Origin of the sequence: Nocardia sp. NPDC057440 (assembly GCF_042802915.1) — a bacterium.
In the GTDB taxonomy this organism is placed as follows: Bacteria; Actinomycetota; Actinomycetes; order Mycobacteriales; family Mycobacteriaceae; genus Nocardia.
This window is the reverse complement of sequence record NZ_JBHVDF010000015.1, coordinates 1-57,671: the sequence shown is the minus strand read 5'-3', so window position 1 is coordinate 57,671 and position 57,671 is coordinate 1. Positions and strand designations below refer to the sequence as shown.

51 protein-coding genes (1 of these 51 running past the window's edge) are annotated in these 57,671 nt (G+C 67.1%); 18 read left to right on the top strand and 33 right to left on the bottom strand.

From position 1 onward, the window contains the following. Positions 1-497 carry the 5' portion of a response regulator gene (locus ACFU4Z_RS27285; protein ID WP_379068026.1) on the bottom strand. It extends 172 nt beyond the left edge of the window, so 497 of the gene's 669 nt are visible here — the first part of the coding sequence; the start codon lies at positions 495-497; its stop codon lies beyond the left edge, outside the window. Between the two features lie 270 nt (positions 498-767). Beyond that, the gene (locus ACFU4Z_RS27280) at positions 768-1,931 is read right to left on the bottom strand and encodes a sensor histidine kinase (RefSeq protein WP_379068023.1); all 1,164 of its coding nucleotides are present in this window, start codon (positions 1,929-1,931) and stop codon (positions 768-770) included. 254 nt (positions 1,932-2,185) lie between these two features. Between ACFU4Z_RS27280 and ACFU4Z_RS27275 the strand changes: the two genes are divergently transcribed. After that, the gene (locus ACFU4Z_RS27275) at positions 2,186-3,154 is read left to right on the top strand and encodes an SDR family NAD(P)-dependent oxidoreductase (RefSeq protein WP_379068020.1); all 969 of its coding nucleotides are present in this window, start codon (positions 2,186-2,188) and stop codon (positions 3,152-3,154) included. 74 nt (positions 3,155-3,228) lie between these two features. Here ACFU4Z_RS27275 and ACFU4Z_RS27270 read toward each other — a convergent pair whose 3' ends face one another. After that, positions 3,229-4,464, bottom strand: a complete 1,236-nt coding sequence (locus ACFU4Z_RS27270) for a cytochrome P450 (RefSeq protein WP_379068017.1) — start codon at positions 4,462-4,464, stop codon at positions 3,229-3,231. A gap of 233 nt (positions 4,465-4,697) precedes the next feature. Here ACFU4Z_RS27270 and ACFU4Z_RS27265 point away from each other — a divergent pair, with 233 nt between their 5' ends. Then, the gene (locus ACFU4Z_RS27265) at positions 4,698-5,324 is read left to right on the top strand and encodes a TetR/AcrR family transcriptional regulator (RefSeq protein WP_379068014.1); all 627 of its coding nucleotides are present in this window, start codon (positions 4,698-4,700) and stop codon (positions 5,322-5,324) included. 346 nt (positions 5,325-5,670) lie between these two features. On the opposite strand, the gene ACFU4Z_RS27260 is transcribed toward ACFU4Z_RS27265, so the two are convergent. From ACFU4Z_RS27260 to ACFU4Z_RS27220, 9 genes are all read right to left on the bottom strand, one after another. After that, on the bottom strand, positions 5,671-6,552 hold the full coding sequence (locus ACFU4Z_RS27260; protein WP_379068011.1) for an aminoglycoside phosphotransferase family protein: 882 nt from the start codon (positions 6,550-6,552) through the stop codon (positions 5,671-5,673). Positions 6,553-6,574: 22 nt separating this feature from the next. Continuing rightward, the gene (locus tag ACFU4Z_RS27255) at positions 6,575-7,306 is read right to left on the bottom strand and encodes a hypothetical protein (RefSeq protein WP_379068009.1); all 732 of its coding nucleotides are present in this window, start codon (positions 7,304-7,306) and stop codon (positions 6,575-6,577) included. A gap of 145 nt (positions 7,307-7,451) precedes the next feature. Next, positions 7,452-7,583 carry a hypothetical protein gene (locus ACFU4Z_RS27250; RefSeq protein ID WP_379068006.1) on the bottom strand — a complete coding sequence of 44 codons (132 nt, stop codon included), beginning with the start codon at positions 7,581-7,583 and terminating at the stop codon, positions 7,452-7,454. An 8-nt stretch (positions 7,584-7,591) separates the two neighbouring features. Further along, positions 7,592-7,732, bottom strand: coding sequence for a hypothetical protein (locus ACFU4Z_RS27245; RefSeq protein WP_379068003.1), 141 nt, complete (start codon positions 7,730-7,732; stop codon positions 7,592-7,594). 209 nt (positions 7,733-7,941) lie between these two features. Continuing rightward, positions 7,942-9,033, bottom strand: a complete 1,092-nt coding sequence (locus tag ACFU4Z_RS27240) for a calcium:proton antiporter (RefSeq protein WP_379068000.1) — start codon at positions 9,031-9,033, stop codon at positions 7,942-7,944. Positions 9,034-9,186: 153 nt separating this feature from the next. Next, entirely contained in the window at positions 9,187-10,314 is a 1,128-nt protein-coding gene (locus tag ACFU4Z_RS27235) for a hypothetical protein (protein ID WP_379067996.1), read from the bottom strand. A 24-nt stretch (positions 10,315-10,338) separates the two neighbouring features. Then, positions 10,339-10,815, bottom strand: a complete 477-nt coding sequence (locus ACFU4Z_RS27230) for a hypothetical protein (protein ID WP_379067993.1) — start codon at positions 10,813-10,815, stop codon at positions 10,339-10,341. Positions 10,816-10,844: 29 nt separating this feature from the next. After that, on the bottom strand, positions 10,845-11,036 hold the full coding sequence (locus tag ACFU4Z_RS27225) for a hypothetical protein (protein ID WP_379067990.1): 192 nt from the start codon (positions 11,034-11,036) through the stop codon (positions 10,845-10,847). Further along, on the bottom strand, positions 11,033-11,350 hold the full coding sequence (locus ACFU4Z_RS27220; RefSeq protein ID WP_379067988.1) for a hypothetical protein: 318 nt from the start codon (positions 11,348-11,350) through the stop codon (positions 11,033-11,035). Before ACFU4Z_RS27220 ends, ACFU4Z_RS27225 begins: the two co-directional genes overlap by 4 nt. Positions 11,351-12,641: 1,291 nt before the next feature. Here ACFU4Z_RS27220 and ACFU4Z_RS27215 point away from each other — a divergent pair. Both ACFU4Z_RS27215 and ACFU4Z_RS27210 read left to right on the top strand, forming a co-directional pair. Continuing rightward, positions 12,642-13,574, top strand: a complete 933-nt coding sequence (locus ACFU4Z_RS27215; protein WP_379067985.1) for a helix-turn-helix domain-containing protein — start codon at positions 12,642-12,644, stop codon at positions 13,572-13,574. Continuing rightward, positions 13,571-13,777, top strand: coding sequence for a DUF397 domain-containing protein (locus tag ACFU4Z_RS27210; protein ID WP_379067982.1), 207 nt, complete (start codon positions 13,571-13,573; stop codon positions 13,775-13,777). The genes ACFU4Z_RS27215 and ACFU4Z_RS27210 overlap by 4 nt, the downstream gene beginning before the upstream one ends. Positions 13,778-13,988: 211 nt before the next feature. Here the strand turns inward: ACFU4Z_RS27210 and ACFU4Z_RS27205 are convergent, their stop codons facing one another. Next, the gene (locus ACFU4Z_RS27205; protein ID WP_379067979.1) at positions 13,989-14,384 is read right to left on the bottom strand and encodes a nitroreductase/quinone reductase family protein; all 396 of its coding nucleotides are present in this window, start codon (positions 14,382-14,384) and stop codon (positions 13,989-13,991) included. A 79-nt stretch (positions 14,385-14,463) separates the two neighbouring features. Next, a complete protein-coding gene (locus ACFU4Z_RS27200) occupies positions 14,464-15,267 on the bottom strand; it encodes a transglutaminase family protein (protein ID WP_379067976.1) in 804 nt (267 codons plus the stop codon). 126 nt (positions 15,268-15,393) lie between these two features. Between ACFU4Z_RS27200 and ACFU4Z_RS27195 the strand changes: the two genes are divergently transcribed. Then, the gene (locus ACFU4Z_RS27195; RefSeq protein ID WP_379067974.1) at positions 15,394-16,053 is read left to right on the top strand and encodes a phosphate uptake regulator PhoU; all 660 of its coding nucleotides are present in this window, start codon (positions 15,394-15,396) and stop codon (positions 16,051-16,053) included. 69 nt (positions 16,054-16,122) lie between these two features. On the opposite strand, the gene ACFU4Z_RS27190 is transcribed toward ACFU4Z_RS27195, so the two are convergent. Next, entirely contained in the window at positions 16,123-17,031 is a 909-nt protein-coding gene (locus ACFU4Z_RS27190; protein ID WP_379067971.1) for a LysR family transcriptional regulator, read from the bottom strand. Positions 17,032-17,228: 197 nt separating this feature from the next. Here ACFU4Z_RS27190 and ACFU4Z_RS27185 point away from each other — a divergent pair, with 197 nt between their 5' ends. Then, entirely contained in the window at positions 17,229-17,780 is a 552-nt protein-coding gene (locus ACFU4Z_RS27185; RefSeq protein WP_379067969.1) for a hypothetical protein, read from the top strand. Between the two features lie 254 nt (positions 17,781-18,034). After that, entirely contained in the window at positions 18,035-19,276 is a 1,242-nt protein-coding gene (locus ACFU4Z_RS27180; protein ID WP_379067966.1) for a TDT family transporter, read from the top strand. Between the two features lie 172 nt (positions 19,277-19,448). On the opposite strand, the gene ACFU4Z_RS27175 is transcribed toward ACFU4Z_RS27180, so the two are convergent. Next, positions 19,449-20,330, bottom strand: coding sequence for an RNA polymerase sigma factor (locus ACFU4Z_RS27175; RefSeq protein WP_379067963.1), 882 nt, complete (start codon positions 20,328-20,330; stop codon positions 19,449-19,451). A 201-nt stretch (positions 20,331-20,531) separates the two neighbouring features. Further along, positions 20,532-21,404, bottom strand: coding sequence for a haloalkane dehalogenase (locus ACFU4Z_RS27170; protein WP_379067960.1), 873 nt, complete (start codon positions 21,402-21,404; stop codon positions 20,532-20,534). A gap of 708 nt (positions 21,405-22,112) precedes the next feature. Between ACFU4Z_RS27170 and ACFU4Z_RS27165 the strand changes: the two genes are divergently transcribed. Further along, on the top strand, positions 22,113-22,892 hold the full coding sequence (locus tag ACFU4Z_RS27165; RefSeq protein ID WP_379067957.1) for an HNH endonuclease family protein: 780 nt from the start codon (positions 22,113-22,115) through the stop codon (positions 22,890-22,892). 35 nt (positions 22,893-22,927) lie between these two features. Next, a complete protein-coding gene (locus ACFU4Z_RS27160; protein ID WP_379067954.1) occupies positions 22,928-23,395 on the top strand; it encodes a hypothetical protein in 468 nt (155 codons plus the stop codon). A 106-nt stretch (positions 23,396-23,501) separates the two neighbouring features. Here ACFU4Z_RS27160 and ACFU4Z_RS27155 read toward each other — a convergent pair whose 3' ends face one another. Both ACFU4Z_RS27155 and ACFU4Z_RS27150 read right to left on the bottom strand, forming a co-directional pair. Beyond that, complete coding sequence (locus ACFU4Z_RS27155; RefSeq protein ID WP_379067951.1) at positions 23,502-24,521, bottom strand: NAD(P)-dependent alcohol dehydrogenase; 1,020 nt, start codon at positions 24,519-24,521, stop codon at positions 23,502-23,504. Between the two features lie 56 nt (positions 24,522-24,577). Next, on the bottom strand, positions 24,578-25,021 hold the full coding sequence (locus ACFU4Z_RS27150; protein WP_379067948.1) for a hypothetical protein: 444 nt from the start codon (positions 25,019-25,021) through the stop codon (positions 24,578-24,580). A gap of 132 nt (positions 25,022-25,153) precedes the next feature. On the opposite strand from ACFU4Z_RS27150, the gene ACFU4Z_RS27145 reads away from it, so the two are divergent. Then, entirely contained in the window at positions 25,154-25,963 is an 810-nt protein-coding gene (locus tag ACFU4Z_RS27145) for a helix-turn-helix domain-containing protein (RefSeq protein WP_379067945.1), read from the top strand. A gap of 209 nt (positions 25,964-26,172) precedes the next feature. On the opposite strand, the gene ACFU4Z_RS27140 is transcribed toward ACFU4Z_RS27145, so the two are convergent. The 6 genes from ACFU4Z_RS27140 to ACFU4Z_RS27115 all read right to left on the bottom strand — a co-directional run bounded on the left by ACFU4Z_RS27140 (position 26,173) and on the right by ACFU4Z_RS27115 (position 32,913). Then, the gene (locus tag ACFU4Z_RS27140) at positions 26,173-27,096 is read right to left on the bottom strand and encodes a LysR family transcriptional regulator (RefSeq protein ID WP_379067942.1); all 924 of its coding nucleotides are present in this window, start codon (positions 27,094-27,096) and stop codon (positions 26,173-26,175) included. Positions 27,097-27,188: 92 nt separating this feature from the next. After that, positions 27,189-28,391 carry an FAD-dependent oxidoreductase gene (locus ACFU4Z_RS27135; protein WP_379067939.1) on the bottom strand — a complete coding sequence of 401 codons (1,203 nt, stop codon included), beginning with the start codon at positions 28,389-28,391 and terminating at the stop codon, positions 27,189-27,191. A 214-nt stretch (positions 28,392-28,605) separates the two neighbouring features. Continuing rightward, positions 28,606-29,253 carry a PadR family transcriptional regulator gene (locus ACFU4Z_RS27130; protein ID WP_379067936.1) on the bottom strand — a complete coding sequence of 216 codons (648 nt, stop codon included), beginning with the start codon at positions 29,251-29,253 and terminating at the stop codon, positions 28,606-28,608. A 60-nt stretch (positions 29,254-29,313) separates the two neighbouring features. Then, positions 29,314-31,350: a DHA2 family efflux MFS transporter permease subunit gene (locus ACFU4Z_RS27125; RefSeq protein ID WP_379067934.1), complete on the bottom strand. Its 2,037-nt coding sequence runs from the start codon at positions 31,348-31,350 to the stop codon at positions 29,314-29,316. Between the two features lie 79 nt (positions 31,351-31,429). After that, positions 31,430-32,110 carry an alpha/beta fold hydrolase gene (locus tag ACFU4Z_RS27120; RefSeq protein WP_379067932.1) on the bottom strand — a complete coding sequence of 227 codons (681 nt, stop codon included), beginning with the start codon at positions 32,108-32,110 and terminating at the stop codon, positions 31,430-31,432. 116 nt (positions 32,111-32,226) lie between these two features. Continuing rightward, positions 32,227-32,913 (bottom strand): TetR/AcrR family transcriptional regulator, encoded by a 687-nt coding sequence (locus ACFU4Z_RS27115; protein ID WP_379067929.1) that lies wholly within the window; start codon positions 32,911-32,913, stop codon positions 32,227-32,229. Positions 32,914-33,021: 108 nt separating this feature from the next. Between ACFU4Z_RS27115 and ACFU4Z_RS27110 the strand changes: the two genes are divergently transcribed. Together ACFU4Z_RS27110 and ACFU4Z_RS27105 are read left to right on the top strand one after the other, a co-directional pair. After that, positions 33,022-33,336: a hypothetical protein gene (locus ACFU4Z_RS27110; protein ID WP_379067927.1), complete on the top strand. Its 315-nt coding sequence runs from the start codon at positions 33,022-33,024 to the stop codon at positions 33,334-33,336. 101 nt (positions 33,337-33,437) lie between these two features. Then, positions 33,438-34,406: a sigma-70 family RNA polymerase sigma factor gene (locus ACFU4Z_RS27105; RefSeq protein ID WP_379067924.1), complete on the top strand. Its 969-nt coding sequence runs from the start codon at positions 33,438-33,440 to the stop codon at positions 34,404-34,406. Between the two features lie 19 nt (positions 34,407-34,425). Here the strand turns inward: ACFU4Z_RS27105 and ACFU4Z_RS27100 are convergent, their stop codons facing one another. Beyond that, positions 34,426-35,058 carry a TetR/AcrR family transcriptional regulator gene (locus ACFU4Z_RS27100; RefSeq protein WP_379067922.1) on the bottom strand — a complete coding sequence of 211 codons (633 nt, stop codon included), beginning with the start codon at positions 35,056-35,058 and terminating at the stop codon, positions 34,426-34,428. A 196-nt stretch (positions 35,059-35,254) separates the two neighbouring features. Between ACFU4Z_RS27100 and ACFU4Z_RS27095 the strand changes: the two genes are divergently transcribed. From ACFU4Z_RS27095 to ACFU4Z_RS27080, 4 genes are all read left to right on the top strand, one after another. After that, a complete protein-coding gene (locus ACFU4Z_RS27095; protein WP_379067919.1) occupies positions 35,255-36,634 on the top strand; it encodes a lipase family protein in 1,380 nt (459 codons plus the stop codon). Positions 36,635-36,755: 121 nt separating this feature from the next. After that, positions 36,756-37,631 (top strand): oxidoreductase, encoded by an 876-nt coding sequence (locus ACFU4Z_RS27090; RefSeq protein WP_379067916.1) that lies wholly within the window; start codon positions 36,756-36,758, stop codon positions 37,629-37,631. 99 nt (positions 37,632-37,730) lie between these two features. Then, positions 37,731-37,925: a ribbon-helix-helix protein, CopG family gene (locus tag ACFU4Z_RS27085; RefSeq protein WP_379067913.1), complete on the top strand. Its 195-nt coding sequence runs from the start codon at positions 37,731-37,733 to the stop codon at positions 37,923-37,925. Continuing rightward, positions 37,922-38,290, top strand: coding sequence for a type II toxin-antitoxin system death-on-curing family toxin (locus ACFU4Z_RS27080; protein ID WP_379067910.1), 369 nt, complete (start codon positions 37,922-37,924; stop codon positions 38,288-38,290). Before ACFU4Z_RS27085 ends, ACFU4Z_RS27080 begins: the two co-directional genes overlap by 4 nt. A gap of 315 nt (positions 38,291-38,605) precedes the next feature. On the opposite strand, the gene ACFU4Z_RS27075 is transcribed toward ACFU4Z_RS27080, so the two are convergent. The 5 genes from ACFU4Z_RS27075 to ACFU4Z_RS27055 all read right to left on the bottom strand — a co-directional run bounded on the left by ACFU4Z_RS27075 (position 38,606) and on the right by ACFU4Z_RS27055 (position 55,125). Further along, complete coding sequence (locus ACFU4Z_RS27075) at positions 38,606-39,415, bottom strand: ABC transporter permease (protein ID WP_379067907.1); 810 nt, start codon at positions 39,413-39,415, stop codon at positions 38,606-38,608. Then, complete coding sequence (locus tag ACFU4Z_RS27070; RefSeq protein WP_379067904.1) at positions 39,415-40,233, bottom strand: ABC transporter permease; 819 nt, start codon at positions 40,231-40,233, stop codon at positions 39,415-39,417. Before ACFU4Z_RS27070 ends, ACFU4Z_RS27075 begins: the two co-directional genes overlap by 1 nt. After that, positions 40,230-41,204, bottom strand: a complete 975-nt coding sequence (locus ACFU4Z_RS27065) for an ATP-binding cassette domain-containing protein (RefSeq protein ID WP_379067902.1) — start codon at positions 41,202-41,204, stop codon at positions 40,230-40,232. The genes ACFU4Z_RS27070 and ACFU4Z_RS27065 overlap by 4 nt, the downstream gene beginning before the upstream one ends. Further along, positions 41,201-54,394 carry an amino acid adenylation domain-containing protein gene (locus ACFU4Z_RS27060; protein ID WP_379067899.1) on the bottom strand — a complete coding sequence of 4,398 codons (13,194 nt, stop codon included), beginning with the start codon at positions 54,392-54,394 and terminating at the stop codon, positions 41,201-41,203. The genes ACFU4Z_RS27065 and ACFU4Z_RS27060 overlap by 4 nt, the downstream gene beginning before the upstream one ends. Before the next feature lie 266 nt (positions 54,395-54,660). Continuing rightward, entirely contained in the window at positions 54,661-55,125 is a 465-nt protein-coding gene (locus ACFU4Z_RS27055; protein WP_379067897.1) for an AMP-binding protein, read from the bottom strand. 198 nt (positions 55,126-55,323) lie between these two features. On the opposite strand from ACFU4Z_RS27055, the gene ACFU4Z_RS27050 reads away from it, so the two are divergent. Together ACFU4Z_RS27050 and ACFU4Z_RS27045 are read left to right on the top strand one after the other, a co-directional pair. Then, positions 55,324-55,782, top strand: coding sequence for a transcriptional regulator (locus tag ACFU4Z_RS27050; protein ID WP_379067894.1), 459 nt, complete (start codon positions 55,324-55,326; stop codon positions 55,780-55,782). Then, the gene (locus tag ACFU4Z_RS27045) at positions 55,779-56,162 is read left to right on the top strand and encodes a DUF3817 domain-containing protein (protein ID WP_379067891.1); all 384 of its coding nucleotides are present in this window, start codon (positions 55,779-55,781) and stop codon (positions 56,160-56,162) included. Before ACFU4Z_RS27050 ends, ACFU4Z_RS27045 begins: the two co-directional genes overlap by 4 nt. A 12-nt stretch (positions 56,163-56,174) precedes the next feature. Here the strand turns inward: ACFU4Z_RS27045 and rdgB are convergent, their stop codons facing one another. Together rdgB and rph are read right to left on the bottom strand one after the other, a co-directional pair. Next, complete coding sequence (rdgB, locus tag ACFU4Z_RS27040; protein WP_379067888.1) at positions 56,175-56,783, bottom strand: RdgB/HAM1 family non-canonical purine NTP pyrophosphatase; 609 nt, start codon at positions 56,781-56,783, stop codon at positions 56,175-56,177. After that, complete coding sequence (gene rph / locus ACFU4Z_RS27035) at positions 56,783-57,553, bottom strand: ribonuclease PH (RefSeq protein ID WP_379067885.1); 771 nt, start codon at positions 57,551-57,553, stop codon at positions 56,783-56,785. The genes rdgB and rph overlap by 1 nt, the downstream gene beginning before the upstream one ends. Positions 57,554-57,671 lie beyond the last annotated feature (118 nt).

Genomic DNA, 57,671 nt, shown 5'->3' with positions numbered 1-57,671 from the left:
ACCTCGGCCTCGCGTGGTGTGAGCCCCTGGGGCGCGGTGGAATTCGCCAGGTTCTCCACACCCGTCGCCGCACGTGCCGCCACTGCCGAGCCGACCAACCTTTGCAATATGGCTTGGGTGAAGGGAGATTCGCCGACGGCGGCGCGATGGATGCCGTCGAGCAGGTCGGTCGGAGACGCATCCTTGACGAGGAATCCGCAGGCACCCGCCGCAAGCGCCGGATAGAGGTGATCGTCGTCGTCGAAGGTGGTCAGCACGACGATCCGAATCGCGGGGCGAGTCGCGAGAATCCTTTCGGTGGCCTGGATTCCATCCATGCCCGGCATCCGCAGATCCATCAGCACAACATCCGGCACGCTCTGCTCGGCCAGCCGAACCGCGTCCCCACCACCGGCCGCCTCCCCGACCACCTCGAGCTCACGATCGGTTTGGCACAGCATCCGCAACCCGGCCCGCACCAACTGCTGGTCGTCGACGATGAGCACCCGAATGGTCATGACCCGCACCCGGTCACAGCGGGTCGCCCCGCGGCCCGGCGCCGAGCCATCACGTGCGCTGCGGCGAACACGCGAGCGGAAACCTGCCACCACACCATTGCTCGATCGAACAGCAAAGTCACCTTCCGGAACCGGACTCTCACTACAAGCGATCGCCGCCACCGCACGGCCCAACGCGGCAACCACATCACCCTCCAGAGGTGCGCGCTCACATCGCCACCTCGGACAGGTGCGCAACCAGACGCCGAATCGCCCTCCGAAACCGCACACTCACGTCGACACCCGTGCTGCGGCGGGCAGCCGTGCGACCAGCTGCCATCCCATCTCACCTGGCCCCACGGTGAGCGCACCGCCGAGTAGTTCGACTCGCTCGCGCAGCCCGACCAGGCCGAGGCCGAGGCCGGTTCCGTTCGGTTCGCTGCGTATCCCCCTATCGCATAACACGAAATCGACGGTGCCGCCGTCGATGACATCGATGGTCAGCCGTGCTTTCGTGCCGGGGGCCGTATGTTTCACGATGTTCGCGATGCCTTCCTGAGCGAGGCGCAATAGCGTCAGTGCCCGGAGCGCGTCGACGGTAGTGACGGCGTCGTCGACGCGCACCTCGACGATGTGGCCCAGTTGCGCGGCGCGGTCCGCGACATCGGTCAGAGCGGCGGGCAAATCCGTTGGTGCAATGAAGGATTCGCCTGCCATGACCGGATCGCGCAGGATCGATACGAGCAATCGCAGGTCGGCGAGGGTTTCGGTGCCGCTGGCGTGGATGTCGTCGAGTACCTCGCGCACGGCGGGCGGCGCATCGGGGACCGCATGCCTGGCCACTCCAACGCGCAGCACGGTAGACGAAACATGGTGGGCGATAAGGTCGTGCAGCTCTCTGGCGATGGCGGTGCGTTCCAACGCCCGCGCCACCGCGATATCGGACTCGCGGCGCAGCGCCAGCTCCCCCACCTCCCGCCTGGCCCGTTCCGCACCCTCACGCGCCGCCCGTAGCAGACTGCCGATCAGCAGCGGCGCACCCGCCATGACGAGTGCGCGATAGCCGGCCGCGGCGAGGACCCCCGCCGGATGCAACAGATACGCGCCACCCAATGCCGCCGATGCCAGCAGGGGTTGCCACCCGCCCCGCCGCGCCGCCAGCTCGATCAGGGCGATGGCGGCGGCGACCTTGGCAACCACCGGCCCCACCTGGCCGATCTCGAACCCGACGGCGAGCAGCCCGGTCGTGACGAGCGAGGTGACCAGTGGCCAGCGCACACCCCCCGCCGTCGCCAGCACCGCCAGTAGGGCGATCACCCAGTCCACCAGCCCTGGTGGATCCGAAAGCAGCAGCAGACAACCCACCGCCGACGCACCGAGCGCGATCAAGCGCACCGGCAGCGACCGCGCATCGAGCACCCACTCGACCCCGCGAGTCACACCTGCCGAATCCACCACGCAAACAATAATGCCCGGCATCCCCGCCACCCGGTTCCTCCCGTTGGAGGAGTATCGCTCCTCCTACCGGCCGCGCGGCCGACATGTCGACACCAACGCCAACCCCGGCATCCCGACCGAAGGCCCGACGCGGCCGCACGCAGTCGACCGATCCGACTCCTTCCACGGGAGGAGCCGCCCGCCCTACTCGAGGCCGCGACACGGGCTCATCGAGGGAATCGGTCGGCGCGCGGCTCGGCGACGGTTGTGGCATGACGCACGATGAGAATGACATCGACACAGCAACTTCCGAAGTGTCCTCGGGGAAGCCCAACCGGCGCACCCTGTTCGGCTTGGCTGCGGCCTCGGGGCTGGTGGTCGGCGCGACGGCCGGCCTGGCGGGTGGGGTGGCGCTCGGCGCGAATTCGAATCCGCCCGCTTTTCGTCCGTCGGGGTTGCGCCGTTTCGAGAACAAGGTTGTGCTGATCACGGGTGCGACGTCCGGGATCGGCGCGGCTGCCGCTCGACTGTTCGCGGCGGAGGGTGGCCGAGTCGCGTTCTGCGGCAGGCGGGTCGAGCGCGGTCAGGAGGTAGAGCGGGAGATCCGCGCGGCCGGCGGTGAGGCCACCTATTTTCGTGCCGACGTCCTCGTCGAAGACGATGTGCGGGAGTTCGTCGACGCCGCGGTGCGCGCCTACGGTCGCCTCGACGTGGCGTTCAACAATGCCGGGATCACCATTCAGAAGAAGTTGCACGAGTACAGCGTCGAGGAGTTCGACCGGGTGCTGCACACCAACCTGCGCGGCACCTTCCTCGCGATCAAGTATGAGGTGCCGCACCTGCTGCGCGCGGGCGGCGGCACCATCGTCGTCACCGCGTCCAGCAACGCCCTCGCCACGGACTCGAGCCGCGCCGCCTATACAGCCAGCAAGCGCGGCCTCGCCGGTCTGGTCCAATCCGCCGCCCTCGACTACGCCGCCGACGGCATCCGCGTCAACACCCTCATCCCCGGCACCACCGACACCGAGCTGGTCCGCCGCGCCGCGGGCATGGAAGCCCTCCCCGACGATGGCTGGCAGGTCCTGATGAAACAGTGGGCCAAGTCCAACGTCCCCGGCCTCGGCCGCCTGGCGACGCCACAGGAAATCGCCTCGTTCGCACTGACCCTCGCCTCCGACGAGCACCCCTACCTCACCGGCGCCCAACTGGTCATCGACGGCGGCAAAACCGCCCACGCCTGACCCACACGCCACGCTCCACCGCACGAGTGACACACCATGGAGCGCCGGACAGCCGATCGGTGGAAGTCGCTCGACTACGACAGGTTTCGATCGATCACCAGGGACAGTCGGTGGTGGCGGCGGACGAAGATGCTCGGGACCCATTGGGCGGCTGCGGGTTCCGGAGCGAGCCGGAACGAGGTGGTGCGGGTCAGGAGGGTGTGCAGCGCGAGTCTGGCTTCGAGGCGGGCGAGGGTGGCGCCGACGCAGAAGTGGATGCCTTTGCCGAAGGCGAGGTGATTGCGTTGGGCGGCGCGGTCGAGGCGGATCTCGTCGGGGTCGGGGAAGACGGCGGGGTCTCGGTTGGCGGCGCCCCAGAGCAGGAGGAGATGGCTGCCCGCGGGGAGCGAGACCTCGCCGAGGGTGGTGTCGGCGACGACGTGCCGGTGATGGGCGCGGAAGGGCGATTCCACCCGGAGGGCCTCTTCGAGGAACGGCACGAGGAGGTCCTGGTCCTCGCGCAGCCGGTGCTGGAGGGTCGGATCGGTGGCGAGCAGTCGAGCGGCGTTGCCGATGAGGCCCGCCGTGGATTCGCCGCCCGCGCCGACCAGCTGGACGAGAATCAGCACGGCGACCTCGGTGTCGAGTTCGCCCGCGGCACAGGCTTTCGCGAGGTCGCCGAGCAGGTTGTCACCGGGGTGGGCGCGCGCGTCCATGAACTGTCGATGCAGGTATCCGGCGAGTTCGGCAGCAGCGGTGACGACGACGCCGAGCCGCTCGGTCGTCACCACACCACCGAGCAGCTCGGTGCTGGCGTAACCCCAGGCCACGAGCTGCGGAATAGCCTCGTCGGGCAAACCGACCAGGCCCGCCACCATGATCATCGGCAGCCGGTCGGCCAGCGCCGACATCCATTCGATGCCGCCGTCACGAAAACCGTCCTCCCACAGCCGATCCACGTTCGCGGCGATCGCCGGTTCCAGCGCTCGAATGCGTTTCGCGACGAGGGCGGGCAGGACCACCCTGCGATGCGCCATGTGGGTGGGATCGTCGCCGGTGGCCAAGACGTGCACGGCCCGGCCGCCGCCGTCCATGTCGAACACCGCCGCCGACCCGTCGGGTTGCTGCACCAGCGCGCCGGTGAGATTCGAGGAGAAGTCGGTGACCCTGGTGGTCGCCTCCCTCACCAGATCCCAGCGACTCACCAGGTAGAAATCGGTATCGGCGACTCGGTGCACCGGTGCGGTTGTCCGAAGTCGCTCGTACAGCGGGTACGGATCGTCGAGCAACCCCTGGTCGAACACATCGATCTCATCCAACGCACGGGTCATCCGATCCGCCTTTCCTCCACACGCGATATCTGCTTTCACACACCAGATTTCGCGCCCGCGACGACCCTCGTCAATAGCCTCGGAAAACTGAGAAACCGACCTCGAATCACCAGGTCACACCGTTTCTCAGGCAGTTCGCCCACCTGCGGACCACCGTGGATACCTCTTTCAATATGTCTCAATGTGAGACAAAATTGTTCAACCGTATCTCTACGCAGAACAGGAGCTCGGCGATGCCCGACCGGCCGACCCGGACACCTTCCACCGAAACACGCCGATCCCCGCCGGTCGCCTCCACGAGTGTCCGTTCGGGGCCGCGGCCCGACTGGCTGGCCGGCGGCGACCGCCACGCGCTCGCCGTCGAACGCATCCACGCGGCCGCCGCCGAGCTGATCGCACGCCACGGAATGGCCGGACTCAACATCGACCACGTCGCCGCGCACGCGGGCTGCTCCCGTGCCACCGTCTACCGCTACGTCGGCGGCAAGTCCGCTGTGCGCGAGGCCGTGCTCACGGCCGCGACCACCCGGATCGCCACGACCATCCAGCGCTCGATCGCCACACTCACCGGCCCCGACCGCGTCGCGGCAGCCATCCTCGCCGCCCTCGACGCCGTCCGCGCCGACCCGGTAGCCGTCGCCTTTCTCGCCGCGAGCACTCCGCAGGAAGTCGGCACCTTCCTCGCGGGCAACCCCCGACTCGCGGACGCCGCGACCACCCTCACCGCAACCGCCGACGATCCGGCCGCGGGACAATGGATCGTCCGCGTGGTGCTGTCGCTATTGTTCTGGCCCGCAAGCGATCCCACCACCGAACGCACCGTCGTCGACCGATTCGTCATCCCCGCCTTCACCCGGTGAAAACCGTGGTGGGGACGCCTGTTCGGATCCGACCAACCGGCCGGGTCGGTGCCGCGCCCGGGCGGAGCGCAAGTTCGGTAAGCGCATGGGCGGTGTCCACGGAATCGAACCCACCGCCGGCACCGGCGTTCATTCGGTACTCACGCCCTCGAGGCAATGCCTACTCGGGCAAGTTTCGACCATGCCTACTGCCCGCCGAGCAGCTCACCGGCGACGAGTCAGGCGGCGGGTCGCGGACTTGTCGGGCGGTCTGGTCACGGTTGTGTTCGCGCGCACCTGGTTGCGCGACGGGGCGGGGGCCGGGCGGGTGATGTGCCGAGCCAGCTTTCGTTTCATTGCCGGGGGTTCAGCGCATCGCCCAGGGGGCGATGGCTTGGACAGCGGGCCAGCCGAAGTCTTCGGTGTCCTCGTCCTCCACGAACCAGAGCCAGTTCTGGACAGCGCGCAACAGTGTCCAGGCGCGGGCACGTTCGGCGTCGAGACCCGCGATGTCGACGACGGCGGCGAAGCGGTCGTCGAGGGCGGACTCGGTACGGCGGTTCCACAGCAGCGAGAGCATGGTGAATTCGAGGTCGCCGACCAGCGGCTGCGGGTCGATGACCTGCCAGGTTTCACGGAAGCCGCCGAGCACGTTCTCGAAGTGCAGGTCCTCGTTCACCAGTAGACGGTCCGCGGTCGGTCCCAGTTGCCGACACACCTCGACGGCGGCGTCGAGCATCTTGCGTGGGAAGGGGGAGCCGAGTCGCTCCCATTCGCTCGGCAATTCCTCGGCCCAGCGTTCGGCCTCGGTCCTGAGGTCGCGGGACAGGCCGGACGGCGCGGGGATGGCGAGGCGGCGCAGCAGACCCGCGATGATCGGCACCGCCGCATCGATCGGCTCGGTTTCCAGCGACCGGCTGGGATCGAGGCGCTCGAGCAGGAGCACACCGTGCTCAGGGTCGCTGTCGAGCAACTGCGCCGCGCCCTGCCCCTGCCAGGCGGCGAGGGCGAGGGGCTCGTCGCGGGTTTCCGGGGTGATGTAGCTGAGTTTCAGGACGGCGGGAGTGCCGTCGTTTCCGAGCACCGGCAGCACGATGCCCGCGTATCCGTGCATCGGCTCGCCGACAATGCGCACTTGCCAACGGTCGGCGTATTCGGCGGCTTGTTCGGGCAGCCGATCGAGCCAGGCCTCGGCCTCTGGTTCCATGTCGACTAAGCGGTTGGCGAAGAAATCCGGGACGACAATCACCCATCGAGCATCTCAGCCGTGTCTATCGAATTTCGCCTGGTACCGCGGGCGGCGGCGCGGGCTCCTCGCCGGCCGGCGCTGGTGGAATACACACCCAATGCCCCTCGGGCGTGCGCCCCCACTGCGCGATGACGCCATCGTGCGAGCAGTCGTCCCCGATCCGATGTTCTTCGCGGCCATGCTCCACCGGAGCGCACACCCATAGCCCGTCGGGGGCCCGGCCCCACTGGGCGACAATGCCACCCGCGGAACAATCGTCCCCGATCCGATGTTCGACATTTCGCTGCTCCAGCGGAGCGCACACCCACAGCCCGTCCGGGGCCAGGCCCCACTGGGCGGCAATGCCACCCGCGGAACAATCGTCCCCGATCTGATGCACGTCACCACCCTGCGGCCGCGGCACGCACACCCATATTCCCTCGCGCAGATGCCATTGGGCGACGATGTTGTCGTGTGAGCAGTCGTCGCCGATCCGGCGCACCGGCTGGACGCGCGGCAGCGCCGGGCTCGATGGCCGAATGGTTGGTGATACGTGCACGGGCCTGCCCGCGGACGTCGCGGTCGGCCGGGCTGTGGCCGAGCTGGACGTCGCCGACGGCGTGTTCTTGTCGTCATCGGCTTTCGAATCGGTGCGCAGGACCAGTGCGGCCGCGACCACCAATGCGAGCACCCCGGTGAGGACGGCCGCGACGGCCAACATCCGCGTGTTGTCGGTTCCGCCGCCGGGCTCCGAACTGCCGCCGGGTTCCACCATCGCACCGCCTTCGTTGGGACTACACCGTCACGAAAAGCTCGCCATGTGGCACGTTACCGAAAGTTGCGCTGCAAAATATCAACTTCGACACGCCGTGTCGCCGCAGGTAGAAGCCACCGAGCCCAGGATGCCGAAAATTTGCCGACTACTTGACGGTGACGCGGACCCTGATCGCGTCGTCACCGGTCTCGTGCAGGGCCTGACCGATCAGGCTGCCGAGGTCGATGCGTGGCGCGGTGGCGGTGACCGCATCGGTCAACGGCCGCAATCCGGGCATCAGAGACTTCAGCTCCGGACCGCCGCGCCGGTTACCGACTCCTGCGCGACACCGACGGCGCGACCGAAGGACCGCACCGAAGACACAACGGTGTCCGAGAAATTCTCGCGGACGATCGTGGTCGCGGATTCGCTTGTCGCGGTGGGCATTTCCGGTGTCATCGGCGATGCCATCCCGCGGCGCACGCCGCGCGTGGTGTGTCGAAGTTCATGCCGCACTCTCCGGATCCGGCGTCAATGCCTACTCCAGCAAGCTAATCGCTACGCGCGGTTACACAAAATTGCGATTGTATGACCCCCGCCATTTATTCATCGTTATCCACGCTCAGCCAAGTTATTCATGGTTCCGGTCACGGTCGCTACGGACTGGCGGCCAGGAACACAAAAGCCGAGAACAACGCCAGGTGGACGCCACCGTGGAGCAGTGTCGCCCGACCGGGCACGACGGTGAGCACACCCACCACAACCGTCAAACCGAGTAGCACCATCTGGGTGGCGCCGAGACCGAGCACCAGCGGACCCTCTAGCCAGATACTTGCCAGCGCGATCGCCGGGATGGTCAGGCCGATGCTCGCCATCGCCGAACCGAGCGCGAGGTTGAGGCTGATCTGCACCTGGTCGCGACGAGCGGCCCGCACCGCGGCGAGGGTCTCCGGCAGCAGCACCAGCAGCGCGATCACCACACCGACCGCTGACGGCGGCAGCCCGGCAGTCCCGACCGCCGACTCGATGGACGGCGACACCACCTTGGCAAGCCCGACGACACCGATCAGCGAAACGATCAGCAGCGCAAGACTGATCAGCGTGGCACGCACCGACGGCCGCTCGTCGCGGACATCGTCGTCGGTGACCACGCCATCGCCTTCCACCGGCAGGAAGTCGTCGCGATGACGCACCGTCTGCACCATGACGAACAACCCGTACAGCGCCAGCGAGGCCACCGCCGCGAACGCCAGCTGGGCGGTCGAGAACTCCGGACCCGGCTTGCTCGTGGTGAACGTCGGCAACACCAGACTGAGCGTGGCCAGCGTCGCCACCGTGGCCAGCGCGGCACCGGTACCCTCGGCGTTGAACACCGCGACCCGCCTGCGCAGCGCGCCGACCAACAGCGACAGACCGAAGATGCCGTTGCAGGTGATCATCACGACCGCGAACACCGTGTCGCGCGCAAGTGAAGCGGTCTTCTCGCCGCCCGAACTCATCAGCGTGACGATCAGCGCCACCTCGATCACCGTCACCGCGATCGCGAGCACCAGCGATCCGAACGGCTCGCCCACCCGATGCGCAACCACCTCCGCGTGACTCACCGCCGCGAGAACCGCGCCAATCAACGCCACGACCACGATGATCACACCCACCGAATGCAGACTTCGCCCCCAGGTCAGAACCAGCGCAGCGGCGGCAAGGAGGGGTACGAACACGGTCCAGCGGGTAGTCGACGCACGGATCATGCCAACCATCGTGTCAGCAAACTGTCCGCACTCGGCCACACGGGATCGTGATCATGCAGCGACGGCGGCGTCAGGCACACCTGACCGATATCCTGCCGCGACGCTGCCGGGTGGGGGATGGGTGCCAGGGTCGTCATGTGGCGACCATGAGGTTCATCGCTCCCGAGATATACCGCGCGCGCGGTCCTGCCCTTGGCCGGTGCCGCCTCGTTCAACGCTCGGGGCGTGACCGGGTGGCTCCAGCACAGCCGCTCGGGGGTGGTGAGCCTGTCCCGACCAAGCCAGCCGTTCCGCCTCCGACAGGCGGCCTCCTTCGTCCAGGTGCCCGAACGCCGCGTCTCGCGCCCTGTTCAGCTCCTCCAGAGTCTTGGCGGATTCGCGCTCGCGTTCTTTCGCGGCTTCGCGTTCCGCCCGTGCCTTGTCTTCACGTTCCACGGTTGCGGCATCGGCGGCCTCCCGGTCTCGGGTCTGATTGGGTGCTGGGAACGGGAATTCCCGTATCGCCCGTTCAGCCGCTTCGCGTTGAACACGTTCACGCTCGGTTTCCGGCGCGCGCGCCTTCGCCTTCTCGGCTTGTCGGTCACGTTCGGCCTGTACCCGTTGCGGGGCTTCCACCCGGCCACGCGCGGCGGCTTCCCGGAACTGCTGCATCCGCTCGAACTTCTCGGCCCGCTCGCGTGCCTTCGCCAGCTCAGCGACTTTTTCCCGCTGCTCCTTTTCTCTCTCGCGGGCCTTCTCCTCGCGCACCCGCACGATTTCCCGGATCTTCTCCAACCGTTTACGTGCACGGTCGGCACGAGTCAGCTCGTATGCCCTGATCAGTTCGAGTTGTTTGGACATCAGGGATTGCCCGAGCTGGATGGCCCGCGCCGCATCGGCGCGCGAAACGATCTCATGTCGGAACTGTCCGGGGAAATCGCGTTCTAATTCCTGCATGTCGCCGAGCACTTTATCCGGGACTTTTTCGCCTTCGACCGTTTCCCATGTGCTGTGTGTCAGTTGCCCGGAGTCGAGGGCTTCCCGCTCCAAACCCAGCTGGCCTCGCGCGTCACTTTCATTGACCCGCCCCGACTTGCGTTCGACACTCCTCACGCCCTGACCATCGGTGCGAGCAGAATCGAATCTACGCCGATCCTGCTCGTGCCCGATCCTGATTTCGAATTGCTTAACCCATCCCCTATCCGGGGTTTCGTCTCGGATTTGTGCCCGCCCGAGTTCGAAATACAGGCCCTTTTCATAGTTGGACAGGTTGCGTCGACTGGCGTCATAGCCGTCGGGCACAGCACCCCCCTTGCCGAGTTTGAATCAGGCAGGTCTTCCAGCCGTCCGAATACTGTGTTCGACCATGCCGGGACCGTCGTCGTCGAAAAGCCATTTTGCAATACGCTTCATGGTTGCCCCATTACCGCTTTTGACATAATGGACAGCCGGGGCAAAACCGGAATACAACGGCCATGTAGATTCGGGATTCTTCGTCCAAGCCATGCCGGGGTGTCGTCGTATACAGCATTCGCCCAGGAACCGCACCAATTGATCGGCGCGGTCCCGGTTCTCGGGCGCAATGAATCTGTCCCAATCGCCGAAAATTTCTTTCGCGGCTTCAAGGACGCGAATCAACAGAGGCGGCATCCACCACGTATCCGTGTAATCAGCGATGCCCGGGATCGTATCGGCGAGGAATGCCTGTATCGCCGATTCCATGCGTTCAGGCGCAACCCAATCCAAAAATGCTTCGGTCTTTTCGTCGAATTCGATGTCAAAACCGATCTGGTCGTTGTCCACTGGCTTCCCCTCGTGTTGGCTGTCTGATGTCACCGCGCATCGAATCTAGTCGGCTCGTCGGTTTCGCAGCGATGATTCGCTGCCTCTTTCAGACCGGCCGCAGCCGCGTTGTATGCATCCGCGAGTGGCCCGGTCGAGGGAAGGCCCCCGTCATGAAACGCATCCGAGGCGCGCCGGAACTCAGCAAGGGCGGCTTGGTATTCGTCGTCTGGTGTGCTCATGACATGCCTCCTCGTCGGTCAGGGGAAGTGCAGGGGATGCGGTGGGTCGGGGTGATGAGGTCGCAGGCTATTGCGATGGCGCGGGCGTTGTGCTTGATGTGATCGACGCTCGGCGCGATAACCGTGGTGGCGCCCAGGTTGCGTGCTGTGGCGACGATGAGCACGGTCGGCATGAACGTGTCGTGCTTGATGGTGACCAGCCGTAACAGGGTGTAGCCGTGCTGGTCGGCCAACTCGGTGATGACGCGTTCGTCTCGCAACAGGTGCGGTCCGCTGACATCGAGCAATAGCAGCCCGATCGCTTTAACAGTCATCGGGATTCGCTGTTCGACGGGTCGGCGGTCACGTCTGGTTCGATGGGAGCCTGTGCCGATGGTTGGTGGGCTCTATCCGGCCATGCGATCCCTAACACCTCGCGGTCATCTTTCACCCGGACATCTGTCCATCCGCACCGTTGCAGCGGATCGCCACCGGTGTGCATCTCGATGCGGCCATCGAGCAGCGACACCCATTTCCGGCACGAGTGCTGGGGGCATATCACCTTGATCAGTGCGCCGTCTGCGCTGAAACCGCTTCCGCCGCAATGAGACAGGTTGATGCGCGGGCCGCAACCACATTCAGACATGCGACACCTCCCGGACCTTTCGCGGCCCCGAACACGCACGAACCGAGACGATCACGGCAAGCCCAGAAGGCCGGAACGTATCCCGTGGCGGCTCGACCCAATAGCGAGCCTCACTCGACCGGGCAGCGGGTGACGGCAACGCCATCGCGCTACCGTCACGGATAACGGACACATGGTTCCGAAACAAGTCAGCGAACACAGCGGCATCGTCGGGGACATCCGCGCGGATGAGGTACAGCCACTGGTCCGACCTCGGCAGGGCCAGAATCGGACCGACAGCCGCACCTCGACGCCCCATATCGTGTCTGACGGCCTGCCCAAGCGGCACAGGCATTCTCACCGCCCACACGTGCGTCGCTTTCATGATGATGCGGCCCATGCTCGGTGGGTCGACGGACGCGGGCAGATCGCACACCCGCCGATAGAAGATGCAGCGGGACATCGGTGTGTCGCCAAACGGTATGTGTTCCATCGGGTTAGACCTCTGCGTGCGTTGGCGGCGGAGTTGGTGCGCCCGATGCCGGGGGACTCGACACCCCGGCACCGGAACGATTCGGCGGTTCGCCTCGGAGCCCACACATGACGGCTCCGAGTAACTCGAGATTGGTTGCGCCCACATAGGCGCTTGGCGGCCCGGCGAACGGGTCTCGTTGTGGAAGCTCGTTGTTCGGCATCGGCCGACCTCCGGGGCTCGACTGCGGCTTAGGGTGCGCCCGCCCCCGATAGCTCCTCGAGGGGAAGAGAGCCATCTATCCGGGCGCTCACTCAGTTCAGCACGTGGTCCACCGAATTGGACGTTCCAATGGAAGTTCCACCGATGTTGGCGCATTTCCCCTGCAAACGTTCCATAAGCCCTGCACAATAGGTTCCACGCGGTGTGCGACATGCCTTCCATGAGAGGTTCGCGCATCTTCCAAAACAGGGGGTGTGTGCCTTCCAGGGCTAAGGGGGCGGGCCTTCCATGAACAGGAGTGCAGCAGATGGGGAAACCCAGCGGGGGCAAGGAAAACCGGCAGGTGACAGCACAACTCGCGCAGGAGGTGGGCGTGACTTCGGGTGTGCCTTACCGAAGCCTTGGGCGGTGCCTGCGCGGAATGCGCCAAGAAACGGGGCTATCGATCGAGATAGCCGCGAAGGCGATCGGGCGGGGTGCAGGCACCCTGCACCGGCTAGAGACCGGCGCTCCGAACGTGGTCGCGAGAGATGAAGACCTCCGGGGACTTTGCAAGCTGTATCAACGGCCGGAGATGTTGCCGATCCTGAGATCACTTGCTGCCCAAGGTAAGACGCCATCCTGGCTGGACGAGTATCCCGACCAAGTTAATCCGACGTTCAACGCCTATCTACAGATGGAGGCAGCGTCAGCGCATTTGACCATTTACCGACCGGACATGGTTTCGGGTCTGTTTCAAACCCTGGACTACGCGCGCGCACTGGACCGGGTGTACTTCACCACGGATTCGACGGATGACATCGAGCGCCGCGTCCGTGTGCGACGAAACAGGCAGTCCCTCATCACACGTGACCTCGCACCACTGACAGTCGATCTGGTGCTTGATGAGGCGGTCATGCGGCGCGTTGTCGGTGGCCACAAGGTGATGTCCGCACAGCTCCGCCACTTAGCGGACCTTCCTCCCCGCGTTCGGGTTCAAGTGCTCCCGTCCGCGTCTGGCTTTCCGGTCGGCATCTCGACCGGGCCGTTTACGATCCTGGACTTTGCGGCCGATGACCAGGGGCACCCGCTCGAGCCCCCGGTTGTCTACGTCGAGAGCTACACCGGGAACATCTATCTAGAGCGGCCAGACACTGTCCAGAGATATCGGCGGGCCTTCGACGCGATCCAACGGGTAGCGTTGGACGTGCCAGAAAGCAAACGCCTGTTGCGGCAGGCAGCGAAGGAGTTCACGCCGTGAGTAGAGACCTGTCCGGAGCGCTCTGGTTCAAGAGCACCTATAGCGCGGGAGGGAACGACTGTGTAGAAGTAGCGCATCTGGACGGGGGTCTAGTCGGTGTGCGGGACTCCAAGAACCCGACCGGCCCGGCGCTGGTGTTCACCCCTGACGAGTGGGATGCCTTCGCCGCTGGCGTGCAGGACGGCGAGTTCAACCGCGCGTAGGTTCCACACGACGAGAGCCCGGCACTGCGGCCAATGACTTGCTGTGCCGGGCTCCTTCATGCGCTGATCAGCGGATTTAAACCGTTCAAGCTCAGGGTTGGACACCTCGATCACAGTCACCGCGATCGCAAGCACCAGCGATCCGAACGGCTCGCTTGTCGCGCGTAGGCAGGCACCGCTCGATCGGTTCGCCCGAGCGGTCGATCATGGCTCAGTCGTCCAGGTCGATGCGGACGGTCAGCAGGTCGGTGCCGACCAATCGAACGGCCGAGCTGTTGACTTTCGGCAGCTGGCGCAGGCGGGCGCGGGCGTCGTCCTTGGGCAGCAGGTGCGCGGTGCCGGTGTGCCACCTGCCGTGCAGGCGCACTCGAACTCGGTTGTTCGCGTTGATATTCCGGATGTACTGGGAGCGCTGGCCGAATTCGGAGACGAGCCAGAACTCGGTGCCGATCCGCCGTCCGCCGATCGGCGTGCTGCGTGGCTGACCGCTCACCCGACCAGTGGTCTCGAGCAGCTGCTGACTCGGCAGCCTGCGCAGGATCGGATTGCCGATCCGCCGTTGAAAGGCCGTCACCACTCGATGTTGAGTATCGCGCTTGCTCGGCACCTATCGACGGTAACACCGAATCCTGGCCTTGGCAGAGTTCCCGGATCACGGGCAGCGGCACCGGCGGCCCGGTCCGCACTCACCAGAGCGTGACCGGGTCGGTGCCGTTGTCGAAGGGCAAGTAGCCGTCGATGGTGGCGCTCACCTGCATATTGCTCACATAGACCTCGCCGCCGTGGTTGTCGAGGAACGCGGCGTCGGCGGCATCCCTGCCGGTGGCGATGCGGATCAGCGACATGCGCGGGGCGAGATGGGTGGCGTCGAGAACCCGCCATCCGCCATCGATGTACGCCTCGGCGACCGCGTGGAAATCCATGGGAAACAGCCCCGGCGCATACACCGATACCAAGCGCGCCGGCACTTTGAGCGCCCGCAACAGCGCCACCAGCAGATGGGTGAAGTCGCGGCACACACCTGCCCCGGCCAGCAGTGTCTCCACCGCGCCATCGATGGGGTCGCTGCTGCCCGCGACATAGCGGACACGACGGGCGACCCAGGACGATACGAGGGCGGCAAGGTCCGCAGGCGTTGCGCCGCTGGGGAATTCGGCTGCGACGAACCCGAGCAGTTTGTCGGACTCGACGAAACAGCTCGGCCGCAGGTACACCGCGAGGTCGTAGTCCGACATCGGTTCGGCCATCGCGGTACCCAAGACTGTTGCGCTGTAGCGCACTTGCAGCGCACCGGTGCCGACGTCGAATTTGTGAATGCGGGTGCCGTGCGGACCGAGGATTTCCCGCGCCGCCATCGTGCGGCCGTCCAGGTCGAACACCAGCGACTCGGTCAGCTCGATGCCCGGTTGCCTGGCCACGGCGATCTGGAACTCGAGGGTGGTCGGCCCGGAGACCGCGATATCCAACTGCGCCGAGACGTCACGCTTCATTCCACAGTCTCCCGCACTCTGCGAATCTTGCCGGACACAACGCCACAGCCTGCGAGTTCCGGCCGATGCGGCGGCCGAAACGCCTTTCGAGTACTCGATTGCGCGCGGATAGGCGACAATTTGCCGGTGCGGACCCAGTTCACTCGCGAGCTCGTCGCGTTGACCAATGACTTGACGCTGATGTGCAGGCTCGCTCACGATGCCGCCGAGCGGGTCACCGATGCGCTCGTCGACGCCGACCTCACCGCCACCTACGAAGTGTTCGCGCTCGACGAGCAGCTACAGAAGATGTACAGCGCCTGCGAGGCGCGGACCGTGGTGTTGCTCGCGCTGCAAGCGCCGGTCGCCAGGGACCTGCGCCACGTGGTGACCGCCATCCAGATCGCCAGCGAACTGTCCAGAATCGGCACGCTGATCAGCCGCGCCGCCGAGCAGGTCTACAAATCCCACCCTGAACTCGTTGCCCCGCGGCCCATCATGGACCTGCTGGTGGCCATGGGCCGGCTCGCCGCGCACCGCACCGCCATCGCGGGCCAAGCGGTCGCCACCGGCCATCAACCGCCCGCCGAACCGGCATCCGACGCACCCACCATGGACGAGCTGCACCGGCAACTACACGCGGCGCTCACCGGCCCCGCGTGGTCCGGCCCCACGGATGCCTCCATCGATATCGCCCTCGTCGGCAATCATCTGGAACGCTGCGTCGACCACACCGCCCGGATCAATCGATTGATCCGTTTCCTGGACACCGGGATTCCGCCTACCGCGCAGCCCGAGGAGGCCTAGCTGGGACCCGATCACCGGCGGGGCTGATTCTGTTGTCGGCCTTGCCATTTCGGTGTCGATGCAGCAGGGCTAGGGAGTGCGGCGAGCGATGGCGTAGAGATCGCGGGCCGGGCCGGTCAGCCGCTGACCGTTCGGCCAGATGGCACGCAGCGTGCGGGCGAGGTCGAGGCCGGTCACACTGGGCGAGACCAGGGTGCCTGCGGTGATCTCCGCGGCGACCGCCAGCGAGCTGAGAACCGCGGGGCCTACGCCCGAGGCGACCGCGGTTTTGATGGCGGTCGTCGAGGACAGCTCCAGAGCAACGGCAGGCTGCCAGCCCGGGATGCTGCGTGAGATCGCGTGCTCGAACCAGGTTCGGGTGCCCGACCCGACTTCGCGCTGGATCAGCGGGGTTTCGGCGAGTTCCTCGAGAGCGACCGCACCGTGCCGGGCCCAGCCGTGCTGCGGGGCCACCACGACGACCAGTCGGTCCCGCGCCACGATATGACTTTCGATGCCACGAAAGTTCTGCGGGCTTTCGATGAACCCTATGGCGGCCTTGCCGTCGAGCACAGCGTGCGCGACCTCGACGGAGTTGCCGGATTCCAAGGCGATGGTGGTATCGGGTGCGGCGGCGCGCAAGGTCATCAGCCAGCCGGGGAACAGGTATTCCGCGACAGTCTGGCTGGCGGCGACGCGAAGGCGGGAGTCGCGTTCGGCCCGCAGAGTGTCGATGCCCGCGTCGAGCTGCCCGGCCGCGCCGACCACGGCGCGCGCCCACTCGGCGATGAGCGCACCTGCGGGCGTGGGCCGGGAGCCGAGCGTCGTGCGTTCCAGGACCGGCAGGCCGACGAGCTTCTCCAGGTAGCGGATCCGCGAGGACGCCGACGGCTGGCTGATGCCGTGCGCCTCCGCGGCACGGCCCAGGCTGCCCAGCTCGATGACCGAGAGCAGCAGGTCGAGCGCAGCCAGGTCCGGGACGCGTGGCGACAGGGGCATAGATCGAGCCTATGCCGTCGGTGTCCGACGGCCCGCTCGAACACACAAGCCATCACCGACAGACGTGGGCCGTGCAGAACCTCCGCACCAGGGCGTGGCCTGAATGTGAGCCGCAGACACGCGAATCATCTTGCGGTGCAGTTAGTTCGATCGCAACCACACTCTATGGATCTCACGGCACCACGTAACCTCTAGCCATGCTTGCGCTCTACAGTGCTGCGATCGCGATCGTCACAGGTGTCACATCCGCATGGGTCAGCTACCACTTCGGCGTCCGCAAGGACCGATTGCAGTGGAACCGTGATCAGGCAGCTCGGTGGGACAGCGCACGGCGGGAGGCATACGTCGCCTATGCGGCGGCGATCAAGCACGAGGTCCGGTTACATGTGAAGATGGCGGCCACGAAACACCCCGAATTATGGCCGGGCCACCAGACGCTGCCGGTCTCGGAGGGATTGCCACTGCTTGCCGGCGCAGAGGACAAACGAGCAGACCTGCTCGAGGCAATCCTGCTGCTCGGCGATGCCCCGACGGTAGACGCCGCCCGCGACTGGCAGCAGAAAGTGTGGCAGCTGCGAACCCTGCACACCGATGAATCCGTCACCGCCGAAACCGTACGACTCGCCCTCAACACAGCATCCGAAGCGAGAGACCGCTTCTACTCCTGCGCGAGACCAGACCTCGGCATCACCTCCGCACTCCCCGACCCACGCCCGCTCGCTTCGCTCGTCGCGCGGAGTCAAGCATGATTCCGCCTCTGTCATCAGATATTCGAAGTGACGTATTCGCTCTCCACTAGTCACGCCGCTTCTCCAGCGCCCCTCGGATCAGCGTGCGGGCGGCGTCACTCTGGAACGACGCCCGGAACACGGGCCGGGGTTGTCCAGAACGTTCACACCCCGGGACGCGGGGCCATCACACCGAGCGAGGCATAGAACGAGTCTATGTACCCATAGGACCGCGGTGGCTACTCGCAACGTCCGCCAGCGGCGACGCTGGAGACATGACCGCCACAGTGACTCCTCACCCCGCCCGATCGCGGCGTCTCTTCGGCGAGCTCGACTACGACGACGCACGTCGGGGCCGCCTCGCAGCCGTGCACGAAGACATGCCGAGCGCTGCCAGGGAGAACCGGCTCAGCGCCCTGCGGGAGGAACGACTGCGCCGCCGGGCGGGGCTGCGGCATCTGGGGCCGAACTGGTTCGCCGCTGTGATGGGGACCGGGATTGTCGGCAACGCTGCCGCCACGCTGCCCTTGCAGTTCCCCGGGCTGCGGGGTGCGGCGACCGTGGTGTGGGCGGTGGCCGCGCTGCTGCTCGTGGTGCTGAGTTCGGCGTGGGCGGTGCACTGGGTGCGTTTTCCCGACTCGGCGCGTGACCACTGGAATCACCCGGTGCTGTCGCAGTTCTTCGGCGCTCCGCCGATGGCGCTGCTGACCGTCGGAGCGGGCACGCTGTTGCTCGGGCGCGAGGTGATCGGCCTGTCGGCGGCGGTGACCGTGGACTGGGTGCTGTGGTCGGCGGGCACCGTGCTCGGACTGCTGACCGCGATCGTGATTCCTTACCGCATGTTCACCCATCACCACATCGAGCCGGATGCCGCGTTCGGCGGATGGCTGATGCCCGTTGTGCCGCCGATGGTGTCGGCCGGCATGGGTGCGTTGCTGGTGCCCTATGCGCCTGCGGGCCAGATCCGGCTGACGATGATCGTGCTGTGCCTGGCCATGTTCGGCATGAGCCTGATCGCCGCGCTCGTCACTATCACCATGATCTGGTCCCGGCTGGTGCACTACGGCACCCCCGAAGCGGGCATGGTTCCCACTTTGTGGCTCGTGCTCGGCCCCCTCGGCCAATCCGTCACCGCCGCAGGTCTTTTGGCCAACGCCGCCCCCACCGCCCTACCCGACCTCTACGCCAAGGGCCTGACCGTCTTCTCGGTCATCTTCGGCGTCGTCACCTGGGGCTTCGCCATGCTGTGGCTGGCGCTCGCCATCGCCGTCACCGCCAAGACCGCCCGCGCGGGCACACTGAAGTTCAACCTCACCTGGTGGGGCTTCACCTTCCCCCTCGGCACCTGCATCACCGGCAGCACCATCCTCTACAGCCACACCGGCGCCAACCTGTTCGCGGCCACCGCAGTGGCGCTGTACATCGTGCTGGTCGGCGCTTGGGGCGTGGTGGCAGTGCGGACCGCCCGTGGTCTGCTGGCCGGAACATTGCTCCGCCCCGCTCCCGTCGCCGCCTGATCGCAGGCGTAGTCGGGTCACGCGCCAACAGGCGGAATCCACTCGAGCGCATCGGCAGCGGGACGTACTCAGTCCAGCAGAGGGATCGGAGCGGTTCGGCTTGTATTGCCTTCACTCGTTTCGACACACGATGTCGACCGACTCCGACACGACACCACCGTGACCTATGTCACTACTTATCGAGCAGTGGGAACCGCCCGGAGTCCAGCAACCCGGAGATCGCCTGCATTTTCGCCTCCGGCGCGGCGTAATCGGGATGCGCGCGCAGGACGGCGGCCGCGTCGTGCAACCGGATCATCTGGTCCTCGGCCTCGGTCACGGTGCGGCCGCCCGCACTGATCGAATGCGCCGCGAACCGCGGTCGGCGCGGATCGATTCTGCCGAGTTCCACCGCCTTGTTCACCCGCCGCGAGCAACGGCAGAAAGCCTCGGGATTCGCGACCCCGCACGTGGCGTTCAGGAAAGTCCCGATGCGCTTCTTGGCCCGCTCCAACCGCTTTCGATAGGCGGGTGCGGTGATGTCGAGGATCCACGCGGCATCGGCGGAAGTCAGCTCGAAGACCTCGCCGAGCACGAAGGCGACGCGCTCGTCACGGGCCAGGCACTGCAGCATGGCCTGGCTGCAGTTGAGGCGAACCTCGGCCGAGAGCAGCGCGGACTCCGGTCCGCGATAGTCCTCGGCGGCGAGTCCGTCGGCCAAGCCTTCCCGGTAGGCGTCGAGGCTCAGCTGCGACGCCTCCTGCGGGGTCCGCCTGCGCAGATTCAGCAGATAATTGACGCCGATGCGATAGGCCCAGGTGAGCAGCTTCGCTTCGGCGCGCCAGCTCGAGAGGTTGCCGACCACCCGCAGCAGGATCTCCTGCGTCGCGTCCTCCGCCTCGGCTGGTCGCCACACCATGCGCAGGGCCAGCCGATACAGCGGGTCCTGCAACTGGCGGACGACATCGGAAATCGCCGCACTGTCACCGGCCACCGCGCGCGCGACCAGCTGCCGTTCCCCGGCAAGGGCAACCTCGTCGGCGGCGGGCGAATCAGGGTCGAGCTCGGTGTCCACCTCACGATCTTTCGTCGGACACCGGCTCCGCGCAAGTGATCCCAGCGCACCACACAACACGGATCGGGGGGGGGGGGGGGGGGGGGCCCCCCCCCCCCCGCCCCCCCCCCCGCTGTCTCCGCCCGCGAGACCCGGCACCGATCCACCGAACTCGCCCCACCGAACGCCGCGGACGACATCCGGGCCGATCACGATCGAAACTCACGCCTTCGCGGGCACCCCGGTCAACGCATGCTTGCGCATCCAGACCGACACCGCGCCGCCGATGGCGTCGGGCTGATCCTCCGGAGCGTGATGGCCCGCGGCGCCCACCGAAACGACCTCGACCGCGGCGAATGTCTCCGCCGCCCAGGCAACAGCTTCGGGCGATCCGAGGCCGACACCGTTGTCCAGCGCCATCACCAGTTTCGGCACCTCGGGCGACTGCGCCATCCAGCGGCCGTAGTTCTCCACGATGGCGACGACATCGGCTGGTTCGCCGTCGAGCGGGAACTCGCGCGGCCACACCAGCAGCGGTTTGCGCGACTGCGGGGTCGGGTAAGGCGCACGGTAGACGTCATGGTCCTCGGGGGACAGATCGACAACGCCCTTCGGCAGGTTGAACTCGATGAAGGTGTTCTCCTCCAGCACCATTCGCTCCCCTTCCGTGGTGCGGAACTTGCGGAACAGTTCGGCGCCGAGCGGTGGCAGCTCGTCCCAGCGCATGGGCCGCAGGAACGTCTCGATCAGCGCGACGCCGCGAACCCGGCCGGGATGGCGCGCCGCCCAGTCCATGGCGAGCGCACCGCCCCAGTCGTGGCCGACGATGATCACCTGGTCCAGCCCGAGCGCGTCGAACCACGCGTCCAGGTAACGGGCATGGTCGGTGAGGCGGTAGTCGCTGTCGGGCTTCCCGGAGGCTCCCATGCCGATCAAATCCGGCGCCAGGATGCGGGTCTGGTCGCTGACATGCGGAATCACTTTGCGCCACAGGTGCGATGAGGTCGGGTTTCCGTGCAGGAACACCACCGGAACCGAGCCGGTGCCGAGGTCGATGTAGTTGATGAACGAGTCGAGAACGTCGACGGTAGCCATGATGTGCGCCTTTCCTGGATCCGGCTTTTCTGCCTTCACCCGGTTTGGACACACGACTTCGGGCTGCTGTGACCGTCCGGCCCACAGTTGGACTATGACGCTCGTCACTCAATAGTGCGCGATGGTAGCCAGAACCGTCGCTACCGCAATCCACACATCCGCAGATGAGCTGCATTTCCGTATCCAGGTAGTAACAATTTCAACCTCTATCAACACCCACCTGGAGTAGTCGCCCGGAAGGTAAAGTCATTGCAAAGAGATCGGCAATCATCTACTATCTTCCTACGTAGGAAGCGGGGCGATTGAACGGAGGTACGCGGTGCATCGGCAACACACAGATCCGCGCACTCCACCGCCCGACTGCTATCCCTGAACCGTCACGACGAGCCGGTCGTGCGACAAGCGCCCGAGACCTCCCTCATCGGTCTCGAACGCTGGGCACGGACCCCGGTCTGGACAACCGGCCCGCTCCCCCGTCACATGACAAAACAATCGCTCGATCGTGATCGATCACCCCCGAGTCGGCGCCGGCACGTCGACTCGGGGGTGTTCCGCGTTTCCGGCCCCCTTGGCGCACACGAAGTTTCCCATAGACTGTGCCGAAGGTCATAACGGACAATGACTTCCATAGCGAGCCGAACCCGGTAGCTTGACGCCCGTTCTCAGTTCGGTGTTGGCGTAAGGAAGTTCGATGATGTCGGTGTTCTCGTGAATGTGTTCTCCTCCCGCACCGTGCGTCGAATCTTCGCCGTGTGTGCGCCCATCGGCCTCGCAGTGCTCGTAGCCATTGCCTACGCCTATATCGACAAGCCCGCAGGCGACGAAGGACGCGAACCCGGTTCGGCCAGCGCGGCAACGGTTTCCAGCAAGGACGCCACCGAGCTGCTCGGGCAGCTCGTCGACGCGCCCGAGGCGGCGATGGCCGGATACAGCCGCGAGAAGTTCCCGCACTGGGATTCCAATAAGCCCGAACACGGGTTCGGCCCGGACTTCACGCAGTACAGCCGCTGCACCAGCCGCGAGGTGATGATGCTTCGCGACGCCACCGGCTCGGTCACTCTCGATCCGAAAACCTGCGAACTGAAGGTCGGCCGCGACGGCGGCTGGCGCGACGAGTACGGATTTCTCGATTCCAAGACCGGAAAACTCAAGCCGTACAAGTGGATGACCGATCCGGCTTCCGTCGATGCCGAGCACATCGTCGCGCTGGCAGAGGCATGGCGATCGGGCGCTGACAAGCGTGATGAAGACACTCGCCGCCGCATCGCCAACGACGCGATCAACCTGGAGGCCTCCGATCCGTCGGCCAACAGGTCCAAGGGTGACCAAGACGCCGCAAACTATCTGCCTCCCGGAACTTTCCGGTGCGCCTATGTCGAGCGATACATCAAGGTCAAGGTAAAATACGCGCTGACCGTTGATCCCGCCGAGCACGCCGCGTTGCGCACCGCAGTCGAGGACTGCGTCCGTCGAGGAGAGTTCAAATAAGCGACATCATCGAGATTTCCGCCCGGGCAGCTGTCATGACCGAAGAGGAAGGGACGGTGTCCGGCGACCTCGATGTCACCGTCGCCGAGACCGGCAAGGGCTTGGTCCGCTATCGAGGCAATGACAGCTGGTACACCATCGGAAACCTCGAGGCCGAGCCCCCGCGCTCCTGGGCCACCGTCGCCGACCTCGCAGCCGCTGTCGAAGCCGGTATCGGAACGCGTGACGCCGCAGGCAATACCGTGCCGTTCGAGGCGACACCGGCCGGAGCCGAGAACGACCCGACTGCCGACGACCGAGGCAATCAGCCCCCCGGCAGCGCAACCGACCAGCCTCCGGACAGTCCGGTCGACCAGTCGACCGACAACCAGAGCGGCCAACCGGCTGACACTCGAACCGGCTCGTCAGCCGACAACCACAGCAACCCGCCAGCCGACACTCGAACCGGCCACTCACCTGACAACCACAGCAACCCGCTAGCTGACAGCGACAGCGACCAGTAGGAAGCAGTCGAAGCGGCCGGGAAGATCCGGTCGAAGCGACCCATCGGCCTCGGGTGAAACCAGCCGAAAGGTCGCCATGACAGCGGAGCTCGACGACCAGCCCTGATCAGGGCATCGTGACGACGACCTTGCCGAACGGGTTGCCGTCACGGAAGTACCGGTAGGCCTCGACGGCCTGGTCGAGCGGGAATGTCCGATCGATGACCGGGTGCAGCCGGTGTTCGGTGATCGCGCGATTCATCGCCTCGAAGTCGGTACGACTGCCGACGGCGATGCGGCGGATGCCGAGATACGGGCCGACGAACGGATTCTCGAACGGCCGGCCCTCCGACATTTGCGTAGCGCCGATCATGGTGATCATCGCGTTGTATCCGGCGGACTTCACCGACTTCGACAGTGTCGGCAGCCCAACGGCTTCCAGCACATGTTCGACACCATGGCCCTCGGTGAGCTCCAGCACGGCCTCGTCCCAGTCCGGTGTCCGGCTCCGGTCGACGACCTCGTCCGCACCGAGCTTGCGCAGCCGCTCGGCCTTGTCGGGGCCCGAGGTGATCGAGATGACGCGGGCGCCCAGCATTTTGGCGTGCTGCACGCCGTAGAGCGCGACCGTGCCGCTGCCGACGGTCAGCACCGTCTCACCCGGTCCCACCGGCTGCGGCTTGGTCAGCGCCGCCCAGGCGACGACACCCGCGCAGGTGAGCGTGGCCGCCTCGACATCGGTGAGGTGCTCGGGCACGTGCACCACCGAGTCCTCCTCGATCAGTGCGTAGGTGGCGAGCATTCCGTTGAAGTTGGCGCCGTACTGTTCGGCGACCTGGGCCAGCCGCTGCGGTCCGTCGATCCACCGCACGAAGTACGAGGCGGTCACCCGGTCACCGAGCGCGGTGCGAGTCACTGCTTCGCCCACGGCGATCACCTCGCCGACCCCGTCCGACAACGGAATGATGCCGGGGGTGGCGGGCAGCGGGTAGATGCCCTCCAACAGCATCAGGTCGCGTCGGTTGATCGAGGCCGCGCGCACCCGGATGACGACTTGGTTCGGACCCGGCTCGGGAACCTCCTGTGCCCGAGTCGTCAGTCCTTCGAGGCCGCGCAGCGGATCGAGGTGGTAGGCAATCGCATTCATGACGTGCTCCTGAAACTCTATGGTGCTGAAACTCTGTGGTGCTGAAACGTTCGGTGTCAGGCGACGCCGATGAACTGGTGATCGACCCGGATGCGCCCGTCCTCGTCGAGGGCGAGCACGTCGTAGCCGCCGCCCGCGACCGATCCGTCGGCCTGCGAGACCATCAACCAGGTGATGCCGACGAGGTTCACCGACAGCTGGGTCGCCTGACCGCGGGCGGCGAAGACATGCTCGCCCGGCGCGACGAACATTTCGTAGGCGCGAGTGACCCGGCGTTCCAGGGCCTCGTGCCCGCGGACCTCCAGAGTCGGAATCGGGAAGGCGAGCGCCGCGGCCGCCTCGCGGATTTCCTGCGGCGGGTCGGCCAGCACCTGGGCTCCGTCGGCCGCCCACAGTTCGCGGATCAGCTTGCTGCGGTTCTCGGCGTCGGGCTCGTTCCACATGTCGACGTAGCGCTCGGTCAGTGTGGCCAGTTCGTTCTCATCGAATTGCTTGCTCATGGCACAGAGCTTTGCCGAGGCCGATCAGGTGCGCGATTCCCCGCAGGGAATGAAGGGTATTAGCCGCAGGTACACCTCGATAATTCCCTGCGAGGAATGGCGCGGACCAGCTCGGTCGGATTCACTGGAGCCATGACGACGGCGCTAGAACCGAGCCCATTCGCCACGCAGCTACGGCACTGGCGAACCCAACGCCGGGTGAGCCAGCTCGACCTCGCGATTCGCGCGGACACCAGCCAGCGATATCTGAGTTTCCTGGAACAGGGGCGGTCCAGGCCGGGCCGGACCATGGTGGTCCGGTTGGCCGAGTCGCTCGAGCTGTCGCTGCGCGAGCGCAATGGACTGTTGTTGTCGGCCGGGTTCGCACCGGTCTTCCCCGAATCGGATATGGACACCCGAGAGTTGGGCCCGGTACGTGAGGCGCTGGTGCGCATACTCGACGGGCATATGCCCTACCCCGCGGTCGTCGTGCGGCCCTACGGAATTCTGCTCGCCGCCAACGCCGCGTTCGATGTGCTCACCGAGGGTGTCGCGCCGGAGTTGCTGAGGCCTCCGATCAATGTGCTGCGTCTCGCGCTGCATCCCGATGGTCTCGCACGACGAGTGGTGAACCTGCCGGAGTGGGGCAGACACGTCACCGAGAGCCTGCGCGGCAAGGCCATGCGCAGCCCCGATGCCGGCCTCGACGATTTCATCGCCGAGCTGGAAGGCTATCTCCCAGAAGTGAATCCGGGCCCGGACCATCTCGGCTTCGCGGTGCCGCTACGGCTGCGCAGCGACGACGGCGAGCTCAGGCTCATCACCACTATCACCTCCTTCGCCACCGCTGTCGACATCACCCTCTCGGAGTTGCATCTGGAGGCGTTCCTGCCCGCTGACGAACAGACCGCCGATATCCTGCGCCGCCACGCGGACCGCCGAGGCGGCGGCGAGACCGACTGAGGACGAACCGCACGCCCGGCCGAGCGCGCGACGGCGGCGTCCACAGCCGCACAGTCGAAGCGAGTGTGCTCGAGGTCGTCGCGCACCTGTGGACGCGCGACACCTCGGCACATGGCACGCCGCCTGTGCCCTCAGCCGAACAGTCGACCTGACCGAGGGCACCGCATCCGGCGACCGGCGCGGCCGCGGGCTACCTGGTGTGCACGAGCTCACCACTCGTCGCGCACCGCCAGTAGCCGCTCGTAAACCAGATCGATGTGCGGACGAGCCGTAGTACCGGGCCTGCGCACGAGGAACCCGGTGTTGATCGGTGGATCGTCGGGTTCGAGCAGTGCGACCAACGCACCGGTGGCAAGGCGTGCGGTGCACAGGTAGCGCGGCAGCACACTGATGCCTCCGCCCGCGGCGACCAGGGCCGCGACCGCGCGGAGATCGGCGACTACGACCGCCGGGTCGGCGGCCAATCGCACGCCGAACACATGCCGCCAATACCGCCGCAGGATCGGCAGATCCGCGGCGTAGCTGACCAGGGGGACACCGGTCAGCGCCGTCGGCCCCTCGGCACGCAGCCGGGCGAGATCGATCCGCTCCGCGATAGACGGTGCGGCGACCAGGACGAACTCCTCGTCGGCGAGCGGTTCGGCGACCACTGCCCGGCCGCGCGGACGGACGGTGGATACGACCAGGTCGTAGTGCCCCGCCCGCAGCCCGGCGAGCAGTGCCTCCGAAAGTCCCGCCGTGACATTCAGCCGAACGCCATCGGCGATCAACGAGGCAAGCGCGGGAAGCGCCTGCACCGCAAGCATTTCGGCGGGCCCGGCCAGGCGGACCGGCGGCTGGGTGATCGGTCGCGCCGGTATCGTGCCGCCCATGATGCCGCTGAGCGCGTCCAGTGGCCCGGCCACCCTTGCGGCGAGTTCGACGGCGGCGTCGGTCGCTGTCACGCCACGCGGCAGCCGGTCGAACAGCCGATAGCCGAGCCGTTTCTCCAGCGCTTGCAGCTGCGTTGTCACCGTCGGCTGGGACAGACCGATCAGCCGCGCACCTGCGGTAATAGATCCCGCACGGTGCACGGCCAGGAAGCTGCGCACCTGGTTCAGATCCAGATCGCCATCGGAATTCCTATCGGTCACCCGCCAAGTCTATTGGCAGATGCCGGTCATCAGCCGGGTCGAGCACCGACTCGGCCGTGGCGGGCGCGGCGGCGGCCACGGCCGAGTTCTGCTCAGCCGACTGCCACCGGCTCCTGATCGACCGGGGCATCCCAGTCGATCCGGTAGCGCTGCTCGGCGCCGATGGTCTTCTCCAGGTCCATGAACCTGACCATCACCCGCATGATCACCGGCATCACCTTGCGCGCCACCGGGCCCGGCGTTTTGCTGTGGTTGATCTTCGCGGCCCGAGCGGCGATGCCTTCCACCCGCGAGCGCCGCGACCGCTCGTACGCGGCGAAGGCCGAGGCCGGGTCCGGCAGGTCCCGCAGGCATCGTGCCAGTTGGACGGCGCTCTCGATGGCGAGTGACGCACCCTGGCCGGAGCTGTTGGACGGTGCGTGCACCGAGTCGCCGACCAGGACCATCCGACCTCGGTACCACCGCGGAACCGGCGGCATGATGTGCAGGGCTCCGGTCGTTTCGAGCGTTTCCGCGGTCGTATTGCGGGCGAGCTGGCCACCGGGGGTGTCCTCGGCGTAGGTCTCGCGCAAGATTTTCAGCCAATGCTCGGCCGGGACCGCCCGCGCCTCGCTGAGCGACATGTACTCCTTGTGCGGGAGGTTCGCGCCCCACATGATCCGGCCCGGATCGACCGCCCCGTACAGGTAATACGCTTGTTTTCCGAAGGCGAAAGTCATTGTCCCCGGCTCGATGTCGATATCGCTGTCGATGATCCCGCCGAAGCCGAGCATGCCGGTGTACTCCGGCCCCGGCGCGTTCGGGTCGATGAGGCCGCGAACGGTCGAGCGGATGCCGTCGGCCCCGATCAGCACATCCGCGGTGGCGCTGGTGCCGTCGGTGAAATGCGCGGTAACGCCGGACTCGTGCTCGTCGACGCCGACCAGTCGTTTGTTGTATTCGAAGGGCACGCCCGCGGCGACCGCGTGATCGTGCAACGCCTGATGCAGCTCGTTGCGATCGACCAACTGCAGCAGGGTGTTCGGCAGCGTCGGCAGGTGCACGCGCTTGCCGCCGACCGACATCGCCATATCGGTGATCGGCGAGGCCATTTCTCGAATGCGATCACCCGCGCCGATGATGTCCAGTGCGGCAACGCCGTTCGGAGCGAGCGCGAGCCCGCTGCCGACACCGAAGGTCGGGCCCGGGTAGGCCTCGTAGACACGGGCGTCGATGCCCGCCTTGCGCAGCGCGGTGGCCGTGACGGGTCCGGCGACGCCGCCGCCGATGACAAGTGCGGTTCGTGTTGTGGACATGGGTGTCTCCAGGTTTGTGCGATACGGGTTGTGTGGAATCCCCGAACCGACCCGTCTGCCGCTCACCCAGTTATCCTGTGGTTGCCAACCTCGTGGCCGAGTGCGCGTATGCGGGCACGGTTCGAGACGGTTACATCGGGCTCGGCGGCGGTGTTGCCGCACCCCGCCGAGCCTGGTCTCGATCCGACGATGACATCGATCTGACAATTGCGCCCTATAGCGGCGCGTTCCCTCCTTCTACGAGCTTCGCGACTTCCGCGGGCTCCACGCCATCGGCATGCAGCTGCCGCCACCAGTCCACGCCGGGGAAGCTCCCCGAGGTGAGCTCGTCGCGGAACGACCGCGCCCAGTCCTGCTCGGCTTCCAGCATCGCGAGCCCGTACTCGGACTCGATGATGAACAGCCGTGGCAGCGTAGTGGTGAGTCCGTCGAGTTCTCGGCGCACAGCGTCGATGATGTGACCCAGCGCTTCGATGCGCCTGCCGAGCAACTCGGCCACCTCGTCCGGCGATAGCGCCGCCGCGATGGAGAGTCCCGCGGTGAACCTGTGGTGTTCCGGTTCCGGGGTGGCGATCAATTCCCTTGTCCAGTCGGCCATTTCCGTGCGACCGGCGTCGGTGATCTGGTAAATCGTGCGTTCCGGGCGTGCCCCGTCGCGCTCGCTGCCGACGATCTCGAGAAAGCCGGCTTTTTCCAGATTCTGGACGACCGTGTACAGCGAGCCCCATTTGATATCCATATCGCGGTCTTTGCCGCGATCACGCAGCGTCGACGCGATCTCGTATCGGTGCATCGGCCGCTCGACGATCACCGAGAGCACCGCCAGCGCCAGCAGATTGTTCACCTTGCGCTTCGTGGCCATGACTACCTCCCGATTACTCGTCTACGAATATACGTCTACGAGTAATCGGGCGCAAGGGGATCAAGCGTCGACGGGTTCGCGCTCCTGGGCCTGCTCGTCGAGGAGCTTGGTGGCGATGTTCTCCAGCGCCTGATCGAGCAGCGCGTGGTCGGCGGGGTCGCTGTGGTCCCAGTCGTCGAGCTGGGTGTCGAGCCACCGTCGCCACGATGCCTGGAGCCGGTCGACCTCGGCGCGGCCGGAATCGGTGAGTCGAACGCGGCCATCGTCGGCGGTGACATAACCCGCGGCGATCACCTGCACGTAGACCGGGCGAATGACCTCGGACGGCACCTTGTGGGCGCGCGCGATGGCGTCGAGCGTGGCCACACCGCGAACCCGGGTGTGCATGTACACCTGGCCGAGCGCCCATGCCCGGTCCGGACTCAACGTCGATCCCGAGTCCGCGAGAATGCGCGGTCCGATCGGCCCCTGGGCGTGCGCCTTGTGCATCGCACCGGAGACCGCGCGCTCCAGCAGCACTACGCGATCGGGGGAATCGGGCACCGAAAAGCCCTCGCCCACATCGGAAGCGCCGGCCCGGGCGCTGTCGCGCAGCGGCACTTCCTTCAGGAACCACGCGACGACGAAGCCGACGAGCGCGACCGGGACCACCCACAGGAAGACGTGGTCGATGGACTTCGCGTAGGCATCGATGATCGGCGCGGCGACATCGGCAGGCAGGGCCCGCAGCTGCTGCGGATTGGCCGCCACCGCGGGCGGCACGACCTTCACCTCGGCCAGGGCCGCGGTCAGATTGGGGGTGATCTGGTTGGTGTACAGCGTGCCGAATATCGCGGTGCCGAATGCGCTGCCGAGAGTGCGGAAGAAGGTGACTCCCGACGTTGCCGTACCCAATTGCGCGTAGGGCACGGTGTTCTGCACGACGATGGTCAGCACCTGCATGGCAAGGCCGATACCGAGACCGAGGATCAGCATGTACAGCGATTCCTGCCAGATGCTGGCGTTTCGGCCCATCGTGGACATCAGATACAAACCCAACGCCATCACCGCGGTGCCCACGATCGGGAAGTATCGGTAGCGACCGGTCTTTCCGACGATCTGCCCGGACAGGATCGAGGTGAACAGCAGTCCCGCGACCAGCGGCAACGTCCGGAGGCCGGAGATGGTGGCCGACACCCCCTTCACGTACTGCAGATACGCGGGCAGGTAGGTAATCGCGCCGAGCATCGCGAAGCCGACGATGAAGCTCAGGACCGAGCAGACCGTGAACACTCTGCTGCGGAACAATCCCATCGGCAGCATCGGTTCGGTCGCCCGCAATTCGACCGCGACGAACGCCGCCAGCAAAATCACCGCGGCGACGAACAGGCCGATGATCTGCCAAGAACCCCACGAATATTCGGTGCCGCCCCATTCCAGTCCGAGGATGAGGCTGGAGACGCCGAGCGCGACCAACCCGATGCCCGCGTAGTCGATGATGGGCTTGATCGCGGCCCGCACCCGCGGGATGGTGCGCGCCGCGAGGGCGATCATGACGATCGCGACGGGCACGTTGACATAGAAGCACCAGCGCCAGCTCGCATGGTCGGTGAACAAACCGCCGAGCGTCGGGCCGATCACCGTGGTGACGCCGAAGACCGCGCCGAGCGCGCCCTGATACTTGCCGCGTTCGCGCAGCGGGATGATGTCGGCGATCAGCGCCATCGCCGTGACCATGAGGCCACCACCGCCGAGGCCCTGGACGGCGCGCGCGATGATCAGCACCAGCATGCCGTTGGCCAGGCCCGCGACCATCGAGCCGACGATGAAGATCAGCGCGCTGAGCTGGAACACCAGCTTGCGGCCGAACAGATCGCCGAGCTTGCCCGCCAGTGCCGTCGCCACCGCCTCGGCGAGCAGATAGGAGGTGACCACCCAGCCTATGTGCCCCGCACCACCGAGATCGGCGACGATCGTCGGCAGCGCGGTGGAGACGATGGTCTGATCGAGCGCGGCCATCAGCATTCCGAGCACGATGGTGCCGAACACAATGTTGGTCCGCGCCCTGCTCAACGGCGGGGGCGCGGAAGCGTCGGCGACAGCGACTGCACCGGTCATCGGTTCAGTATGTGCCGACGTCGATGGCCGGGCCGGCGCGACACGAGCCCAGGCAAACGGGAGGCAACCAGCCGGCCGTTCAGCCCGCCGCCGCCTCGAGGATCACCTGGGCGACCGCCTCCGGGTTGGACACCATGACCGCGTGGCTGGCGCCTGCGACCTTGGTTGTCTTCGCGCCCATCCGCTCGGCGAGCACCTCTTCGAGCTGCGTGCCGATGATCAGGTCGTTGCCCGCGACGATGTACCAGCTCGGGAATTCGCGCCAGGCGGGCGGACCCGAGACGAAGCCGAAGCGCGCCGCGTCGCTCGGGCCTTGCACGGCAGCCATGACGCGCGCCTGCACCGGATCGACGTCGAAGGCGAAGTACTCGACGAACTTGTCCTGCGGCAGCGTCACCCTGCCCTGCGGGTCGGTCACGAAGAATTGCGCCGAGGGCGGCTGACCGAACGGCCCACCGAGCGCCGTGACCGTCTCCCCCTCGTCCGGCGCGAACGCCGCGACGTAGACCAGCGCCTTCACATTCCTGGCGCCGTGCGCGGCATTGGTGATAACGCAGCCGCCGAAGGAATGCCCGACGACAACGGTCGGGCCTTCGAGGATGTCGAGCGCCTGACGCACCTTGGTGACATCGTCGGGAATCGAGGACAGCGGCTGCTGCACGGCCACGACATGGTGGCCCGCGGCCTGGAGCGTGGGGATGACACCGGACCAGGACGAGCCGTCGGCGATGGCACCGTGCACGAGCAGGATGTTGACCATTGCGGGACCTCCGGGATCGTGGGTAATCGGGAGCATGCCGAACAACACACACGAGCTACTGAACTGTGGGCAATCTTTCCGCAATCGACGTCATCGCGCTCGGCAATCGCCGAGAGTCACTCGATGTGACCGGCCCCCTTCGGTGCGCGGGACCGCACCGCGTAGTCGGCCAGCGACGGCTCCACAGCGGCGAACGCGACCTCGATGTACCCCCGCAGTGCCGCGGCGATGTCGTCGTTGGACTCGCCTGCGAGCGTGCGGCGCATCGTCTCGTCGAACAGCACCCGATGCACCCCGCCCAGCAGCGCCGCCGCCACCCGCGGCGTGATATCGCCCGGCACAGTGCCGGTTTCGGTCACGAGGGTCCGCGCCAGCGCCGCCTCCCGCTCCTCGTGGAATTCGCGCAGCCTGGCGACCAGCGCGGGACTGCCCGCGATCAGCCCGGCGAATTCCGGACCGGAGAATCCGACGACCGGATCCTGATCGGCGACCGCGGCCAGATAGGCGCGCCGCAACGCGGCGAGCGCGGACTCCCCCGCCGCGCGTTCGCGGACGGTGCGGCCGAGCTGGTCGACGAACACTTCGCCCAGATCCAACGCGAGGTCCTCCTTGCGCGGGAAGTAATTGGTGACCGTCATCTTGGCGACCTCGGCGGCCGCGGCCACATCCGCGATCGTCACCTTGTCGAATCCGCGCTCCAGGAACAGCAGCGTGGCCTGGCGCGAGATCTTCTCCCTCGTCTGCTGCTTCTTTTTGGCCCGAAGCCCCTGCTCGACGCCCGTGCCGACGGTCTGTGCACTCATGCCGGCCAGACTACATGATCTCGTCATAAATTTATGCTTGACATATTTTTAGGTCTGTTCTAAATTTGCTCTCGTCGTCGCGAGACGACGAAGACGAAGGAGAAACGGATGCCCCACGGTCACGACGTAGCAGCCCCGACCCGCAACACGATGCAGACCAGCCACGAGGGAGCAGCCACCATGGCCGAGTACGACAGCACGCTGGACGCCGTGATCCGCGGCATGCTCGAACAGAGCTCGTCGCCGAAGTCGGCCGAGCGCGCGGTAGCGCATTCCGCGAATCACGCTGCCGCCCCAAAGATCCGGACCGCGAGTGGGTTCCCCGGCGGCGACAGCAGGCGCGGCCGTCAGTCGAGCAGCGCATCGAAAGGACAGGGATTCCGCGCGCGGCCACGGCGTCCGCTGCGGATTCCCGGCCACTGAATCCGCACCGCCGCTGAATCCGCACGACCAGCTGGTAGCCGATGCGGCCCGCCCGCATCGAACTACCGGCCTCTCCCCTCGCTCGATCGAAAGGCGCACCCGTGACCCAGATCTGCACCACTCGCTCCACCCGCACGGCCAACGGCATGGTCAGCGAGGACCCCATCAAGGACTACCTGCGGAAGATCGGGCGGACCGCGCTGCTGACCGCGACGCAGGAAGTCGAGCTCGGCGGGCGCATCGAGGCGGGTGCGCTCGCCCAGCAACGCCTCGACGAAAGCGCCTCCGCGGGAATCGAACTCACCGTCACGGAACGGCGCGGGTTGCGGCGCACCGCCGCGGACGGCAGGCGCGCCAAGGAGCACATGGTCCAGGCCAACCTGCGCCTTGTCGTCTCCGTCGCCAAGCGCTACCCGACGCCGACCAGCATGTCGCTGCTCGACCTCATCCAGGAGGGCACCTGCGGTCTGATCCGCGCGGTAGAGAAATTCGATCACCGGCGCGGGCTCAAGCTGTCCACCTACGCCACCTGGTGGATCCGCCAGTCGATCGGCCGCGCGCTGGCCGACCTGGGCCGCACCATCCGCATCCCCGTGCATGTGGTGGATGTGCTCAACCGCGTCACCCGCACCCGGCGCACGCTGTCGCAGCAACTGGGCCGCGAGGCGAGCGTCGCGGAGGTGGCCGCCGAGCTGGACCTGTCGGTCACCCAGGTCGAGGACGTGATGCGCCATGGACGCGAACCGATTTCGCTGCACACCCCGGTCGGAGAGGAGGACGACACCGAACTCGGCGGGCTGCTCGCCGATGATGTTCCCGACCCTGCCGATGTGGTGGCAGAGGCCATGCTGCGTGTTCAGCTCGACGCGGCACTCGCGACGCTCACCGCCAAAGAGGCCGAGGTGATCGGGCTGCGCTTCGGCCTGGATCGCGGCGAGCCGCGGACCTTGGCGGAAATCGGCACCACCCTCGGCGTATCCCGCGAACGAGTCCGGCAGATCGAAGCCAAGGGCATGGGCAAATTGCGCAGGCCGTCGTGCACCCGCACGCTGGAGGGCATGCTCGCCTAGCGCGGTATCCCGGTGGCGGTCACGGCGTTTCGATCAACGCCACCGCCACCGGGACGAGCACCTCGACCAACGCCTCGACCGGTGGGCGCGGGTCGGCGAGCAGCCACTCGTGGGCGAGTCCGTTGATCGCGCCGATCAGGGCGCTGGTGCTGAGCCCGGGTCCACCGCGCACTCGACCGCCCGCCGCGACGGCGGGCACCACCAGAGATTCCAGCACCATCCCCCACGAGTGGCGGCGCTCGCGCCGGTAGCGTTCCATCCGCTCGCTGACCCCGACCACCTCGATGAACGCGACCTTGGCCCGGTACGGGTCGGAGCCGACCGACTGGAGATACGCGGTGAGCACCGTGGTCATCGCGGCGGTCATGTCGAAGCTCGGAGCGAGCTGCTCGAGTGCCGCCATGACAGCCGCCGCGGCCTCGTCCTGAATGCGGTCGTAGGCCGCGATCAAGACGTCCTCCCTGGTCTGGAACTCCTCGTAGAACTGCCGCTTGGACAGCCCTGCCGCGGCGCAGACATCCGCGAGCGAGCATGCGGGGTAACCGCGTTCGGCGAAGATCCTGGTCGCCGCATCGAGGAACCGCAGGCGGCGCTCGGCCTTCCGCTCGGCCACGGCGCGACCGCCGTATTGCCTGCCCACTGTGGTTGTCACGCACACCACGGTAGCGAAGCGGGATCGACAGCGCCGTAGCCACTCGAACGGCGATTTGTCCACGGATCGCCGGGTGCTCCTTGCGGAGTGACCGTCGCCACATGTTTAATGTGAGACCATTCGGGATCACATTTGGCCCGGCTGGACGAAGAGGTTCATCTTGCCCGCTCTATTCAGTTCCAGACGCCGGCGAGCGATGGCGGCGACGCTGGCCACCCTCGCAGGTCTGTACGTCACGCTCGCCGCACCAGCGCCTGCGACGCCGCCGCCGGACAATCCACCGGTCCAGCCCGCGCTGCCGTTCCCGATTCCACCGCTGCCACCCGGCTTCGACCCGGCGTTCTACCGCCCGGCTCCCGAGAGCTACCTGGACAAGGCTCCCGGCGAACTCATTGCCGCCCGGCAGGTGAATCTGGCCAACCTCTCGCTGCTTCCGGTCAATGTCGACGCCTGGCAGCTGTCCTACCGCTCGACGAACACCCGCGGCGACGCGATCCCCGCAGTCGCCACGGTGATCAAGCCGCGCGGCTACGTCGCCGATCGGCCGCTGTTCTCCTACCAGATCGCCGAGGACTCCACCGGCAACTACTGCATGCCGTCCTATCAGCTGCAGATGGGCTCGATCCCGGCGACCATCACCGGTTCGACACTGGTTGCCGCGCAATTCCTCGAGGTGCAGGCCGCGCTGGCGCAGGGCTGGGCCGTGGTGGTTCCCGACCATCAGGGACCCGACTCGGCCTACGCCGCAGGCCCGCTGGCCGGGCGCATCACCCTGGACGGCATCCGCGCCGCGGAGCACTTCGACCCGATGCAGCTGTCGGGAACGCAGACGAGAGTCGGCCTGATGGGCTACTCCGGCGGCGCGATCGCGACCGGTCACGCTGCCGAGCTACGCGGCGAATACGCACCGGAACTGAACGTGGTCGGCGTCGCGGAAGGCGGCATCCCCGCCGATCTCGCGGCCGCGCTGAAGCTGGCCAACGGCAATTTGTCGTCCGGCCTGATCATGGCGGGCGCGCTGGGCGTTTCCCGCGAGTACCCCGCGTTGCGCGACTTCCTCGACCGGCACATGAACCCACTCGGGCGCGTCATGCTGATCGCCAAGGACCAGCTCTGCGCGAGCTATCAGGCGGCGCTGTTCCCATTCGGCGACAACCTCGGCATGCTCGACGCCGATCCGTTCAGCGATCCGGCCGTCGCCGAGACGCTGGCGAAAACCCGGATGGGACAGCATGTTCCGGATATGCCGATGTACATGTATCAGGCCAATGCGGACTGGCTGATTCCGGTCGGACCGGTCAATACGGTGGTCGACACCTATTGCCAGGATCCGAACGCGCGAGTCGAGTACACCCGCGACCACTTCAGCGAACACCTCACCCTCGATCCCATCGGTGCGCCACGAGCACTGCTGTGGCTGAAGGATCGCTTCGCGGGCGCTCCGGTCGCCGCGGGCTGCTCGACCAGCGATGTCGGCTCGATGATGCTCGATCCGGCGACCTGGAAGGTCTGGGAGGAGACGGCGGGCGCCACCCTGGCCGCGGCCTTCCAGCAGCCGATCGGCAGCGGCCGCTGAGGTACTTCGCCCCGCGTGTCCGAGCGTTTTCGGCCGCGCGGGGCATGGGTGTCCGAGACGCTCGGATCACAAACTCGTGTCGTCCTTCCCCTGGAACTTACTCCGGAGTAAGGTCGGGCCCATGGCGTGGAAACCAACAGAAGTACCCGACCAGAGCGGGCGCACCTTTATCGTCACCGGAGCCAACGGCGGCCTCGGCGTCGAGACCACCACGGTGCTGGCGGCCAAAGGCGGCACGGTGATCATGGCCTGCCGCAACGCGGAGAAGGCCAAGACGATCGCCGAGCGCATCGACGGCGATGTCCGTGTCGCCGTGCTGGATCTCGCGGATCTGGCCTCGGTGCGCCGATTCGCCGACAGTACTGGCGAATTCGACGTGCTGATCAATAACGCGGGCCTGATGAACGTGCCCTTCTCCCGCACCAAGGACGGGTTCGAAACCCAGTTCGGCGTCAACCATCTCGGCCACTTCGCGCTGACCGGGCTGCTGCTGGACCGGATGCGCGACCGAGTGGTGAGTCTCGCGAGCATCGCCCACAAGCAGACCCCCAAGCTGTGGATCGATGACCTGAACTACGAAAACCGTCGCTACCAGCGCAATCTGGCCTATGCCCAGTCCAAGCTCGCGAACCTGATGTTCGGCAGGGAATTACAGCACCGACTGACCGAATCCGGTTCCGGTAAGCGCTCTTACGTGGTGCACCCCGGTGTCTCGGCCACCGACCTGTTCGCCAAAACCGAGACCCCGATCGACCGGATCAGCAAGCCCTTCATCCGCCTCGTCGGTCACTCCCCGGCCAAGGCCGCGCACTCGACGCTGTTCGCGGCGACCATGCCGGACGCCGACCCGTCCACCTACTGGGGCCCGACCAAGTTCTTCCAGAGCCAGGGACCGGTGGAGGCGGCGCCGTCGAGCAAGCTGTCGAACAGCCGGGAATTGCAGCGTCGGCTCTGGGAGGAATCCGAGCGCATGACCGGGATCTCCTACAAGTTCTGAGTCCCCGAAGCCGGAAGCGGATGGCCCGTCGGCCAAGTGCCGGCGGGCCGCATCGGTGACACCAAGAACAGGTGATACCACCGAGGTATCATGGCTCGTATGGCTATGACACTAAGACTCAACGATGACGACGACCGTGCGCTCACCGAACAGGCTCAGCGGGAAGGCCGCAGCAAGCAAGAGATTGCCCAAGAGGCGATCCACCTTCACCTGACACGCCGCGCCGAAGCCTTCGACCGACTACTCGCCGAAACTATGACCGAGCACGCCGAACTGCTCGAGCGACTGGCATGAAATATCTCACCCTCGAGGAACTACTGGCCATTGCTACCGCAGTGAACGGCGGACATGCCGCCGTTCGCGACGCAGGCTTGTTGGCGGCCTCGGTGGAACGTCCCCGCACCACGGTGTTCGGGCACGAGGCGTACCCACGTCTCATAGACAAGGCGGCGGCACTGCTGCATTCGATCGCACGGAATCATGCCCTCATCGATGGCAACAAGAGGACCGCATTCCTTGCGGCGGCGATTATGTTGCGGATCAACGGCGAACACGTCAAAGCATTCCCAGAGGCGCAGGAGAAAGCCATGAATGCGATTGCGCAAGGCGATATGGAAGTGCCCCAGATTGCTGCGCTGCTGGAAGAATGGACCACCTGACATTGAGTCGCCTCAGGGGACTTGCCGTCCGCTAGACCTCAGAGACGCCAGCATGATCTCCGATGGCACCGGAGTCGCTTCATGACGCGGTCGGAATGCCCGCTGGGCCAATGACTGACCCGGCAACGCGTCGAATTCGCCCGCCGCTACTGAAAACCACCGAACTGCCGGTGGACCGGGTCGCCGCGGCAGCGGGTTTCGGCACCGCGGCCTCGATGCGCCAGCACCTGACCGCGGCTATCGGAGCGTCACCGACGGCCTACCGGCAGACCTTTCACGCCATCGCGGGTCGCTGCCCTTCGAAGGCGCCCGCATCTATCTGCGGCTGGCGCGCCGATAGCCCACCGCGGCCGGGACGGCGAACACGATGATCGCGCCGAGCGACCAGATGATCGTCATGGTCAGCGGCCTGGCGAGCGGGCCGCCGAGCGCGAGCGCCCGCATCGCGTCGACCGCGACCGAGAGCGGCTGGTTGCGCACCACCGGCTGAATCCACTGCGGATAGGCGGCGAGCGGGACGAAGCCGGTGCTGAAGAACATCAGCAGCGAGCTCAGGATCGCGACGCCCTCGACGAGAGTCGCTTTCGCGGTGTAGACCGCGATGGCGGTGACCATCGTGGCGAAGGCGAGGCCGAAAAACACCGGCACCAGCAGGAACACCAGCCCCGCGAGCACACCCTGTTGGAAGCGGAACCCGAGCAAGTACCCGACAACGACGACGATGACGGTTCCGGTGAGGATGCGGCAACCCTCGGCGAGGATCCTGGCCGCCAAGCCTGAGGCGCGGTGGACGGGCAGCACCCAGAACCGGGCGAGCAGACCGGCGTCGCGTTCGCGCCCGAGCATCACGCCGCTGGCCACCGCGCCGGACAGCGCGCCGACGATGGCGACCATCGGCACCGAGCCGTAGAGCGCGTCGCCACCGGTGAACCTCTCGATCTGACCGCCGATCACGGTGTCGAGCATGAACAGCAACAGGCACGGAATGATCAGCGTCTCCAGCAGGGCGACCGGATGGCGTACCGAACGCAGCAGCAGCCGCTGTGTCTGCAGCATCGTGTGCCGCACCAGCGACGCCGGTGATGTCTCGGAGCCGCGCACGCTGGGCGTGGCAAACAGTGTCATCACGCCCTCCTGGTGCTCAGCCGGATGGTGATCGGAATACACACGACAACGATTCCTAACGCCCACAGCAGCGGTGGGCCCATCAGCGACCACGTCACCTCGCCCGCATTGCCTTTGGTGTCGCCGGCCAGCGCCCGCAGTGCGATGGCGAACTGCGAGACCGGCTGATTGCGCACGAACCACTGCACCCAGTGCGGAAATTGGCTCGCCGGAGCCAGCCCTGTCGACAGCATGCCGAAGATCAACGGCGGCAACACCAGCGCCTGCGTGATGCTCTCGGGGCTCTTCGACACCGTCCCGATGACATCCGCGCCGAGCGTGAATGCGATGCCGATGAGCAAGGAGAACGCCAGGAAACCGAGCGTGTGAAGAGCGTCGAGACGGAAACGGAAGCCGATGACATACCCGCACACCACCGCGGCGGCCAACGCGAGCAGCAGTCGGAAGATATTGCCGGACATACGCGCCACGACGGGCACCAGCGGCCAGATGGGCATCGAGCCGAACCGGCGGTCCAGCCCCGCGACAGCGTCGGACGCGGCGCGGAATGCGGCCGAGATAGCCGTGAAGGCCGCCGCCTGCAGGATGACCAGCGGCATCATGTACTGCGCGTAGCTGCTGAAGCCATTTCCGGAGAAAGTCATCACCGTCTTCAACGGGATGTAGAAACTGGCGGTGAAGGCCGCGGGCGCGAGAATCGACGACAGCACTTCGCCGGTCTTGACCGACGGCACGATCAACCGCGAGGTGAGCACCCACCACTGCTGCACAGTGGCCGGGGTGGCGCGCGCGGAGGTCAGCCAGGTGCCCGTCGTCACGAGCCGACCTCGCCGTCTGCCGAGGCGAGATGACCGGTCAGCTGCAGGAATACATCGTCGAGCGACGGCCTGCGCAGCGCGATGTCGACCAATTCGATCCCGGCTCCGTCCAGCCGTCGCAGCGCCTCCGCGAGGGTCTTGGCGCCGTCGGCCGCCGGGATGGCGATGCGGTCCGAGCCGGGTGTCAGTGCGGTGCGGATCTCCTGCGGCAGCAGTGATCCGAGCGCCGCCGCGATGGCGGGCAGATCCTTGAGATCCAGCGGCACCACCTCGCAGTAGCTGCCGCCGGTCCGCGATTTCAGCTCGTCGGCAGTGCCCTGCGCGATCACCACACCGTGGTCGATGACGATGATCCGATCGCAGAGCGCGTCGGCTTCCTCCAGATACTGGGTGGTCAGCAGGGTGGTAATGCCGTTCTTCTTGAAGCTGGACACCAGATCCCATACTCCTTGCCTGCTGCGTGGATCCAGGCCGGTGGTCGGCTCGTCGAGGAACACCACATCCGGTCGGACCACCAGACCGCAGGCAATATCGATGCGCCTGCGCATACCGCCCGAATAGGTGCCGACCCGGCGACTCGCGGCGCCCACCAGATCGAATTCGGTGAGCAACTCATCCGCGCGCGCCTTGGCGGACCCCTTACGCAGTCCCATCAACCTGCCGAACAGCACGAGGTTCTCGTAGCCGCTGAGCATGTCGTCGAGTGCGGCGAATTGCCCGGTCAGCATGATGGATCTGCGCACTGCCGCGGGATCGGCGACGACGTCGTGCCCCGCGACCATGGCTCTGCCCTCGTCCGGTGCGATCAGTGTCGACAGGATGTTGACCATGGTGGTCTTGCCCGCGCCGTTGGGTCCGAGGATGCCGAGCACCTCCCCCTGGTCTGCCGTGAAATCGATACCGCGCAATGCCTGCACATCGCCGAAGGATTTCTCGATGCCCTCGACGAGGACTCCAGTGTCGGAACTCATCGCCTGCCTCCCAGCTGCTCGTCGAGTGCGCGGGCGATGGTTGCCAGCGCGTGTGGTGCGGTCAGTTCGTCATGGGTCACGTCGACGTCGACGGTGGTGATCTCGCCGGTGACGTACGGTCGCCAGCCATCCGGACCGAAAATGTCCGAAGTATCCACGGTGGCGTGGACATACAGCATGTCGCCGTGGTAGATCGGGCGCTGATAACCGGTCCTGGTGCGCGCCGACGCGTTGTAGGAGCCCGCCATTCGTTCGAGGGTGTCCGCGCCGATGATCGAGACGCCACCCATCCGATCGCGGATGAGATCCGCCGCCTCCTGTGCGGTCGCCTCAGCGGGGACGTCGTGGATACCGAACACCGCGCCGAAGGCATTGACGAAGGCGCCCGCGGTGAGCCGCTCGATGCTGTCACCGTCGATGTCGGCGGTGTCGGCATCCAGCAGCGCCAGCACGCCGACCGACGCGCCTGACTGCTCCAGCTTCGTGGCGATCGCCTGCGCGATGAGCCCGCCGAAGGACCAGCCGAGCAGGTGGTAGGGGCCGTCGGGTTGCACCCGGCGGATCTCGGCGACGTACCGGTCGGCGAACTCCTCGATGGACCGAACCGACGGTGCGCCACTGAGATCCGGAGCCTGCAGACCGTAGATCGGGCGGCCCGGCGCCAGTGCGTCCGCCAGCCCGAGGTAGGTCCAGGCCATTCCGGACGACGGGTGGATGCAGAACAATGCCGGTTCGTCGCCGCCGAGCCGGATCGGCAACAGCACGTCCAGTCCGAGTCCGCCCGGCCCGGCCTCGGCAACCGGTTGCGCGGCAAGGGCAGCCTCCTCCGCGGCCGCCTGCTGCGCCTGCGGTGTCCGCGCGAACTCCGCTGCGGCGCTGAGGGCCTCGGCCCATATCCGTGCCAGCTCTTCGACATCACCACGCTCGAGCAGGGTTTCGGGGTAGCCGATGCTCACGTGCAGTCGATCGCCGAGAACGACGGCGTTGACGTCGATCTCGGACATCAACGGCACGTCCGGATGCTCGGCGGCGTGCAGGTCGCCGAACTCGTCGGTCGGCAGCCAGCCGAGCCCTTCCAGCCCGGCCGGAATACTCGCCGTCGCGTAGCGGCCGAGATAGTTGAAGCCGACTCGCCCCGGCAGCCGTTTCGGCAGTTGTTCCGCCGCAGCGGAGTTCAGGTAACGCAGCAGTCCGAATCCGATGCCCTTGTCCGGCACGGCACGCAACTGGTGCTTCACCGCGCGGACCGCCGAGCCCATCGCAGCGCCGCCGGACAACGCGGCGTCGAGGTCGATCTCGGCGAAATCCAATCGCACCGGATAGATGCTGGTGAACCATCCGACAGTCCGCGAGAGATCGGCACCGGGAATCACCTCCTCTTGACGACCGTGTCCTTCGAGCCGGATGAGCGCAGAGCTGCTCGCACCGGACGAGTCCGCCGGCGAAATTCCGTCGCCACCCTCGTGTTCCGCGCGCGCCCGCCAGCGCATCAGCGCCAGGGCCAACGTGGCGAGCAGAGCGTCGTCGGCGCCCCCTTGGAAGAGTGCGGGCAGTGTCGTCAGCAGTCCGGTGGTCACCTCCGCGGACACATCGAACTCGACCATCCGCATGGTGTGCGCCTGATCGATGGCCGGGTCGAGCTCGCGGGAGCCGATCAGCGGGTCGGGCCCGTCGACGATGTCGCGCCAGTAGCTGAGCTCGGCCATGCGGGGCTCCCGGTGTGCCTCCTCGGTCAGCGCGTGCGACCAGCGACGCATGGAGGTTCCGGTTTCGGCGAGGATCGGCGTGCCGCCGGTGGAGACCTGGGCCCACGCGGCGATCAAGTCCGGCACCAGGATTCGCCATGACACACCATCCACGACGAGGTGGTGCGCGACGACGATCAGCCGGCCCGGCCTGCGCCGAGCACCCGCGTCGCCGACGGGATCGAGCCAGATCAACTGCAGGACGACACCGTTGGCCGGGTCCACTCGGTTCAGCGCGGAATCCACTTCCGCGATGGCGTATTCACGGACATCCACGGTGTCGGCATCGGCGTCGAACTCGATGCGGTGCACGAGCGCGTCCACATCGATCGAGCCGGGCGCGCCGACCCGCACCTGCCATTCGGCCGCGGTGTCCTGATACAGCCTGGCGCGCAGCATGTCGTGCCGGTCGATCACGGCCGCGAACGTCGCGACGAGCTGCGCGCGCTCGATGCCGATCGGCAGCTCCAGGACCGCGGTCTGGGCGAACCGGTCGAAGTTCCCGCCCCGCTCGATCATGTAGCGCACGATCGGCGTCAGTGGCAGCTCACCCACGCCGCCGCCGGGCAGCTCCTCCAGGGTCACCACCTCGCCTGCGGCGTCGGCGAGCGCCGCGAGCGCTTCGACAGTGCGGTGTTCGAATATCTGCAAGGGTGTGAGCACCAGGCCGTGCATCCGCGCCCGCGACACCAGTTGGATCGCGAGAATGCTGTCGCCGCCGAGTGCGAAGAACGAATCGTGCACGCCCACCTTTTCGCGGCCGAGCAGCTCCGCGTAGATCTCGGCGAGCCGCTCCTCGGAAGGTGTTTGCGGCGCCCGATATTCGGTCTCGACATCGTCGAACACCGGATCGGGCAATGCGCGGCGATCGAGCTTGCCGACCGCGTTGATCGGGATCTCGTCGAGGACGACGAACGCAGCGGGAACCATGTACGCGGGCAAGGTTTCCGCGGCAAAGGCGCGCAGTTGCGCGAGATCGAGCGTGTGGTCGGCCGCCGGAACCACGTAGGCCGCCAATGCCGTCGAGCCCGCGGGCCCGCGCACTCCGAGGGTCATCGCGAATTCCACGCCGTCGGCGCGCCCGAGCACCGCATCGATCTCGCCGAGCTCGATACGCTGCCCACGCACCTTGACCTGGAAATCGGTCCGCCCGATGTACTCCAGTTGCCGGTCGCGCGTCCACCGGACGAGGTCACCGGTGCGGTACATCCGCTCGCCCGGCGCGCCGAACGGATCGGCGACGAACCGGGTCGCGTTCAGCTCCGGCCTGCCGTGGTAGCCCCTCGCCAGCGCGGGTCCCGCGATATACAGCTCGCCCGCGACCCCGAACGGGACCGGACGCAGCCGATCGTCGAGCACCAGGACCGCCGAGCCACGAATCGGGCGGCCGATGGTCACCGGAGCACCCACGGCCATTGCGGTGGAACTCGTTGCCCAGATGGTGGATTCGGTGGGTCCGTAGAGATTCACCATGCTGCGTCCTTGCGCCCACCGCTCGACCAGTTCCGCGCCGACCGCCTCACCGACCACCGCGAGCACCCGCACGCTCGGCACCGTCGCGGGGTCCATCGTCGCCAGCGCCGAGGGGGTGATCACCATATGCGTCACTTGCTCGGCAGCGATCAGCTCGGCAAGCGGTATGCCGCCGAACACATCCGGCGGCGCGACCACCGACGCACTGCCCGAGCCGAACGCCATCAACGCCTCGAACACCGAGGCGTCGAAACTCGGTGACGCCACCTGCAGTACTCGCGAATTCTCCGCCAGCGCGAGCTGTTCCAGTTGCCCCGTAATCAGATCGGCGATGCCGCGATGCGACACCGAGACGCCCTTCGGTGTTCCGGTCGACCCCGATGTGTAGATCATCCAGGCGGCTTGGTCCGGATAAACCGGACTGCGCAGCTCGTCGGGCCGCACGGCATCCTCGCCCATCGGCTGGATGCGCGCGGCGAACTCGGCATCGTCGAGCACCAGCCACTGCGCGCCATCCGGTAATTGGGCCCGATGCGCGGCCACGGTGAGTCCGAGCACCGCGGCGGAATCGGCGAGCATGTGCTCGATCCGGTCGGCCGGGTACTTCGGATCGACCGGCAGGAACGCCGCACCGGCCTTCGCCGCCGCCCACATGCCGGTGAGCAGTTCGGCCCCACGGGTGAGACCGAGCGCGACCACGGTCTCCGGCCCGGCGCCCGCGCTGATCAGGACTCGGGCGAGCTGGTTGGCGCGGGCGTCCAGCGCGCGATAGGTAGTGGTGCGCCCGTCGACGACAAGCGCGGGTCGCTCCGGATACGTCGACGCCGACGCAGCGAAGACCTGCGCGAGCGTCATGGTTGCGGCGCTGGCAGGCCCACGCACGGGAACCAGTGTCTCGCGCTCGGATTCCTCGAGCACATCGATATCGGAGATCGCCAGGTCGCTGTCGGCGACCACCGCGCTCAGCACGCGCCGCCACCGGGTCACCAGGGTCGCCGCGGTGGCCGCGTCGAACAGGTCCGTCGCATAGGACAGCACGCCGCTCAGCCCGGCCGGTTCGGTCCCCGAGAGGTGTTCTCGCAGATCGAGAGTCAGGTCGAACTGCGCGGCGTCCCGGTCGAGATCCTCGACCTCGATGCGCAGACCGGGCAATTCGAGGGTCGGCTCGACGAAGTTCTGTAGCGACAGCGATACCTGGAAGATCGGGTGGTGCGCCGTCGACCGTGTCGGATTCAGCACCTGGACGAGCCGTTCGAACGGCACATCGGCATTGCCGAACGCGTCGAGGTCGGTCGACCGCACTGTCGCGAGGAACTCGCGGAAGCCCGCGTTCGGGTCGACCGGTGTGCGCAGGGCAAGGGTGTTGACGAACATGCCGACCAGCCCGTCGAGGGCCGCCTCGCCGCGCCCGGCGATCGCCGTGCCGATCACCACGTCGTCGGTGCCGCCGAGACGGGCCAGCAGCACCGCGAGCGCGGCGTGCACAACCATGAACAGACTGACGTCGGCCGTGGCCGCGAGCTCGCCCATGGCCCGGTGCAGCGCCGCGTCGATCTCGAAATCCACATCGGCGCTGTGCATTGTCTGCACGGCGGGCCGCGGTCGATCGGCGGGGAGTTCGAGCAGGTCGGGTGCGCCGGTCAGCGCGCTGGTCCAGTAACCGACCTGGCGCGCGGCCATCGACTCGGGATCGCGCTCGTCACCGAGCAGCTCGCGGTGCCACAGCGCGTAATCGGCATACTGCACGGCCGGCGGCGGCCCCGCCGTACCCGCGGCATAGGCGGTCATCAGGTCGCCGGCCAGCGGCGCCATCGACGAACCGTCGGCGCTGATGTGATGGACCACGAGGACCACGACGTGGACCTCGGGTGCGACGCGCAGCAATCCGACCCGCAGCGGCGGCGCGGTGCCGATGTCGAATCCGGTCCCGGTCAGCTCGGCGATCCGATTACGCAGCGGCACACCGTCTTCGGTGTCTACCACGGTGAGCACGGGCAGCGCTGCCGCACCGCGCAAGACCACCTGCCGCGGCCCCTCCGCGTCGGAGGGATACACGGTGCGCAGGCTTTCGTGCCGGTCGACGACATCGGCCACCGCCACCCGCAACGCATCGATATCGAGCGCGCCGGTGAGCCGCAGCGCCACCGCGATGTTGTAGGCGGGTGAACCGGGATCCAACTGATTGAGCACCCACATGCGCTGTTGCGCGGGTGACAACGGAATCCGGTCCGGCCGGATCCGCGGCGCGAGCACGAACCTGCTGCGCTCGCCACCGGCGGCGGGCACGATCCGCGCCGAAAGCTGGGCGACGGTCGGGGCATCGAAGAGGTCACGCAGCGCGGTCCGCGCGCCGAGCGCCGAATTGATCCTGGCGACAACCCGGGTCGCGCTCAGCGAGTTGCCGCCGAGCTCGAAGAACGATTCGTCGATGCTGACCCGTTCGGTGTCGAGCACGTCGGCGAACACCTCCGCGACGGCTTGCTCGACGGGTGTGCGCGGCGCGAGATAAGCGCGTCGCGAGATCGAGAAATCAGGCACCGGCAGCGCGTTGCGGTCCAGCTTGCCCACGGGGGTCAGCGGTACCTCGTCCAGTGCGATGAGATAGCCGGGAACCATGTATCCGGGCAGCGTAGTGGCGATCTGGTTGCGCAACTGCTCGGTGTCCAGCGCCACCCCGGCGACGGGGACCACATAGGACACCAGCACGGTCTCCCCCGCCGGTCCGGCGCGGCCGATCGTCGCCGCGTATTCCACCCGGTCGTCGGCGGAGAGCACCGCGTCGATCTCACCGAGTTCGATGCGCAGGCCGCGAATCTTCACCTGGAAGTCGCTGCGGCCCTGGTAATCGAGCTCACCGGGCTTGTCCGGCACCCACCGCACCATGTCACCGGTGCGATACATCCGCTCCCCCGGCGCACCGTACGGGTTGGCGACGAATCGTCCCGCGGTCATCGAGAACCGATTGAAGTAGCCGCGCGCCAGGGCGGGCCCCGCCAGGTACAGCTCACCGGTGATGCCGACCGGGACGGGACGCAGCCATGGGTCGAGCACCATCACCGCCGCGCCCTGAACCGGTCCGCCGATGGTGACCGGTTCGCCGATCCGCAGCTCGCTCGGTCCCGTCGCCCAGATACTGAATTCCGTGGGGCCGTACAGGTTCACCATTCGGCGACCCGGCGCCCACTGGGCCGTCAGCTCCGGACTGATCGCCTCACCGGCCACCGCCAGCATGCGCAGCTCGGTGAGGTCGCTGGGATCCATGGTGGCGAGCACCGACGGCGTGATGACCGCATGGGTGATCTTCTCGTCGCGGATCAACTGCTCGAGCGCACTGCCGCCGTACACATCCGGTGGTGACAGCACCAGCTTCGCGCCGGTGGAGTGCGCCATCAGCAGCTCGAACACCGACGCGTCGAAACTCGGTGAGGCGACCTGCAATACGCGTGCGGTCGGATCGAGATCGAGTGAACCGCGCTGGGTCGTCACCAGGTTCGCCAGACCGCGATGGCTCAGCAGCACGGCCTTCGGCTTGCCGGTGGAACCCGAGGTGTAGATCAGGTAGGCGGTCTGCTCGATGTCGATGGCGTGGCCGCGATCCTCGTCGGTGATGGGCGCGTCGGAAACCGTCATCACCTTGCGGATGGTGTTGAGGTCGTCCAGCAGCAGCCAGTCGATGGTGCCGGGCAGCGTCTCACCGGTCGCGCAGACCGTCACGCCGATCGGTGCTTTGGAGTCGGTGAGGATGTGCTCGATTCGCTCCGGCGGATAGCTCGGGTCCAGTGGCGCGAAGGCCGCGCCGGTTTTGGCCAGCGCCCACACCGCGACCACCGACTCCACCGAGCGGGTGAGCGCGAGCACGACGAACACCTCGGGGCCGACACCCCGACGCAGCAGCACCCTGGCGAAACGATTCGACCAGGTGTCGAGTTCGCGGTAGGTCATGGACACGCCGCCGGCACTGACCGCAGTGGCATCAGGGGCGATGGCCACACCGGAGGTCAGGACGTCGGGCAGCGTGCGCAGCGGCATCGGGGCGGCCCCGTACACCGGCAGCAAGGCGGCGCGTTCGTCGCGATCGCAATGCTGCACCAGCGCCACCGCCTGCTGTGGTTTCTCCGCGATCTGCGTCAGCAGCAGCACGAAGCGGTCGAGCAACCGGCGCGCCGCGGCCGCTTCCAGCTGGTCGGCCATGAACTTCACGGTGATCCGCATGCTGTCGCCCGCAGGGCCGCCGGGCAGCGGAATGACCATGAGATTCAACGGATACGGCGTCGCGTCGGTCCCCGTCACATCGAGCACCCGCATGCCCGCGATATCCAGCGACTGCGACAGCACTTCCCGATCGATCGGGTAGGACTCGAAAACGGTGAGCGTGTCGAACAGTTCGGCAAGCCCGACGGCCTGGTGGATCGCGGCGAGCCCGACATGCTGATGATCCAGCAGCCGCGCCTGCTCGGACTGGACGCGAGCCAGCAGATCGACGACCCGCTCGCCCGGCTCGAGGCGCACCCGCACCGGCAGCGTGTTGATGAACAGTCCGACCATGTCCTCGACGCCCGCCAGCTGCGGCGGCCTGCCGGAGACCGTGCCGCCGAACACCACATCGGTCCGGCCGGTCACCATCGCGAGCAGCAGCGCCCACGCGACCTGCACCGAGGTGTTGACCGTGGCGCCCGCCTCGCGCGCGGACTTCTCCAGCCGTGCAACGGCATCGGCGGACAGATCCACCGACACCATGCCTGGTTCCGTGGATTCGATCCCCGTCAGTGTCGGCACCGCGCGCGTCGGGGCGTCGATCCCGGCCAGCGACTGCTTCCACGCCGCGATCGAGGCCGCGTTGTCCTGTCTGTCGAGCCAGGACAGGAACTCCCGGTAGGAAGGAGCGGGCGGCAGTGTGGGGAGCTGCCCCGCAGCGCCCGCGGTGATGTAGATCGCCAGCAGCTCGCGTACCAGCAGCGGGGTCGACCACCCGTCGAGCACCAGGTGGTGATTCGTCATCACCAGCGTGTAGTCCTCGGCCGCGGTCCTGATGAGGGTGAAACGCAGCAGTGGCGGACGAGTGAGGTCGAAGCGGGTGCTGGCGTCGACCTCGATGCGGCGTTCCAGTTCGCGGTCTCGTTCGGCGCTGTCGGTGATCGCGCTCAGATCCAGGTCGTACCACCGTATCTCGGCGGTCGCGAGCACGAGCTGACGTGGACCGTCGTCGGTCTCCACGTAGGCGACCCGCAGATTCTCGTGCCGTTCGACCAATGCCTGTGCGGCCGAACGCAAACGGGCCGCGTCGACGCGACCGGCAAGGGTGAGCCTGGTCTGCACGGTGTATCCGTCGGCGGTGTCGGAGTCGTACCAGGCGTGGAAGAGCAGGCCGTACTGCAGTGGCGAGAGCGGCCACACGTCGGTCAGATTCGGGTAGCGCTGCTCCCAGCTGTCCAGCTGGCCTGCGGTGACACCGACGAGGTCGAAATCCGACGGTGTGTGGCCGCCCGCACCTGCGGTCCGCGCATGCGCGGCCAGGGCGCGCAGGGCCTGCGCCCACAGCTCGGCGAGCTCGCGCACCTGTGCCTCGTCGAGAATCCGCGACGCGTAGCCCCAGGTCACCTCGAGCTCGGTGTCGCTCATGATGGCGTTGATGTCGACGACGGCCGCCAAGGGCGCGCGGTCGTCGTTGGTCGCGGCGAATCGCTCCGGCTGCCAGGTTGCGCCCGCGCCGCCGGTTGCCGCGCGCCCGAGATAGTTGAAGCTGATCTGCGGGGTCCCGGTATCGGTCAGGGCCGCAGCGGTTTCCGGGTTCAGGTAGCGCAGCATGCCGTAGCCGACGCCCTTGTCCGGGATGGCGCGCAACTGTTCCTTCGCGGCCTTGATGGCGGCTCCCGCGGCGGGGCCGCCCGCGAAGGCGTCGTCGAGGTCGATGCCGGTCAGGTCGATCGCGACTGGATAGACACTGGTGAACCAGCCGACGGTGCGGTCGACGGCGGCGTGCGGCAGCACCGCCTCCTCGCGCCCGTGGCCCTCCAGCGTGAGCAGCACAGCCGTGCGTGGACGCCAGCGGCATACGGCCATGGCGAGCGCCGTGAGCAGCGCGTCGTCGGCGCCGCAGTGGAATCGGTCCGGCACCAGTTCGAGCACGGCACTCGCCACCTCGGCGGGCACCGTCGTGCGGACGTCCGCCATGGTCGCGACCACGTCCAGCGCCGGATCCATCTCGCGCGCACCGAGTTCCTGATCGGGAGTGGCCAGAATCCGCTGCCACACCGGGAGTTCACCGGCGCGGCCGGCCGCCGCCTCGACCTGGCCGTGCGCCCAGCGCCGCATCGACGTGCCGACCGGCTCCAGCGTTCCGCCGATCAAGGCGGTGACCAAGTCCGGCAACAGAATTCGCCACGACACCCCGTCGACCACAAGATGGTGCAGCACCAGCCACAGCCGCGGATCGGCGTCCGGCGACTCGATCAGCACCACGCGCACCACAACGCCCGCGGCGGGATCGAGCAGATCGGCCGCACGCTGCAACTCGCGCTCGTACGTCCCGGCCGGATCCGGACCGGCGGCGACCACGTCGATGAGGTTGTCGGCATCGACCGAGCCGCCCTCGCCGACAACCCATTCCCAGCCCGCCGCCGATTGTCGCAGCGTGCTGCGCAGCACGTCGTGGCGATCGATGAGCGTCGCCAGTGCCTTGGTCAGCTGTTCTCGCTCGACGCCGCGGGGCAGGCCGACCAGTACGGCCTGGCTGAACCGCTGCCACGGCTCGCCGTGCTCGAGCATGGCGTGCACGATCGGCGTGAGCTCGACCGGGCCGACACCGCCACCGGGCAGTTCGCGCAGCTGAGGTGCGGCCGCGTCGGCAGCGATGGCGGCCAGCCCGGCAACGGTCTTGCGCTCGAACACGTCTCGCGCACTGAAGGACAGACCTGCCGCCCGTGCCCGTGACACCAACTGAATGGACACGATGCTGTCGCCGCCGAGCGCGAAGAAGTTCTCGTCGACACCCACCTCGCCCAACCCGAGCACCTCGGCGAACAACGGTGCGAGCACTTCTTCGTTCGGTGTGCTCGGCGCGCGCCGCACTGCGGTGCGAGCGGTGAAATCCGGTGCGGGCAACGCTCGTCGATCCACCTTGCCGACCGGGGTGAGCGGCAGGCTGTCGAGCACCATCACGACAGCGGGCACCATGTGGGCCGGAAGTGTGGCGGCGACAAAGGCCTTCAATTCCTCGGGATGCGCCTGCGTGCCCGGCCGCACCAGCACATACGACACCAGCGCGGTGGCTCCGGACGGCGTCGTCGCGCCGATGGTGAGGGTGAAGTCGATGTCGGGGTGGCGCTGGAGAGCGGCGTCCACCTCACCGAGTTCGATGCGGAAACCACGCACCTTTACCTGAAAGTCGCTGCGCCCCAAGTAATCCAGCTCGAGCCGCTCCGCACGCCGATGCCAGCGCACCAGATCACCGGTGCGGTACATGCGAGCGCCCGGCGCGTACGGGTTGGCGACGAATCGGCTCGCGGTCAGCCCGTTGCGCTGGTGGTAGCCGCGAGCGACACCGTCGCCTGCCAGATACAGCTCCCCGATCGTGCCGGTGGCCACCGGCCGCAACCAGGGATCGAGCACGACGGCCGAGACGCCGCGCACCAGACTGCCGATCGTGACGGGCGCGTCCGGCGCCATCGGTGCACTCAGGGTCGTGGTGACGGTGGTTTCGGTGGGCCCGTACCCGTTCAGCAGTCTGCGATCCGCCCACTTCGCCACCAGTTCCGGCGGGCAGGCGTCGCCGCCGACGATGACGGTGCGCAGCGCGGGCAGGGTCGCGGGATCGAGCGAACCCACCACAGCGGGAGTCACATTCAAATGGGTGACGCCGTGCGCGCGCAGTACCTGCGCCATATCCTCGCCCGCGTAGGTCATCGGCGGCACCACCGCGACCGTCGCGCCGACGGCGAAGGCGACGAGCAGTTCCTCCACCGAAATATCGAAGCTCGGCGAGACAGCGTGCGCCACCACGGAATCAGCGGTCACACCGAAGCTGGAGCCGGAGCCGGTAGCCAGATTCGCCAGTCCACGATGCGACACCATGACACCCTTGGGCAGGCCCGTCGATCCCGAGGTGTAGATGACGTAGGCGGTCTGGTCGAGCAGCACGGGCGCGGTGCGCTCCGTATCGGTGATCGGCGACGAATCCTGCATCGCGGCACCGTGATCGGTCGCGTCATCGTCCATGATCAGCCAGGTCACCCGGTCCGGCAGCGACTCCCGAGCCGCGGCGACGGTGAGACCGGCGACGATCCCGCTGTCACCGACCATGTGCTGGATCCGGTCCGCGGGATAGTTCGGGTCGATCGGCACGAACGCCGCACCGGTCTTGGCCACCGCCCACATCCCGGCCACGGAAGCCAGCGAGCGCGGAATCGAAATCGCCACCGTGCGCTCCGGGCCCGCACCCGCCGCGATCAGCAGGCGGGCCCATCTATTCGAGTGTTCGTCGAGCTCGCGGTAGGTCATCGCGGACTCGCCCGCCCGAATGGCGACCGCGCCGGGATCGATAGCAGCGCCCGCGGCCAGAATGTCCGGAAGTGTTTGCGGCACAACCCCGTTCGGTCCGGACGCGGGGACCAGCACGGCCTGCTCGGCCTCGGACACAACCTGCACCGTGGACAGCGCCGCATCCGCGCCCGCCGCGAGGAAGCGGGACAGGAAAGCGCCGAAACGGTCGTGGTGGGCGACCAGCTCGGTGTCACTGTAGAGATTCGGGTTGGCCTGGAAATCGATGTGCGTGCTCTCGCCCGCCACACCGGGATACATGTTGACGAACAGGTCTTCGATCATGCCGGAGGTGAGCACATGCAGGCGGCCGGTGACCGACCCGAGGCGGATCCGGGAGTCCATCATCATCAGGTTCACCGTTGGACCGAACGAGGCCGCCTCGTCCAGGGCCCAGCCGAGATCGCGCACGATGTCTTCCTGCCGATAGCGCGGTCGCCGCAGCGCACCGGTGAGCTCGCTCTGCGTCGCCCGGATCAGCTCGCCCACCGTCGCGGTCGGATCCAGGGTGAGGCGCAGCGGCACGACATTGGCGACCATGCCGCCGGAGCGCCGCAGCGACACCGTCGTGCGGGCAGACACCGGCAGACTCAGCGCCACCTCGGGCGCACCGGTCATGGCGGCGAGATACGCGCCGAACGCGGCCACGATCACCGGTGCCATGCTCGACGAACCAGCCTTCGCGACGGTATCGAGCAGTTCGGCGGTTTCGGCCGACAGTGCGCGGCTGACCAGCCGCGGATGCGCGTCGACCGCGCCGAAACGGCCCGCGAGGTTCACCGGTTCCGCCATCCCGGCCAGGTGTTCGCGCCAGTACTGCCGGTCGGCCTCGAAACGCTCCGAATCGCGATAGGCCACGTCCGCGTCGACGATCTTGCGCAGGTCCTCGGCCTTGCCCTCCGGGGGCTGCTGCCCCTCGATGGCCGCGTTGTAGAGCTCCATCGTGCGCTGCAGCATGGTGATCGCACCGACCCCGTCGAGCACGATGTGGTGGATTCGCGAATACCAGTACCAGTGGTCGTCGGCGAGGCGCAGCATCTTGACGTCGCACAACCGGTCGCGCAGCAGCTCGAGCGGCGCGGTGTACTCCGCGCGCATCCAGGCCTGCGCCGCCGCCGCCGGATCGGGTTCGGCGCGCAGGTCGATGGTGCTGATGCGGTCGTCCAGGGTGGTGTCGATGACCTGGAACGGGGCGTCATCGACCTCGATCAGGCGCAGATAGCCGGTGCCGAACTCGCGCCCGGCCTGACGCGCCGAGATGGCCAGTATGTCGACGTCGACCGATCCGACGAATTCGACGTACTGAGCGATGGAAATCGGGTTGTCACCAGCAAAGTGCTGGGCGAACCAGATTCCGCGTTGGGCCGCGGACAGCGCGAACGCACCCGCGGGCAAGCCGTTGCTCGCCGCGATGGGCGAGCGGGATTGCTGCTGCATGGGGATTCCTGCGTGCTGATCTTGGACCTCGGTCCGCTGGTCGAGCCGTACCGGACCCTCGTCGGTTGCCACTCCTCAGCCGACCGGAACCGGCCGCGTCGACATGACTGCTGCGGATGGTTCGCCCGGCGTGCACATGGCTATTTTCCCCTCGATGGTGTCGACAGGTGGCGTCTTCGGAATGTTGGTGATCTCGGTGGGAAACGCGGCATTCCCCTAGGTGCCGGATGCGGGCCGGGGATCCGGCCCGGAGAGGACAGGCCGGATCAGGCGATCTTGAGTGCGGTGCCGCGTTCCGCGTCGGTGATCGGCGCGTCGGAACCGGTCATGTAATGCACCAGCGTCGAGCGATCGTCGAGCATGAGCCAACCGAGCGAATCGGCGAGCTCGCCGCGCAGCGCCTTGGTGGTCACACCGAAGACGGCGCCATGGGTCGGCGTCCCGGCAGCGGCCGCGACGGCGACAGCGCCGGTCTTGGCGACGGCCCACTCCGTGACGGTGGCTTCGACCGCGGGGGTGACGGCCACCGCGATGCGGACACCGGGGCCCGCGCCGCGGGCCAGCAGCAACCGCGCCAGACGGTTCGACCAAAGGTCGAGCTCACGATAGGTGAGCTCGCAGTCGGCGGCGGACACGGCGACGGCGGTCGGATCGTTCACGGCAAGCGCCGACACAGCGCTCGGCCGCAGCTGGACAACTGTTTCAGCAGGCGATTCGATCAGCGTGGTCATGTTCGTCTCCCTCGGGGAAAATCTTGGTCCGTGGCGTCTTCGGTATGCCTATAAATCTCGTCGCCGGAGCCTCATTTCGACAGGAACCCCAGTGCTGACCTCCGCCCTCCGAGGGTGGCCGTTTCTCACACCTTGGTGTGACGTCCACGAGTGGACCTGGTCCTACGTGTCGTGTAGTAGACGGGTACCGTGGTAGCCGTGTCCGCTCCACCTCGCCGCTCGGCACACAATCGCCCGGCCCTCATTGCGCTGGTGATCGTTGCTGCCCTCGGCTGCCTGGCTCTTGGCAGGTGGCAGTGGCAGCGGTTCGAGTCCGCGAGCGGCACCGGCCAGAACCTCGGTTACGCGCTGCAGTGGCCGCTGTTCGCCGGATTCGCGGTGTTCGCGTATTTCCGTTTCGTGCGCCTGGAACGCGAGGCCGGGACCGGCGACCATGCGGAGCAGGCGCAGGCCACGCCGAGGCGGGCCCCGAAACCCGTTGCGCCACGGGAGATTCCGGAAGGGTTGCTGCCGGAACGGCCGAAGGCCGTCCGCGACGAAGACCCGATGCTCGCCGAATACAACAGGTATCTCGCCGAGCTGCACGCCAATGACATCGACCAGCACGTCCGCGAGGCGGGCCTGCGTGCCCGCGATACCGAGAGGAGCGCCGGTTGACCACCAGCGAGAACTCGACCGAACCCACCCTGACCGAGAGCGCGCCGTCCGCCGCCGTCGTCCCGGCGAACACCGGCAAGATCGCGAGCGCGCTGCTGCGCTACCGGGTGCTCGCGTGGGTCACCGGTCTCTGGCTGCTGCTGCTGACCGGCGAAATCATCGCCAAATACGGCTTCGACGTGCACACCCCGAGTTGGATCGCCGTCGTGCACGGCTGGGTGTACTTCGCCTACCTGCTGGTCACCGCCGACCTCGCGGTCAAGGTCCGCTGGCCGCTACTGCGCACCGTCGGCACCCTGATCGCGGGCACCGTCCCGCTGCTGTCCTTCTTCGTCGAACATGTCAACGCCAAGAAGGTCAAGGCGGAATTCAACCTCTGACCCGCGGGCGAATCAGTCCGCGAGCGCGGCGAGCACGGGAACCAACTGGGCCAATGCGCGCCCACGATGCGAGACCGCGTTCTTCTGCTCGGGCGTGAGCTGCGCGGCAGTGCCGAGCCCACCCTCGGGAACGAACAGCGGGTCGTAGCCGAAACCGCCGTCACCGACAGGTTTGCGCCCGATCGAGCCCGGCCATTCACCCCGAACCACGGTCTCGCTCCCGCCGGGAACCACCAACGCGCACGCGGAGACGAACTGCGCGCCGCGCCGCTCGTCGGGCACATCGCCGAGTTGAGCAAGCAGTAGCGCATTGTTGGCCGCGTCCTCGCCGTGGCCGCCGGACCAGCGCGCCGACAGCACGCCGGGCATCCCGTTCAACGCATCGACCGCGATACCGGAATCATCCGCCACACAAGCCAATCCCGTGGCCGCGGCACCATCGCGCGCCTTCGCGAGCGCGTTCTCCTCGAACGTCGCGCCGGTCTCGGGCGCCTCGTCGTAGACGGGCACATCGTCGAGCCCGACGATCTCGATGCCCGCGACACCGGCGTCATCGAGGATGCGCCGCAGCTCGTTCAGCTTCTTCGCATTACGGCTGGCAACCAGAACGCGCCGCGTCATTACTTCTTCTTCGACTCGGCCGGCTCGGGCAGCACACCAGGGTAGGGCAGCGCCAGCGCCTCTTTCTGCACGGCGAACAGCTGCTCGCAGCCGGCGAGCGCCGAGTCGAGCATCTTGTCCAGCGTGGAACGCGGGAACGTCGCACCCTCGCCGGTGCCTTGAATTTCCACCAGGGTTCCGGTGTCGGTGGCGACCACGTTCATGTCGACCTCGGCACGCGAATCCTCTTCGTAGGGCAGGTCAAGGCGTACCCGGCCGTCCACGACGCCGACGCTCACCGCGGCGATCGCACACGAGATCGGCTGCGGATCGTTGAGCCTGCCCGCGGCGGCCAGATAGGTGACCGCATCCGAGAGCGCCACGTACGCGCCGGTGATAGCGGCGGTCCTGGTGCCGCCGTCGGCCTGCAGCACATCACAGTCGAGGGCGATGGTGTTCTCGCCGATGGCCGCGAGGTCGATGCAGGCACGCAGCGACCGGCCGATCAGCCTGCTGATCTCCTGGGTGCGGCCGCCGACCTTGCCCTTGACCGATTCCCGCCCGCTGCGGGTGTGGGTGGCCGCGGGCAGCATCGCGTATTCGGCGGTCAGCCAACCGAGGCCGGAGTCACGCCGCCACGGCGGCACGCCGTCGGTGACGCTCGCGGTGCACATCACGCGGGTCTGACCGAACTCCACCAGCACCGAACCGGCTGGGTGCGCGGTGAATCCACGGGTGATCCGTACCTCGCGGAGTTGATCGTCCGCCCTGCCATCGGCTCGTCTCGACACGGGCCTAGCCTACTGTGTTTGTTTTGCAGCGCCTGCGGCGCTGCGTGTTCGCGGCCCCCAAGGCTCGCGTCCGAGTGGCCGAGACTCGCGACTTCGTCGCATGCGCTTCGGCCACTCG

Coding starts and splice junctions, on each gene's coding strand:
- ACFU4Z_RS27200 (WP_379067976.1), bottom strand. CDS start 15,267: ATGAAGCGTGACGTCTCGGCGCAGTTGGATATCGCGGTCTCCGGGCCG.
- ACFU4Z_RS27145 (WP_379067945.1), top strand. CDS start 25,154: ATGACGACGGCGCTAGAACCGAGCCCATTCGCCACGCAGCTACGGCAC.
- ACFU4Z_RS27155 (WP_379067951.1), bottom strand. CDS start 24,521: ATGAATGCGATTGCCTACCACCTCGATCCGCTGCGCGGCCTCGAAGGA.
- ACFU4Z_RS27160 (WP_379067954.1), top strand. CDS start 22,928: ATGACCGAAGAGGAAGGGACGGTGTCCGGCGACCTCGATGTCACCGTC.
- ACFU4Z_RS27075 (WP_379067907.1), bottom strand. CDS start 39,415: ATGACACTGTTTGCCACGCCCAGCGTGCGCGGCTCCGAGACATCACCG.
- ACFU4Z_RS27115 (WP_379067929.1), bottom strand. CDS start 32,913: ATGAGTGCACAGACCGTCGGCACGGGCGTCGAGCAGGGGCTTCGGGCC.
- ACFU4Z_RS27185 (WP_379067969.1), top strand. CDS start 17,229: ATGCTTGCGCTCTACAGTGCTGCGATCGCGATCGTCACAGGTGTCACA.
- ACFU4Z_RS27270 (WP_379068017.1), bottom strand. CDS start 4,464: ATGACCCGTGCGTTGGATGAGATCGATGTGTTCGACCAGGGGTTGCTC.
- ACFU4Z_RS27125 (WP_379067934.1), bottom strand. CDS start 31,350: ATGACCGGTGCAGTCGCTGTCGCCGACGCTTCCGCGCCCCCGCCGTTG.
- ACFU4Z_RS27215 (WP_379067985.1), top strand. CDS start 12,642: ATGGGGAAACCCAGCGGGGGCAAGGAAAACCGGCAGGTGACAGCACAA.
- ACFU4Z_RS27180 (WP_379067966.1), top strand. CDS start 18,035: ATGACCGCCACAGTGACTCCTCACCCCGCCCGATCGCGGCGTCTCTTC.
- ACFU4Z_RS27245 (WP_379068003.1), bottom strand. CDS start 7,732: ATGCCCACCGCGACAAGCGAATCCGCGACCACGATCGTCCGCGAGAAT.
- ACFU4Z_RS27110 (WP_379067927.1), top strand. CDS start 33,022: ATGCCCCACGGTCACGACGTAGCAGCCCCGACCCGCAACACGATGCAG.
- ACFU4Z_RS27275 (WP_379068020.1), top strand. CDS start 2,186: ATGACGCACGATGAGAATGACATCGACACAGCAACTTCCGAAGTGTCC.
- ACFU4Z_RS27065 (WP_379067902.1), bottom strand. CDS start 41,204: ATGAGTTCCGACACTGGAGTCCTCGTCGAGGGCATCGAGAAATCCTTC.
- ACFU4Z_RS27090 (WP_379067916.1), top strand. CDS start 36,756: ATGGCGTGGAAACCAACAGAAGTACCCGACCAGAGCGGGCGCACCTTT.
- ACFU4Z_RS27135 (WP_379067939.1), bottom strand. CDS start 28,391: ATGTCCACAACACGAACCGCACTTGTCATCGGCGGCGGCGTCGCCGGA.
- ACFU4Z_RS27085 (WP_379067913.1), top strand. CDS start 37,731: ATGGCTATGACACTAAGACTCAACGATGACGACGACCGTGCGCTCACC.
- ACFU4Z_RS27055 (WP_379067897.1), bottom strand. CDS start 55,125: ATGACCACGCTGATCGAATCGCCTGCTGAAACAGTTGTCCAGCTGCGG.
- ACFU4Z_RS27265 (WP_379068014.1), top strand. CDS start 4,698: ATGCCCGACCGGCCGACCCGGACACCTTCCACCGAAACACGCCGATCC.
- ACFU4Z_RS27095 (WP_379067919.1), top strand. CDS start 35,255: ATGGCGGCGACGCTGGCCACCCTCGCAGGTCTGTACGTCACGCTCGCC.
- ACFU4Z_RS27255 (WP_379068009.1), bottom strand. CDS start 7,306: ATGGTGGAACCCGGCGGCAGTTCGGAGCCCGGCGGCGGAACCGACAAC.
- ACFU4Z_RS27080 (WP_379067910.1), top strand. CDS start 37,922: ATGAAATATCTCACCCTCGAGGAACTACTGGCCATTGCTACCGCAGTG.
- ACFU4Z_RS27220 (WP_379067988.1), bottom strand. CDS start 11,350: ATGACTGTTAAAGCGATCGGGCTGCTATTGCTCGATGTCAGCGGACCG.
- ACFU4Z_RS27170 (WP_379067960.1), bottom strand. CDS start 21,404: ATGGCTACCGTCGACGTTCTCGACTCGTTCATCAACTACATCGACCTC.
- ACFU4Z_RS27240 (WP_379068000.1), bottom strand. CDS start 9,033: ATGATCCGTGCGTCGACTACCCGCTGGACCGTGTTCGTACCCCTCCTT.
- ACFU4Z_RS27130 (WP_379067936.1), bottom strand. CDS start 29,253: ATGGCCACGAAGCGCAAGGTGAACAATCTGCTGGCGCTGGCGGTGCTC.
- ACFU4Z_RS27060 (WP_379067899.1), bottom strand. CDS start 54,394: ATGCAGCAGCAATCCCGCTCGCCCATCGCGGCGAGCAACGGCTTGCCC.
- ACFU4Z_RS27190 (WP_379067971.1), bottom strand. CDS start 17,031: ATGCCCCTGTCGCCACGCGTCCCGGACCTGGCTGCGCTCGACCTGCTG.
- ACFU4Z_RS27150 (WP_379067948.1), bottom strand. CDS start 25,021: ATGAGCAAGCAATTCGATGAGAACGAACTGGCCACACTGACCGAGCGC.
- ACFU4Z_RS27225 (WP_379067990.1), bottom strand. CDS start 11,036: ATGAGCACACCAGACGACGAATACCAAGCCGCCCTTGCTGAGTTCCGG.
- ACFU4Z_RS27250 (WP_379068006.1), bottom strand. CDS start 7,583: ATGCCCGGATTGCGGCCGTTGACCGATGCGGTCACCGCCACCGCGCCA.
- ACFU4Z_RS27120 (WP_379067932.1), bottom strand. CDS start 32,110: ATGGTCAACATCCTGCTCGTGCACGGTGCCATCGCCGACGGCTCGTCC.
- rdgB (WP_379067888.1), bottom strand. CDS start 56,783: ATGACGCGGCGCGTTCTGGTTGCCAGCCGTAATGCGAAGAAGCTGAAC.